At 74.6% G+C, this 56133-nt stretch carries 46 protein-coding genes (1 of these 46 only partly in view); 19 read left to right on the top strand and 27 right to left on the bottom strand.

The features are described from left to right. Nucleotides 1-560: 560 nt before the first annotated feature. Both ACZ597_RS20700 and ptsP read left to right on the top strand, forming a co-directional pair. Nucleotides 561-1010, top strand: a complete 450-nt coding sequence (locus ACZ597_RS20700; protein ID WP_471332060.1) for a PTS sugar transporter subunit IIA — start codon at nt 561-563, stop codon at nt 1008-1010. 96 nt (nt 1011-1106) lie between these two features. Further along, on the top strand, nt 1107-2777 hold the full coding sequence (gene ptsP / locus ACZ597_RS20705; protein WP_471332063.1) for a phosphoenolpyruvate--protein phosphotransferase: 1671 nt from the start codon (nt 1107-1109) through the stop codon (nt 2775-2777). 87 nt (nt 2778-2864) lie between these two features. Here ptsP and ACZ597_RS20710 read toward each other — a convergent pair whose 3' ends face one another. After that, the gene (locus tag ACZ597_RS20710) at nt 2865-3770 is read right to left on the bottom strand and encodes a hypothetical protein (RefSeq protein WP_471332066.1); all 906 of its coding nucleotides are present in this window, start codon (nt 3768-3770) and stop codon (nt 2865-2867) included. Between the two features lie 57 nt (nt 3771-3827). Further along, the gene (locus ACZ597_RS20715; RefSeq protein ID WP_471332069.1) at nt 3828-5804 is read right to left on the bottom strand and encodes an acetoacetate--CoA ligase; all 1977 of its coding nucleotides are present in this window, start codon (nt 5802-5804) and stop codon (nt 3828-3830) included. Nucleotides 5805-6013: 209 nt separating this feature from the next. Between ACZ597_RS20715 and ACZ597_RS20720 the strand changes: the two genes are divergently transcribed. Beyond that, nucleotides 6014-8413, top strand: a complete 2400-nt coding sequence (locus tag ACZ597_RS20720; protein ID WP_471332072.1) for a glycoside hydrolase family 31 protein — start codon at nt 6014-6016, stop codon at nt 8411-8413. Nucleotides 8414-8474: 61 nt separating this feature from the next. Here ACZ597_RS20720 and ACZ597_RS20725 read toward each other — a convergent pair whose 3' ends face one another. Continuing rightward, the gene (locus ACZ597_RS20725; RefSeq protein WP_471332075.1) at nt 8475-8996 is read right to left on the bottom strand and encodes an NUDIX domain-containing protein; all 522 of its coding nucleotides are present in this window, start codon (nt 8994-8996) and stop codon (nt 8475-8477) included. An 86-nt stretch (nt 8997-9082) separates the two neighbouring features. Here ACZ597_RS20725 and ACZ597_RS20730 point away from each other — a divergent pair, with 86 nt between their 5' ends. Together ACZ597_RS20730 and ACZ597_RS20735 are read left to right on the top strand one after the other, a co-directional pair. Next, complete coding sequence (locus ACZ597_RS20730; RefSeq protein WP_471332077.1) at nt 9083-9538, top strand: Zn-ribbon domain-containing OB-fold protein; 456 nt, start codon at nt 9083-9085, stop codon at nt 9536-9538. Beyond that, nucleotides 9535-10725, top strand: a complete 1191-nt coding sequence (locus ACZ597_RS20735; protein WP_471332080.1) for a lipid-transfer protein — start codon at nt 9535-9537, stop codon at nt 10723-10725. Before ACZ597_RS20730 ends, ACZ597_RS20735 begins: the two co-directional genes overlap by 4 nt. A gap of 187 nt (nt 10726-10912) precedes the next feature. On the opposite strand, the gene ACZ597_RS20740 is transcribed toward ACZ597_RS20735, so the two are convergent. From ACZ597_RS20740 to ACZ597_RS20755, 4 genes are read right to left on the bottom strand one after another with little or no spacing between them, the layout of a single operon-like run. After that, complete coding sequence (locus tag ACZ597_RS20740) at nt 10913-11539, bottom strand: GTP-binding protein (protein ID WP_385770163.1); 627 nt, start codon at nt 11537-11539, stop codon at nt 10913-10915. Continuing rightward, nucleotides 11520-11951: a DUF742 domain-containing protein gene (locus ACZ597_RS20745; RefSeq protein ID WP_471332083.1), complete on the bottom strand. Its 432-nt coding sequence runs from the start codon at nt 11949-11951 to the stop codon at nt 11520-11522. The genes ACZ597_RS20740 and ACZ597_RS20745 overlap by 20 nt, the downstream gene beginning before the upstream one ends. A gap of 10 nt (nt 11952-11961) precedes the next feature. After that, nucleotides 11962-12399: a roadblock/LC7 domain-containing protein gene (locus ACZ597_RS20750; RefSeq protein WP_471332086.1), complete on the bottom strand. Its 438-nt coding sequence runs from the start codon at nt 12397-12399 to the stop codon at nt 11962-11964. Then, nucleotides 12396-15197, bottom strand: coding sequence for a sensor histidine kinase (locus ACZ597_RS20755; protein WP_471332089.1), 2802 nt, complete (start codon nt 15195-15197; stop codon nt 12396-12398). Before ACZ597_RS20755 ends, ACZ597_RS20750 begins: the two co-directional genes overlap by 4 nt. Nucleotides 15198-15553: 356 nt before the next feature. Here ACZ597_RS20755 and ACZ597_RS20760 point away from each other — a divergent pair, with 356 nt between their 5' ends. Continuing rightward, a complete protein-coding gene (locus ACZ597_RS20760; protein WP_471332092.1) occupies nt 15554-15976 on the top strand; it encodes a hypothetical protein in 423 nt (140 codons plus the stop codon). 67 nt (nt 15977-16043) lie between these two features. On the opposite strand, the gene ACZ597_RS20765 is transcribed toward ACZ597_RS20760, so the two are convergent. From ACZ597_RS20765 to ACZ597_RS20775, 3 genes are all read right to left on the bottom strand, one after another. Next, complete coding sequence (locus tag ACZ597_RS20765; RefSeq protein ID WP_471332095.1) at nt 16044-20795, bottom strand: hypothetical protein; 4752 nt, start codon at nt 20793-20795, stop codon at nt 16044-16046. Between the two features lie 57 nt (nt 20796-20852). Continuing rightward, nucleotides 20853-21761, bottom strand: a complete 909-nt coding sequence (locus ACZ597_RS20770; protein WP_471332098.1) for a hypothetical protein — start codon at nt 21759-21761, stop codon at nt 20853-20855. A gap of 154 nt (nt 21762-21915) precedes the next feature. After that, entirely contained in the window at nt 21916-23421 is a 1506-nt protein-coding gene (locus tag ACZ597_RS20775) for a hypothetical protein (protein ID WP_471332101.1), read from the bottom strand. A gap of 154 nt (nt 23422-23575) precedes the next feature. Here ACZ597_RS20775 and ACZ597_RS20780 point away from each other — a divergent pair, with 154 nt between their 5' ends. From ACZ597_RS20780 to ACZ597_RS20790, 3 genes are read left to right on the top strand one after another with little or no spacing between them, the layout of a single operon-like run. Further along, nucleotides 23576-24355, top strand: coding sequence for a LamB/YcsF family protein (locus tag ACZ597_RS20780; protein WP_471332104.1), 780 nt, complete (start codon nt 23576-23578; stop codon nt 24353-24355). Beyond that, a complete protein-coding gene (locus tag ACZ597_RS20785) occupies nt 24352-24972 on the top strand; it encodes a 5-oxoprolinase subunit B family protein (RefSeq protein ID WP_471332106.1) in 621 nt (206 codons plus the stop codon). Before ACZ597_RS20780 ends, ACZ597_RS20785 begins: the two co-directional genes overlap by 4 nt. A 5-nt stretch (nt 24973-24977) precedes the next feature. Beyond that, entirely contained in the window at nt 24978-25835 is an 858-nt protein-coding gene (locus tag ACZ597_RS20790; protein ID WP_471332721.1) for a 5-oxoprolinase subunit C family protein, read from the top strand. 771 nt (nt 25836-26606) lie between these two features. Here the strand turns inward: ACZ597_RS20790 and ACZ597_RS20795 are convergent. Both ACZ597_RS20795 and ACZ597_RS20800 read right to left on the bottom strand, forming a co-directional pair. Next, on the bottom strand, nt 26607-28004 hold the full coding sequence (locus ACZ597_RS20795; RefSeq protein ID WP_471332109.1) for a HEAT repeat domain-containing protein: 1398 nt from the start codon (nt 28002-28004) through the stop codon (nt 26607-26609). A gap of 341 nt (nt 28005-28345) precedes the next feature. After that, complete coding sequence (locus tag ACZ597_RS20800; protein WP_471332112.1) at nt 28346-28747, bottom strand: ankyrin repeat domain-containing protein; 402 nt, start codon at nt 28745-28747, stop codon at nt 28346-28348. A 350-nt stretch (nt 28748-29097) separates the two neighbouring features. Between ACZ597_RS20800 and ACZ597_RS20805 the strand changes: the two genes are divergently transcribed. Next, complete coding sequence (locus ACZ597_RS20805; RefSeq protein WP_007262923.1) at nt 29098-29292, top strand: hypothetical protein; 195 nt, start codon at nt 29098-29100, stop codon at nt 29290-29292. A gap of 169 nt (nt 29293-29461) precedes the next feature. Further along, the gene (locus ACZ597_RS20810) at nt 29462-31084 is read left to right on the top strand and encodes a hypothetical protein (RefSeq protein ID WP_471332115.1); all 1623 of its coding nucleotides are present in this window, start codon (nt 29462-29464) and stop codon (nt 31082-31084) included. A gap of 4 nt (nt 31085-31088) precedes the next feature. Here ACZ597_RS20810 and ACZ597_RS20815 read toward each other — a convergent pair whose 3' ends face one another. After that, nucleotides 31089-32591 carry an SCO1417 family PLP biosynthesis transcription factor gene (locus ACZ597_RS20815; protein WP_471332118.1) on the bottom strand — a complete coding sequence of 501 codons (1503 nt, stop codon included), beginning with the start codon at nt 32589-32591 and terminating at the stop codon, nt 31089-31091. A 216-nt stretch (nt 32592-32807) separates the two neighbouring features. Between ACZ597_RS20815 and ACZ597_RS20820 the strand changes: the two genes are divergently transcribed. From ACZ597_RS20820 to ACZ597_RS20830, 3 genes are all read left to right on the top strand, one after another. Next, complete coding sequence (locus tag ACZ597_RS20820) at nt 32808-33578, top strand: glycerophosphodiester phosphodiesterase (RefSeq protein WP_471332121.1); 771 nt, start codon at nt 32808-32810, stop codon at nt 33576-33578. A 66-nt stretch (nt 33579-33644) separates the two neighbouring features. Next, on the top strand, nt 33645-35027 hold the full coding sequence (locus ACZ597_RS20825; protein ID WP_471332123.1) for an MFS transporter: 1383 nt from the start codon (nt 33645-33647) through the stop codon (nt 35025-35027). Between the two features lie 345 nt (nt 35028-35372). After that, nucleotides 35373-35747, top strand: a complete 375-nt coding sequence (locus tag ACZ597_RS20830) for an RNA polymerase-binding protein RbpA (protein WP_007262928.1) — start codon at nt 35373-35375, stop codon at nt 35745-35747. Nucleotides 35748-35844: 97 nt separating this feature from the next. On the opposite strand, the gene fxsA is transcribed toward ACZ597_RS20830, so the two are convergent. The 4 genes from fxsA to ACZ597_RS20850 form a co-directional block, all read right to left on the bottom strand. Further along, nucleotides 35845-36456, bottom strand: a complete 612-nt coding sequence (fxsA, locus tag ACZ597_RS20835) for an FxsA family membrane protein (RefSeq protein ID WP_471332126.1) — start codon at nt 36454-36456, stop codon at nt 35845-35847. A gap of 89 nt (nt 36457-36545) precedes the next feature. Further along, complete coding sequence (locus ACZ597_RS20840) at nt 36546-37310, bottom strand: polyprenol monophosphomannose synthase (protein ID WP_471332128.1); 765 nt, start codon at nt 37308-37310, stop codon at nt 36546-36548. A 327-nt stretch (nt 37311-37637) separates the two neighbouring features. Then, a complete protein-coding gene (locus tag ACZ597_RS20845) occupies nt 37638-39269 on the bottom strand; it encodes an amidohydrolase (RefSeq protein WP_471332131.1) in 1632 nt (543 codons plus the stop codon). Nucleotides 39270-39471: 202 nt separating this feature from the next. Then, entirely contained in the window at nt 39472-39912 is a 441-nt protein-coding gene (locus tag ACZ597_RS20850; protein WP_164721043.1) for an Lrp/AsnC family transcriptional regulator, read from the bottom strand. A gap of 217 nt (nt 39913-40129) precedes the next feature. Here ACZ597_RS20850 and ACZ597_RS20855 point away from each other — a divergent pair, with 217 nt between their 5' ends. Continuing rightward, entirely contained in the window at nt 40130-40579 is a 450-nt protein-coding gene (locus ACZ597_RS20855; protein WP_471332134.1) for a hypothetical protein, read from the top strand. A 10-nt stretch (nt 40580-40589) separates the two neighbouring features. Here the strand turns inward: ACZ597_RS20855 and ACZ597_RS20860 are convergent, their stop codons facing one another. Both ACZ597_RS20860 and ACZ597_RS20865 read right to left on the bottom strand, forming a co-directional pair. After that, nucleotides 40590-41681, bottom strand: a complete 1092-nt coding sequence (locus ACZ597_RS20860) for a phosphotransferase family protein (RefSeq protein WP_471332137.1) — start codon at nt 41679-41681, stop codon at nt 40590-40592. 29 nt (nt 41682-41710) lie between these two features. After that, nucleotides 41711-42784 (bottom strand): Rv3169 family protein, encoded by a 1074-nt coding sequence (locus ACZ597_RS20865; protein ID WP_471332722.1) that lies wholly within the window; start codon nt 42782-42784, stop codon nt 41711-41713. A gap of 296 nt (nt 42785-43080) precedes the next feature. On the opposite strand from ACZ597_RS20865, the gene ACZ597_RS20870 reads away from it, so the two are divergent. Beyond that, nucleotides 43081-43347, top strand: a complete 267-nt coding sequence (locus tag ACZ597_RS20870) for a hypothetical protein (RefSeq protein WP_471332139.1) — start codon at nt 43081-43083, stop codon at nt 43345-43347. Between the two features lie 24 nt (nt 43348-43371). Here the strand turns inward: ACZ597_RS20870 and ACZ597_RS20875 are convergent, their stop codons facing one another. The 4 genes from ACZ597_RS20875 to ACZ597_RS20890 form a co-directional block, all read right to left on the bottom strand. Next, on the bottom strand, nt 43372-44544 hold the full coding sequence (locus ACZ597_RS20875; RefSeq protein WP_471332142.1) for an acyl-CoA dehydrogenase: 1173 nt from the start codon (nt 44542-44544) through the stop codon (nt 43372-43374). Between the two features lie 699 nt (nt 44545-45243). Further along, nucleotides 45244-45396, bottom strand: coding sequence for an SCO1431 family membrane protein (locus ACZ597_RS20880; protein ID WP_471332145.1), 153 nt, complete (start codon nt 45394-45396; stop codon nt 45244-45246). Between the two features lie 138 nt (nt 45397-45534). Next, a complete protein-coding gene (locus ACZ597_RS20885) occupies nt 45535-45963 on the bottom strand; it encodes an SPW repeat protein (protein WP_471332148.1) in 429 nt (142 codons plus the stop codon). A 95-nt stretch (nt 45964-46058) separates the two neighbouring features. Next, nucleotides 46059-47486: a peptidase C39 family protein gene (locus ACZ597_RS20890; RefSeq protein ID WP_471332725.1), complete on the bottom strand. Its 1428-nt coding sequence runs from the start codon at nt 47484-47486 to the stop codon at nt 46059-46061. Between the two features lie 112 nt (nt 47487-47598). On the opposite strand from ACZ597_RS20890, the gene ACZ597_RS20895 reads away from it, so the two are divergent. The 3 genes from ACZ597_RS20895 (at nt 47599) to ACZ597_RS20905 (ending at nt 52139) form a co-directional block, all read left to right on the top strand. After that, the gene (locus tag ACZ597_RS20895) at nt 47599-48234 is read left to right on the top strand and encodes a uridine kinase family protein (RefSeq protein WP_471332150.1); all 636 of its coding nucleotides are present in this window, start codon (nt 47599-47601) and stop codon (nt 48232-48234) included. A 366-nt stretch (nt 48235-48600) separates the two neighbouring features. Beyond that, nucleotides 48601-50517, top strand: coding sequence for an AAA family ATPase (locus tag ACZ597_RS20900; protein WP_471332153.1), 1917 nt, complete (start codon nt 48601-48603; stop codon nt 50515-50517). A gap of 248 nt (nt 50518-50765) precedes the next feature. After that, complete coding sequence (locus ACZ597_RS20905; protein ID WP_471332156.1) at nt 50766-52139, top strand: FAD-dependent oxidoreductase; 1374 nt, start codon at nt 50766-50768, stop codon at nt 52137-52139. Between the two features lie 6 nt (nt 52140-52145). Here ACZ597_RS20905 and ACZ597_RS20910 read toward each other — a convergent pair whose 3' ends face one another. From ACZ597_RS20910 to hisG, 4 genes are all read right to left on the bottom strand, one after another. After that, nucleotides 52146-53186 carry a hemolysin family protein gene (locus ACZ597_RS20910; protein ID WP_471332159.1) on the bottom strand — a complete coding sequence of 347 codons (1041 nt, stop codon included), beginning with the start codon at nt 53184-53186 and terminating at the stop codon, nt 52146-52148. After that, nucleotides 53183-54550 (bottom strand): hemolysin family protein, encoded by a 1368-nt coding sequence (locus ACZ597_RS20915; RefSeq protein WP_471332161.1) that lies wholly within the window; start codon nt 54548-54550, stop codon nt 53183-53185. The genes ACZ597_RS20910 and ACZ597_RS20915 overlap by 4 nt, the downstream gene beginning before the upstream one ends. Before the next feature lie 199 nt (nt 54551-54749). Further along, entirely contained in the window at nt 54750-55214 is a 465-nt protein-coding gene (locus ACZ597_RS20920; RefSeq protein WP_471282485.1) for a PH domain-containing protein, read from the bottom strand. A 116-nt stretch (nt 55215-55330) separates the two neighbouring features. Beyond that, a protein-coding gene (gene hisG / locus ACZ597_RS20925) for an ATP phosphoribosyltransferase (RefSeq protein WP_471332163.1) crosses the window boundary here: on the bottom strand, nt 55331-56133 show its 3' portion. Its footprint extends 46 nt past the window's final position; 803 of the gene's 849 nt are visible here — the last part of the coding sequence; its start codon lies beyond the right edge, outside the window — the gene reads right to left on this strand; its stop codon occupies nt 55331-55333.

The raw sequence follows: 56133 nt of genomic DNA on the forward strand, positions 1-56133 counted from the left end.
GGCGTTGATTTTTGGCACGCTGTTGAGTTCTCAAGGAACGGACGCTTCCTTTGTACTCACCCTCTCGGGCTTTCCTCCGGGCTTTCGTTCTTGCGTTTCCGACTCTATCAGACTCTTTCGTGTCCGATTTCCTCGGCGCTTTCGAGGTCCTGCGCTTTCGCGCTTTCCCTTTCCGGCGGTTCCGACTCTATCAGTGCTTTTCCTTCTCTCCGACCACTCGCCGTTTTGCCGTGAAGGCATGCGGAAAGAGATCAAGCGGAGATCGGGACGATCACTGATTGAGGAGGAGTCCCGGCCACCGACTGTTCGCGAGATGTTCACGCGGCACGTCCTGGCGGGAGTCACGACAGTACAGCTCCCGTGGGACACAGGCAAATCGATTCACGCGTATGGTCTAGTCCACCGGTCTAGTCCACTAGTCTCCGTGTCCAAGGGCCAGCCCGGATCGGAACCAACATCGGGCGAACCCGTACAACCCGTGCAATATCCTTCAGACGAGTACGCCGTCCGCGACAGGCAGTGACGGCGGCACGACGAAGCCCCACCCCTGGGAGGCCCCCATGACCAACGTGACGTCCCCGCTTGCCGGACGTGCCATCGGGCTCGCGGCAGTGCCCGACCCGGTGTTCTCCGGCGCGATGGTGGGACCGGGCACCGCCATCGACCCCGTGCGCGAGCCCTCGGAGGCGGTGTCCCCGGTCGACGGTGTGGTCGTCTCCCTGCACCCGCACGCGTACGTGGTCGTCGACGCCGAAGGCCACGGCGTTCTGACCCACCTCGGTATCGACACCGTCCAGCTCAACGGCGAGGGCTTCGAGCTGCTCGTCAACAAGGGCGACACCGTCACCCGCGGCCAGGCCGTCATCCGCTGGAACCCGCAGGCCGTGGAAGAGGCCGGCAAGTCGCCGATCTGCCCGGTCGTCGCCCTCGAAGCCACCGCCGATTCCCTCGGGGACCTCAACGAGGACGGGGACGTCAAGGCCGGGGACGTGCTCTTCAGCTGGCGTTGAGCCGGCCGCCCGCACATGCGGAGGACGCGGACGCGGGGCCGGAGTCGGATATCCATCGCGGCGGCAGGAGCCGCCGCTCAATCGGAGACGGGTGAAATGGAGACAACGCTGCGAGGCGTCGGCGTGAGCCACGGTGTGGCGATCGGCGAGGTTCGGCACATGGGTACGGCCGTGCTCGAACCGCCCGCGAAGCAGATCGCCGCGGACGAGGCGGAGCGCGAACAGGGGCGCGCCCGTCAGGCCGTGGAGGCCGTGTCGGCCGACCTGATCGCACGCGGCCAGCTGGCCGGCGGCGAGGCCCAGCACGTGCTCGAGGCCCAGGCGATGATCGCCACGGACCCCGAGCTGATGTCGGACGTCGACCGGCGGATCGTCGTCGGCAGCACCGCCGAGCGCGCCGTCTACGACGCGTTCGCCTCTTACCGCGACCTGCTCGCGGGGGCGGGCGAGTACATGGCCGGGCGGGTGGCCGACCTGGACGACGTACGGAACCGGATCGTGGCCCGTCTGCTGGGCGTGCCGATGCCGGGCGTGCCGGACAGTGACGAGCCGTACGTGCTCATCGCGCGGGACCTGGCTCCCGCCGACACCGCGCTACTGGACCCGGCGCTGGTGCTCGGTTTCGTGACCGAGGAGGGCGGGCCGACCAGCCACAGCGCGATCCTCGCGCGGGCGCTGGGCGTGCCGGCGATCGTGGCGCTGCCGGGTGCGGGTGAGATCGCCGAGGGCACGGTCATCGCCGTCGACGGCAGCACCGGTGACGTGTTCGTGGAGCCCACGGCGGAGAAGCGGGCCGAGCTGGAGGCCGCGGCCGCCGAGCGGAAGGCGGCGCTGGCCGCCTCCTCCGGTCCCGGTGCGACCTCCGACGGGCACAAGGTGCCGCTGCTGGCCAACGTCGGCGGGCCGGCGGACGTGCCGGCCGCGGTCGAGGCCGGGGCCGAGGGCGTGGGTCTGTTCCGGACGGAGTTCCTGTTCCTGGACGACAGCAGGAAGGCTCCGTCCGAGGAGAAGCAGATCGAGTCGTACCGCAAGGTTCTGGAGGCGTTCCCCGAGGGGCGCGTCGTCGTGCGGGTGCTGGACGCCGGCGCCGACAAGCCGCTGGACTTCCTGACCCCTGCGGACGAGCCGAACCCGGCGCTGGGCGTGCGCGGTCTGCGCACGCTGCTGGACCACCCGGAGGTGCTGCGCACGCAGCTGACCGCGCTGGCCAAGGCGGCCGAGGGGCTGCCGGTCTACCTGGAGGTCATGGCCCCGATGGTGGCCGACCGCCAGGACGCGAAGGCGTTCGCGGACGCGTGCCGCGAGGCCGGTCTGGTGGCGAAGTTCGGCGCGATGGTGGAGATCCCGTCCGCCGCGCTGCGGGCGCGCTCGATCCTCCAGGAGGTGGAGTTCCTGTCGCTGGGGACGAACGACCTCGCGCAGTACGCCTTCGCCGCCGACCGGCAGGTGGGTGCGGTGTCGCGGCTCCAGGACCCGTGGCAGCCGGCGCTGCTCGACCTGATCGCCATGTCGGCCGAGGCCGCCAGGGCGGAGGGCAAGAGCTGTGGTGTCTGTGGTGAGGCCGCTTCGGATCCGCTGCTGGCCTGTGTGCTGACGGGTCTGGGTGTCACCTCCCTGTCGATGGGTGCCGCTTCGATCCCGTACGTGCGGGCGACGCTCGCCAAGTACACCCTCGCGCAGTGCGAGCGTGCGGCCGCCGCCGCGCGCGCCGCGGACAGTGCCGAGGAGGCGCGGGTGGCCGCGCAGGCGGTGCTGTCCGGCGAGTAGCGGGCGGTACGCGTTGTCGGTTCCGAGGGGCCTTCGCCGTTGGCGGGGGCCCCTCGGGCGTGTCCGGGTGCTGGTCCGGCCGGCGGGCTACTCGCGGTGCGGGCCGGGGACGTCCACCTCGTAGCCGGGGCAGTACTCGACGCCGGGCTCGGGGGCCACGGGGTCGCCGGTGTCGGCGTCCGTGCAGTAGGCGTCGAACACGGCCGCGGCGGTGAGGGCGACGAGGCGGCCGCGGTCCAGGCGCCAGCCGTGGACCCGGTCGCGGAAGCCCTCGGTGGTGCTGCGCAGTACCAGTCCCCCGGTGCCGCCGAGGGCGAGGCCGGCGGCCAGGACGGTCACGAAGTCGAGGCCCTCGCGGCCCTGGACGCGGGGCCGGGTGCCCGGCCCGTCGGCCGCTTCGGCGTGCAGGACCGCGATGAGCTGCTCTTCCTCGGCGGGGACGCTGCACACCAGGTGGTGGTGGCCGGGTCCGGCTCCGGCGACGAGGCGTTCGAGCATGTCGGCGGCGCGCTCGAAGGAGGCCTTGCCGATGTCCTCGCCGCAGTCCGCGCAGGCGCCGGCGCCGGCGAGGAGTTCGGTGGCGTACTCCCAGGTGGACTGCCGTGCGGCTTCGTCGACGAGGAGCGGTACGAGTTCCTCGACGGGCTGGCCCGCGTAGGGCAGGGTCGGGCCGCCGGCGAGTTCGGCGGTGAAGCGGGTGCGGGTGCGGACGCTGTCCGGGTCGAGGCCGTGTTCCTCGCAGTAGCCGGCGTACTCCTCCGGGTCGAAGAGGGCGACGGTGGTGTGGATGCCCTGGGCGGCGAGCGAGCGCAGCAGGGCGTCGATCCGGCGGAGGTAGTCGGGGTATTCGTCCCGGTGGTCGAAGGCGAAGGTGCGGTAGTCCCGCATGGCCGCGAAGTCCCCCGGGTCGGTGATGAGGCCGACGGTGCTGGGGACCTCGCGGCGCAGCGAGGCGGTCGCGGTGGTGGTTGGTGTGTCGGGTGTGGCGTTCATGGTTCCCCCTGAGCGTGCGATCATTTGCTCACTCACGGTAACCACTGCCACTGACAGTCACCCCCGGGTGCGGCCGAGCTCCTCGTAGAAGGCGAGCAGCTCCGGGTTGTCCACGGAGCCGGGGTTGACCGCCTTGGCCATGGGGGTGCCCTGGAGGAGCCGCTTGACCGGGACCTCGATGCGCTTGCCGGTCAGGGTGTGCGGGACGGCCGGGATCTCGATGACCTCGTCGGGGACGTGGCGCGGGGAGAGCTGCTCGCGGATGGTGGCGGCGATCTTCTTGCGCAGGGCCTCGTCGAGGACGGCGCCGGGGGCGAGGTGGACGAAGAGCGGCATCCAGTAGCCGCCGTTGGGCTCTTCCAGGCCGATGACCAGGGATTCCTTGATCTCGGGGAGGCGTTCGACGACTTCGTAGATGTCGGCGGAGCCCATCCGGACGCCCTGCCGGTTGAGGGTGGAGTCGGAGCGGCCGTGGATGACGACGGAGCCGTGGTCGGTGATCGTGATCCAGTCCCCGTGGCGCCAGACGCCGGGGAACATCTCGAAGTAGCTGTCACGGTAGCGGCTGCCGTCGGGGTCGTTCCAGAAGTGGATCGGCATGGAGGGCATGGGGGCGGTGACGACGAGTTCGCCGACCTCTCCGGTGAGGGGCTTGCCGGCCGGGTCCCAGGACTGGAGGTCCGTGCCGAGGCAGGCGGCCTGGAGTTCGCCGATGTGGACGGGGAGGGTCGGGACGGCTCCGGCGAAGCAGCTGCACACGTCGGTGCCGCCGCTGACGGAGGCGATCCACAGGTCTTCGGCGACCTCCTCGTGGAGCCAGCGGAAGCCGTCGGGAGGCAGCGGGGAGCCGGTGGTGGCCACGCACTTGACGGCGGAGAGGTCGAAGTCGCGGGACGGGTGGACCTCGGCCTTCTTGCAGGCCATCACGTAGGCGGCGGAGGTGCCGTAGAGGGTGGCCCCGGTGCGCTCGGCGATCCGCCACTGGGCGCCGGTGTCGGGGTACCCGGGGCTGCCGTCGTAGAGGACGACGGTGGTGCCGGTGAGCAGGCCGGAGACGAGGAAGTTCCACATCATCCAGCCGGTGGAGGTGTACCAGAAGAACCGGTCCTCGGGTCCGAGGTCGCAGTGCAGGCCGAGCTGCTTGAGGTGTTCGAGGAGGATCCCGCCCTGGGACTGGACGATGGCCTTGGGCGCGCCGGTGGTGCCGGAGGAGTAGAGGATCCACAGCGGGTGGTCGAAGGGGACCGGCTCGAAGACCGGCTCCTGCGTGCCGGAGGTCAGGTCCGCCCAGGCGCGGGTGCCTTCGGGGGCTTCGGTGCCCAGGAGCGGGATGTGGACGACGGCCCGCAGGGAGGGGAGTCCTTCGCGGAGTTCGGCGACGGTCTCGCGGCGGTCGTGCTCCTTGCCGCCGTAGCGGTAGCCGTCGATGGTGAACAGGACGACGGGTTCGACCTGTTCGAAGCGGTCTAGGACGCTGCGGGCGCCGAAGTCGGGGGCGCAGGAGGTCCAGACCCCGCCGACGGCGGCGGTGGCGAGGAAGGCCACGACCGCTTCGGGGATGTTGGGGAGGTAGCCGCTGACCCGGTCGCCGGGGCGGACGCCGAGGGCGCGCAGTTCGGCGGCGAGCGAGCCCACCTGGCGGCGGAGCTCGGCCCAGGTGAGGGGGGTGGGCTCGTGGGTCTCGTCGACGTGGAGCAGTGCGGGGTCCCCGGCGCGGGCGGGGTCCTCGGCGGCGCGCAGGGCGTGCTCCGCGTAGTTGAGGGCGGAGCCGGTGAACCAGCGTGCGCCGGGCATGGCGCGGTCGGCGAGGACTTCCTGGTAGGGGGTGGTGAAGCGGACCTCGAACCACTCGGCGACGGCCTGCCAGAAGGTGTCGAGCTCGTCGACGGACCAGCGCTGGAGGGCCGGGTAGCCGCCGTCGGCGGGGGCGCCGAAGCGTTCGGCCGCCCAGGCCTGGAAGCGGGTGACCTGGGCCCCGGCGATCCTGTCGGGGCTCGGGGACCAGAGGGGTTCCGGCTGGGTGGCAGAGGTCATGGGTCGGCTCCCGGTCAAGTCTGGCTCTCGCGCTTCGTGTGCGTACGGCGCCGTCGCGGCGTCGGTGTGCGCGGCGGCTCACAGGGACCATGCCACGTGATCGACATCCGCACCAGAGCTGTCCTGGGCCGCGCGGGTTGATCGTTTTCCGGGTGAACGGCAGCTGAACGCCGCCCGCGCGGTGGGGGGCCGGTGGCATGGTGACCGGCATGGACGGTCGTGATCTGGTGCGTGCGGTGAAAGAGATCGGTACGGCGCGCGGGCGGCGGGCCTGGCGCTCGGCGTGGCGCCACCGGCGTGCGGACGCCGAGGGGCTCCCGCGCCGGGGCGCGGAGCGGGCGCGGGTGCCGGGGCTGCTGGCGGGTACGGAGGCCCGGCCGGGCGGTGGTGTGCTGCGGTTCGCGCGCAGTGAGCTGCTGGTGCGGGTGACCGTGGGGGGTGCGGTGTTCTGGGGCTGGGACGGGGCGGAGCCGGCGCCCTCGTACGCGGTGGTGGGCGGTGGCCCCGAGCCGGATCCGCGGGCGGTGCTGGAGCCGGACACCGGGGGTGGCTGGCGGGTGGTGTCCGAGCGGGTGATGGTGGCGGTGTCCCGGCACGGGGCGGTGGAGGTGCGGACGCCGGGCGGGGCGGTGCTGCGGCGGGAGCTGCCGCCGCGCTGGTGGGATCCGGTCGGGGGGACGGACGGCGGGGGCGACGGCGAGGATGACGGCGACGGCCCGGTGGCGGCCGGGGACGGCTCGCGGTGGCTGCAGCGGTCGGAGGTGCCGGCGGATGCGCGGTTCTTCGGGCTGGGCGGGCGGGCGCGGGGGCCGCGGCTGCGGGACGGGGAGTACCGGCTGTGGAACACCGATCCCAAGGGCGGGTTCGGGCCGGACACGGACCCGCTGTACATCACCATGCCGGTGCAGGTGGTGGTGGCGGACGCGGGGACGCACCTGGCCTTCTACGACAACCCCTGGGAGGGGCGGGTCGTGCTGCGCGAGGGCGAGGAGGGGGCCGGTTCGGGCGCGGACCGGCCGGGGACGAGCGAGCTGCGGATGGAGGGCGGGCCGCCGAGGTGCTGGGTGCTGGTGGGGACGCCGGCGCGGGTGATGCAGGGCTGGTCGGGGCTGACGGGGGCGGCAGCGGTGCCGCCGGAGTGGGCGCTGGGGTACCAGCACGCGCGGTGGGGTTTCGGCAGCGAGGCCGAGGTGCGGCGGGTGGTGGCCGGGTACGTGGAGCGGGGGCTGGCGCTGTCGGCCGTGCACCTGGACATCGACCACTACGACGGGCACCGGGTGTTCACGGTGGACCGGGAGGCGTTCCCCGATCTGCCGGGGCTGGCCCGGGAGGTGGGGGCGCGCGGGGTGCGGCTGGTGTCGATCGTCGACCCGGCGGTGAAGGCGGGGGACGCGGTGCACGCCTCGGGCCGGGCGGTGGGGGCGCGCGGGGCGTTCGTAAGGGACGCGCGGGGCCGGGAGGTGCGCGGGGAGGTCTGGCCGGGTGAGTGCGCGTACCCGGACTTCACGGATCCGGCGGCGCGGGAGTGGTGGGGCGGGCTGTACGAGGAGCGGCTGGCGCAGGGCTTCGCGGGGTTCTGGCACGACATGAACGAGCCGGTGTCCTTCGCGCCGTGGGGTGACGCGACGCTGCCCCGGTCGGCGCGGCACGCCCTGGAGGGCGCGGGCGGGGACCACCGGGCCGGGCACAACGTGTACGGGCTGATGATGGCGCGGGCCGGGTGGGAGGGGCTGGTGCGGCTGCGGCCGGCCGAGCGGCCGTTCCTGTTCTCCCGGTCGGGGTGGGCGGGGATGCAGCGGTACGGGGGCACGTGGTCGGGGGACGTGGAGAGCAGCTGGGAGGGGCTGCGGGCGTCGCTGGCCCTGGTGCTGGGGCTCGGGCTGTGCGGGGTGCCGTACTCGGGTCCGGACGTCGGGGGGTTCGGGGGGTCGCCGTCGCCGGAGCTGTACCTGCGGTGGTTCCAGCTGGGGGCGTACCTGCCGTTGTTCCGGACGCATTCGGCGATCTGGGCGGGGCGGCGGGAGCCGTGGGAGTTCGGGCCGGAGGTGGCGGAGCTGGCGGGGGCGGTGCTGGCGGAGCGGGAGCGGCTGCGGCCGTACTTCGTGACGCTGGGGCATCTGGCGCGGCGGACGGGGGCGCCGTACGTGCGGCCGGTGTGGTGGGGTGCGCCGGAGGACCGGCGGCTGCGGGACTGCGAGGACGCGTTCCTGCTGGGGGACGCGCTGCTGGTGGCGCCGGTGCTGGAGTGCGGGGCGGACCGGCGGGCGGTGCGGCTGCCGCGGGGGCGCTGGTACGACACGGCCACGGAGGCGGCGTACGAGGGGCCCGGGCAGGTGCTGTTCGAGGCGCCGCCGGGGCGGATGCCGGTGCTGGCGCGGGCGGGGGCGGTGCTGCCGGTGCGGCGGGGCGACGGGTCGGTGGGCCTGGAGGCGTGGGCCCCGGCACGGGGGCGGACCGGGGGCGGGGTGGTGGTCCGGGATCCGGGGCCGGGGTTCGAGGCGGGCGAGGTGGAGCGGTACACGGTGCGGTGGGCCGGCGGGGCGGTGGTGGTCGAGGACGAGGCGGGGGGTGTGGTGAGCGGGGTGGAGGTGCGGGGGCTGGGGGTGTAGGTCCGCCGGCCCCGCCGGTGGTGGAGCTGCCGGTGCAGGGGGTGCCGCCGTCAGCGGACCGTCACTGCCCCGCCGGCGCGTAGCGGCCCGCGAACCAGGAGGCGGCGGCCTGCGTGTGGAGCGGGAAGGCGAGTTCCGCCGGGGTGTGGAGGAGGTGCCAGCCCGTCGTCTCGTCCGTGGCGGCCGAGGGCGGGAGGGCCGAGACCGGGCGGGGCGGGAGGAGGCCGAAGACGAGGATGTGGCCTCCCGGGGAGCTGAGGACGTCGGCGAGGGCCACGTCGGAGGCGGGGGCTTCGATGCCGGTCTCCTCGCGGAGTTCGCGGACCACGGCCGTGCGCCAGTCCTCGCCGAAGTCCATGAACCCGCCGGGCAGCGCGATGCCTCCGAGGGCCGGTTCGATGGTGCGGGTGATGACCACGAGGCCGGTGCCGGCCGCGTCCTCCACCGGGAGGAGGGCCACGGCCACCGGGAGCGGGTTGCGGTAGGCGACGGCGCCGCACGCGGCGCACTTGCGGGGCCACTCGGCCGTGCCGAACGTGGCTCCGCAGGTGGAGCAGTGCGAGTCCCTCAGCTGTGCCGGCATGCGGCGATGGTACCGGCCCCTGTCGTGGTGGGGCGGCCCGTGGCAGAATCCTGACGCTTCGTCAGGTCACGCTTCCGGGAGGGGTCTTGGAACGCACACGCACACCCGTGGTCGGCGGGTGGTTCACCGGTACGGACGGCGGGGGCGGCTTCCGCCTGCTCGGCACCCGGTGCTCCGCCTGCGCCTCGGTGTTCTTCCCGCGCGAGGACGCCCACTGCCGCAATCCGCACTGCCCCGGCGGCGGCGGGCTCGCCGAGGTACCGCTGTCCCCGCGCGGCCGGGTCTGGTCATACACCGACGGGCGCTACCGGCCGCCGGCCCCGTACGCGTCCGATCCGGACGCGCCCTGGGAGCCGTACACCCTGGTCGCGGTGGAGCTGGAGGCCGAGCGGATGGTCGTGCTCGGGCAGGCCGCGCCCGGGGTGACGGTGGCGGACCTGGCGGTCGGCATGGAGGTGGAGGTGGTCGGCGGGGTGCTGGAGGAGGACGCCGGGACCGTGTGGACCACCTGGCGGTTCAAGCCGGTGGAGGGGGCGCGGTGAGCGGGGACGTGGCCGTGCTGGGGGCGGGCATGCACCCCTGGGGCAAGTGGGGCCGCAGCTTCGTCGAGTACGGGCGGGCCGCCGCCGTCGCCGCGCTCGCCGACGCCGGGCTGGAGTGGACGGACGTGCAGTCAGTGGTCGGCGCCGACACCGTGCGCGGGGGCTACCCGGGCTACGTCGCCGGGGCCACCTTCGCGCGGGCGCTCGGCTGGCAGGGGGCCCGGGTCACGAGCGTGTACGCGGCCTGCGCCTCGGGGGCCCAGGCCATCGGGGCGGCACGGGCGCAGATCCTCGCCGGGCTGGCGGACGTGGTGCTGGTCGTCGGCGCCGACGCCGCGCCGAAGGGGTTCTTCGCCCCGGCGGGCGGTGACCGGCCGGACGATCCCGACTGGCTGCGGTTCCGGATCCTGGGTGCGACCAATCCCGCCTACTTCGCGCTGTACGCCCGCCGCAGGATGGCCCTGCACGGGGACACCGCCGAGGACTTCGCGCTGGTCAAGGTGAAGAACTCGGCGGCCGGGGCGCACAACCCGAACGCCCGCTACCGCAAGGCGGTCTCCGCCGAGGAGGTGGCGGCCTCGGCGGTGGTGGCCGATCCGCTGCGGCTGCTGGACATCTGCGCGACCTCCGACGGGGGCGCGGCGCTGGTGCTGAGCAGCATGGACTTCGCGCGGGCGCGCGGGGTGGCCGACCCGGTGCGGATCCGGGCGGTGTCGACGGTGACGCCCGTGTATCCGCGTACGGTGCTGGACCTGCCGGACATAGCGACCGACTCGGCGGCCGGCGTGGAGCCCGCGGCCGGCTCCTTCCGGGCCTCGATCGCCCGGGCGGCGTACGAGGAGGCGGGGCTGGGGCCGGAGGACCTCTCGCTGGCCGAGGTGTACGACCTGTCCACCGCGCTGGAGCTGGAGTGGTACGAGGACATCGGGCTGTGCGGTGAGGGCGAGGGGGCCAAGCTCGTACGGGAGGGCGCGACGGCGCTCGGCGGGCGGGTGCCGGTGAACGCGAGCGGCGGGCTGGCCTCCTTCGGGGAGGCGGTGCCGGCGCAGGCCATCGCCCAGGTGTGCGAGCTGACCTGGCAGCTGCGGGGTACGGCCGGCGCCCGTCAGGTGCCGGGGGCGCGGGCCGGGATCACCGCCAACCAGGGGCTCTTCGGGCACGGGTCGGCGGTGGTCGCGGTGCGGTGAGCGCCGCGGACAAGTGCTGCCGTCAGGGTGCTTGACGGCCCGGGGCGGCGGGTTCACACTCGCTCCACGGTCCCGCGGCGACGGGGACCCCGCGACCCCCCATGAGAGCTGCGGCCCGTACCCCAGTCGGCGGGGGTACGGGCCGCCTCCACGCGGGGGGCATTCCCGGGAGGCGCTCTGAAAGCGCTCAGGAGGAGGCGCTCAGGCTCGCGCGGCGTGCCCGCGCGAGCGACATCGCGTGCTCCACGACCCCCACCAGCACGTCCTTGACGGACTCCCGGTCCCGGGCGTCGCAGAGCAGCACCGGTACCTCGGGGTCGAGGTCGAGCGCGTCGCGCACGGTCACCACCGGGTGGCGGTCGGCCCCGTCGAAGCAGTTGACCGCGACGAGGAAGGGGATGCCGCGCCGTTCGAAGTAGTCGATGGCTGCGAAGCAGTCGGCGAGCCGGCGGGTGTCGGCCAGCACCACGGCGCCCAGGGCGCCCTGTGCCAGTTCGTCCCACAGGAACCAGAAGCGGTCCTGTCCGGGCGTGCCGAAGAGGTACAGCACCAGGTCCTCGCGGAGGGTGATGCGGCCGAAGTCCATGGCCACGGTCGTGGTGCTCTTGCCCTCCACTCCCCCGGTGTCGTCGATGCCGACGCCCGGTTCGGACAGCCGTTCCTCGGTCCGCAGCGGACGGATCTCACTGACCGCGCTGACCAGGGTGGTCTTGCCCACCCCGAAGCCGCCGGCGACCAGGATCTTCAGGGTCAGCGGCTCGACCGGCGAGACAGCGTGCATCGCGCCGGTGCGGCTAGAGCGCCCGAAGGCCATCGATCACCTCACGGAGAATGGATTCATCGGGCAGTTCGGCCGGCGGGACCGGCCTGGTCACGTGGACCAGCTCCTCGTCGACGAGGTCGCCGATCAGGACCCGGACGACGCCGATGGCGAGGTCGAGTTCCGCGGCGAGTTCCGCCACCGACTGGGGGCGTTCCCGGCACAGCCCGAGGATGTGGGCGTGTTCCGGGGAGAGTGTCATGTCCCAGACCGGATCGTCGGCCGCCGCCTCGGCGACGACGAGCGCGATCAGGTCGAGGCGGTGCTGGGCGGCGTGGCTGGTCCGGCCGCGGGTCATGGCGTACGGGCGTACGACGGGACCCGCGTCGTCGTCGAACCAGTGCGAGTGGCCGGTCTCGGGCGTCGGACGGTCGGTCGGGGGGTGGTCCTGGCCTGGATCGCTCATGCCGTCCGTCTCACCCTCCGGCTGGCTGCCCGGAGCGCGGGGCGGTCGCCAGGTGGTCGCCTACGCGCTTGACCATGAGCGTCATCTCGTACGCGACCTGGCCGACGTCGGAGTCGGAGTCGGAGAGCACGGCCAGGCAGCTGCCGTCGCCCGCGGCCATGACGAAGAGGAAGGCCTCGTCGAGCTCGACGACGGTCTGCCGGACCCGCCCGGAGTCGAAGTGCCGGCCGACGCCCTTGGCCAGGCTGTGGAAGCCGGAGGCCACGGCGGCCAGGTGCTCGCTGTCCTCGCGGGTCAGGTCATTGGAGCTGCCCGTGGGCAGGCCGTCGCCGGAGAGGACGACCGCCTTGCGGATGCTGCCGACCTTGTCGACGAGTTCGTCGAGGAGCCAGTTGAGCGGGCCGGAGCCGCGGCCCCTGGTGTCGTTTCCGGTCTGCGGTGCGGTCATCGACCGTCCCCTTCGTTCTCGTGCGCGGGACCGGCGCCGGAGCGGCCGGCCTCGGTCTCGGACTGCTGCTGTGCGTACTGGTCGCGGCCCGCCGTCCAGCCTCGCTGGAGGGCGGACATGCGCGTGCGTACGTCCTCCGCGTCCCGGTCGGTCACCGGGTCCTCGGGGGACTGCGCCGCGGCGGGAGCCGGGGCGTTCTTGAGCTGGGGTGCGAGGTTGGCCTGGCGGACGCGGCGGGGCAGGCCGCCGGGTCCGGGCGCGGGGGCGGGGTCGTCGGAGCCCGTACGGGGCTGCGCGGGGGCCGCCTTCACCGCGGCCGGGCGGGGCTCCACCCGGCGGCCGTGCTCGGCGACCAGGGTGGGCGTGGGGCGCCGCCGGGGCAGCGGGACGGCTCCGCCGGCGCGGGGGCCGTCGGGGTGCGCGGGCTCCGGGCGGGGGCGCTCCGAGCGGACCGGGCCGGTGGGGGCCAGGGGCTCCCGCCCGCGGTCTCGGTCGCGCTTCCAGGGGCCGCGCTCCGCGTGGCCCGTGCCGTGCGGGTGGCCGCCGTTGAGGGGCCGGTCGGCGGAGCCGGTGCCGAGGAGGGCGCTGCGCGGGATGCCGCCGGGCGGGGTCTCGTCGTCGAGGGTGGCCATGGGCGGGCGGCCGCCCACGCCGGTGAGGCCGGCGATGCCGGTGGCGATCTCGTCGAGCCCGGCGGGGTCGTCGAGGCCGTCCAGCCCGAGGAGGCCGATGGGGCCCTCCAGCTCGACCGGGCCGTTGAGCACGCCGGTGGGCAGCGGGCGGGCCGACGGGGCCCGGTCGATGGCGGTCGGGCCGGGCCGCGCGGAACTCTTGGCGCCCGGGCCGGTCCTGACCCCCCTGACGCCCTTCACGGCGTCGAGGCGGATACCGGTGCCGTTGGTGTCGGGGGCCTCGGTGAGGAGGTCGGCGGGGAGGAAGACCACCGCGGTGGTGCCGCCGTAGGGGCTGGGCTGGAGGACGACCTTGACGTTGTGGCGGCGCGCGAGGCGGCTGACCACGAAGAGGCCCAGGCGGTCGGTGTCGGAGAGCTCGAACTCGGGGGTCTCGGCGAGCCGGAGGTTGGCGTCGAGCAGCGCCTCCGGGTTCATGCCGAGGCCGCGGTCGTGGATCTCCAGGGTGAAGCCGTTGGCGACGCGTTCGCCGTGGACCTGGACGGCGGTGTGCGGGGGTGAGAACACCGTGGCGTTCTCCAGGAGTTCGGCGACGAGGTGGGTGACGTCGGCGACGGCCGGGCCCTCGATGCCGATGCGGGGCAGGCGCCGCACCTCGATGCGCTCGTAGTCCTCGACCTCGGCCACGGCGGCCCGTACGACGTCCATCAGCTGGACGGGCTTGCGCCACTGGCGGGAGGGCGCGGCGCCGGAGAGGATCACCAGGCCTTCGGCGTGGCGGCGCATGCGGGTGGTCATGTGGTCGAGGCGGAACAGGTCGGCGAGTTCCTCGGTGTCCTCGGTGCGCCGTTCCATGGTGTCGAGCAGGGTGAGCTGGCGGTGCAGCAGCACCTGGTTGCGGCGGGCCAGGTTCACGAACACCTCGGAAACGCCGCGGCGCAGCTCCGCCTGCTTGACGGCGGCCTCCACGGCGGCACGCTGGAGGCTGTTGAGGGCGAGGCCGACCTGGCCGACCTCGTCCTTCTCGAACTCCAGGCGGGGCGCCTCGGTCTCGACGTCGACGGTCTCGCCGGCGGCGAGGCGGCGCATCACGCTGGGCAGCCGGACGCCGGAGGCCTCGTGGGCCTCCTTGCGGAGCCGGGACAGGTCGCGGATGAGGTCGCGTCCGATGCGGACGGACATCACCAGGGAGACGACGAGGGCGATGAAGCCGAGGACTCCGGCCACGGCGGCCTGGACGAGGACGCCGATGGCGACCGGCTCCACGCGCTTCTGGTAGCGGTCGCCGGCGGCGGTGCCCATGGTGGCGAGGTCGCCGAGGACCTTGTTCGCGGCCTCGTCCCACTGGGCGGCGGTGACGCGCGGGTTCTTGCCGGCGCCGCCGGTGATGAACCGTTCCTCCGCGTCGCGCAGCGGCTTGGTCTGCGCGCCGTTCCAGTACTGCTCGAAGAGCTTGCGGTCGTCGGGCGGCATGATCGCGAGGTTGAACTCGTACAGCAGGCCGCGGTTGGCGGCGAAGTCGGAGACGCGGCGCAGGTCGCCGGCGGGGACGTTGCCGGCGGCGAGGGCGGAGGCGATGACCGCGTCCTCGCGGGAGAGGGTCTCGCGGGCGCGGGTGATGCCGACGAGGGCGCGGCCCTGCTTGTCCATCTCGACGTTCTCCAGGGCGTGGAGGTTCATCAGGAACTCGTAGCAGGGGTCGACCAGCCGGCTGTAGAGGTCCAGGGCCTGGCCGGGGCTGACCCCGCCCTGGTCGACGGAGCGGCGCAGTGCGGTGATGCCCTGGAGGGCCTGGACGATCGACCCGAGGCGCTGGCGGGCCTGCGGGCTGAGCTCCTCGGAGACCTCGGGGTCGCGGGCGTTCGCGGTGATGGACCGGACCATCGAGTCCGTGGCGGTGCGGCTCTTGGTGAGTTCGGCGGTGGCGGCCACCTCGCGGGGGTCGCCGAGGACGACGAGGGTCTGCCGCCGTTCCTTCTGGACGACGCGGACGACGTCCTCCATCGGGTAGCCGACCTTCTTGATGACGTACGCGACGTCGAGCAGCTGCACTGCCTCACGGCCGGTGATGACCGTGGAGAAGCCCCAGAGGGCGGTCAGGGAGACGAGCGGCACCAGGAGCAACGCCACGATCTTCCGGCGGATGGACTTCCCGCGAAAGCGCATGGCCTCCCCAGCCTCCCCCAGCTCAACCCCGTTGTCAGAGGTCGGTGTTCCGTCATTTAAACGGCGTGAGCCTACTACTGCCACGGAGCGGCTTCGCAGAGGTGTCCGGACGTTTTCGGCCTGACCCCCGTACGAAGATCACCAGTTGTCCGATGTTTCCGGTCAAGTCCGGCCCGATATGTGGCAGATGACACTTGGTGGGGCCTCGGTTCCATTGTCCGGATGGATGGCTGGAATTCTGCGTTCCGGGTCCGGTATGCGGAACTCCGCGGGCGGTTCCGATCGTCTGACAGACAGGGCGGGGAGTGGGGCGGGGAAGAAGAGGCGGGGAAGGGGAGGCGGGGAGTGAGCGGACGATGAGGATGTTCGAAGAGGACGGTACGGCGGCGGAGGCTCCGGGGCGGGGCCTGTGGGTGGAGGAGCCGGCCCGGCGGCGCCGGATGCCGGACCCGGTTCGGTCGTCGGCGGTGCGGGCGGTGGTGATCGTGGCCGTGACGCTGACGCAGGCCACGATCACCTTCTTCCTCGCGCTGACCGGATCGTGGCTGGCCTTCCCGATGGTGCTGATCGGGATAGCGGGGACGATCGTGGCCACCTGGGCGGTGCTGGACGTGTGGATCACCCGGCAGATGTGGAACCAGCGGTACGGCGTCCTGTCGGAGCCGAGCAGCGCGGCCCGCGAGCCCTGGCGGGGCCGCATACCGGCCCGGGAGGGCCGCCTGGCGGCCTCTCCCCTGGCCGGGGGCGTGCCGGTCCACCAGCGCTCCGGGCGCCGCTGACCTGCCCGGAAACGACCGCGGGCCGGCCACCGCCCGGGAGCGGTGGCCGGCCCGCGTCCGGGGCGTGTCAGGACTGCGCGGCGGCCGCGCGGCGGAACATGCGGGTCGCGGTGATCTCGCCGTGGACCGTCTCGCCCTCCGGGGACTGCTGGGGCAGGCCCGGCCGCAGGTGCTCCTCGACGCTGATGTACTTCAGGCCCGCGCGCAGGTCGGCGTCGTTGCGCAGCCGGATGACCAGCGGGAACTCGGCGAGGGCCGTGGTGTCGAAGAGGCCCGTGGTGTAGAGCAGCTGGACGCCGAGGGCGTCCGAGACGGCCCGCTGGAGCTCCAGCAGGTACGTGGCGTTCGCACGCCCGATCGGGTTGTCGAGGAAGAGCGTGCCCGCGTGGCGGTGCTTGTCGCGGCCGCGGTCGTTGCTGCGCAGCGCGGCCATCGTGCAGTAGAGGGCGATGGCGGCGGTGAGCAGCTGGCCGCCGGAGAAGACGTCGCCCATCTGGCCGACGGGGACCCGCTCGGCGCGCAGCACGGCGTCGGGCTTGAGGATCTCCACGGCGATGCCCTTGGGCTCCAGCGCCGCCTGGACGCCGCGCAGGAGCAGGGACATGCCGTCGCGGCGGCCCTCGCCGAAGGCGGCGTTCTTCTTCACGGCCGTGCGGGTGGCCTCGTCGATGACCTCGCCGAGCCGCTCGGTGAGGGTGGCCTGGTCGGGCTCCTCGAAACGGATCCGCAGGAACTCCTGGCCCGACCACTCGCCGAGGCCCTCGGGGAGCTGGGAGAGGCGCTGGGCGGAGCGGAGGGTGGCCAGGGCGGACTCCACCAGGCCGCGCAGCCGGTCGACGATGCTGTCGCGGTTGCGCTCCAGCTGCGCGAGTTCGTCGGTGAGCACGCGCAGGCGCGGGGCGAACGCGGCGGCCCAGGCGGCGGCGTGCTCGGGCAGGGCGGAGGCGGGCAGTTCCCGGATCTGCTGGCGCGCGGGGGTGCGTACCTGCTCGTAGCGGTTGGCGTTGGCGTGCCGGACCAGGACGTCGCTCGCCTCGCGCACCGCGGACTCGGCGGCGGAGAGGTCGGCGGCGCAGCCGCGCAGGGAGCGGCGGGCCTCGGCGGCGGACTGCCGGGCCTCCTCCAGCGTGCCGGGGTGGGCAGCCGGCTCCTGCTCGTCCTCCGGGTGGGTGTGGTCGCGCAGGAGGTCCCGCAGGAGGGCGGCGGTCTCGTCGAAGCCGCCGGCGCCGTCCTCGGCGGCGCGGTGGGCGCGCAGCAGGTCGGCGTGGGCCGCGCGGGCGGCCTCCACGGCTGCGGAGTGCGCGGCGAGCTGGGCGGTGGCGGTGCGCAGCAGGCCCTGGGCCTGTTCGACGTCGGCCGGGACCAGCTCCTCGGGCAGCTCGGTGTGCGCCTCGCCCTCGGCGGGGGCGTGCCGTTCGGCTTCGCCGCGCAGTCGGCCGAGCTGCTCGCTCGCGGTGGAGGCGCGCGACTCCAGCATCTGCACGAGGGCTTCCGCGCGGGCGGCGGCGGCCTGCCGGGAGGGGCCGTCGGCGCCGTCGGTGCCTTCGAGGAGCTGGGCGGCGCGGGTGCGGACCTTGTTGGTGAGCCGGTCGAGTTCGGCGAGGGCGGCGCTCTCGTCTCCCTCGGCGCGGGCCTGTTCGGCGCGCAGGTCGGCACCGACGCCGACCTTCTCGTAGACCTGGGAGGCGGTGCGGTAGGCCTCGCGCAGGTCGGGCAGCGGGGGCCGGTGCTTGTCGGAGCCGCCGTCGTCCTCGGGCAGGGGCTCGGGGGCTCCGGCGATCTCGGCGCGTTCGGCGCGCAGGGCGCGGGCGGTGCGGCGGGCGTCGTCGGCGGCGCGCTGGGCGGCGCGGCGGTCCTCGTCGGCGGCGCGGGCGCGGTCCAGGCAGACCTCGGCGCGGGCTTCGGACTCGGCGGCCTCGTCGGCGAGTTCGCGGACCTTGGCCTGCCAGCCGGAGCGCTCGCGCAGGCGGTGGGCGAGGCCGGCGAGGGCGTCGGCGGCACGGCGGGCGCGCTGGGCCGCGTCCTGGCGCTCGTCGCGGACGCGGGCGGCGTCGGCGGCGGCCTCGTCGGCCTCGGCGCGTACGGTACGGGCCTCCGCGAGTTCGGCGTCGGCCTCCTCGGCGAAGGACCGGGCGGCGGCGGCCTGCTGCGCGAGTTCGGCGAGGCGGCCGGGAGGGCAGCCGGTGCGCCAGGAGGAGAGCCGGGCGGCGAGTTCGCGGTCGCCGGAGAGGCGGGCGGCCAGCTCGCGGATCTCGGTGTCGCGGGCGGTGGCGCGGGCGCGCAGCGCGTGGCGTTCCTCGTCGGCGGCGTGCTCGTCGTGCATGGCCGGGTTCGGCGGTACGAGGAACACGGCGTCGGTTCCGTCGGCCGGCGGCACCGGAGCCAGCAGGGCGGCGGCCGTGCCGACGGCGACCGTGGAGCGGGGCAGCAGGGCGGCTGCGGAGAGCACCTCGCGGGCCCGGCCGTGCGTGTCGGGGTCGGTGATGACGACGCCGTCGACGAGTTCGGGGCGGGCCGCGAGGACGGCGGCGTGGTCGGCGGGGTCCACGGACTGGGCGAGGTAGCGCCAGCCGGGCAGGGCCGGGATGCCGTGCTCGCCGAGGTACTCGACGGTGGCGAGGACGTCGGGGCCGGGCGGTAGCAGTCCGCCGTCGCCGAGCGCGCCGAGGATGCGGGCGTCGTCGGCGGCGGCGGTGCGCAGCTCGAACAGGTGGCGTTCGGCCGAGCCGACGGTGTCGGCCAGGATCCGGACCAGTTCGTCGGAGCCCCGGTCGAGGTCGTCGACGCTCAGGCCGCCGGGGGCGGCGGCGGTCACGGCGCCCGCGGCTGCGGCGGAGCCCCGGACGCCGGAAGGGCCGGTGCCCGCCGGGACGGCGGCGGTGCCACCGGCTTCGGCGGCGCGGGAGGCGCCCGGACCGGCGTGCGCACCGGGGTGTGCGCCGCCGCGGGGACGCGGGAGGAAGGTGTCGGGGGCCGAGGGGAGGCCCAGGAGCTCCGCGAGGCGGGGGGACGCGGCCAGGGCTTCGGCCGCGCGGTGCTCCGCGGCGTGGGCGGCCTCGGCGGCGTCGGCGGCGTCGGCCGCGCGGGCGGCGGTGAGTTCGGCGCGGGATTCCGCGGAGGCGGCCTCGCGGGCGGCCTCGGCGGCACCGCGGGCGGCCTCGCGGGACTCGTCCCAGGCGGCCACGGCCGCCTTCTCGGCGTCGCTGGCCGCGAGGGCGGCGCGGGCCGGGTCGGCGTCGGGGGCGGTGTCGTCGAGCCAGCCGGCGCGAACGGCGTCGGCGGTCTCCTGCTCGACCTCGGCGAGGCGGGCGCGCAGGTGCTCGGCCTCGCTGCGGGCCCGCTGGGCGGCGGTGGCGGCGGAGGTGGCGTCGCGGTGGGCGGTCTCGCCGACGGACTGGAGTCCGGCGGAACGCTCCTCCTCCTCGTTGGCGGCGCGTTCGCCCTGCTCGGCGGCGGTGTGCAGGGCCCGTACCAGCTCGGCGGCGGCGGTGGCGCGGGCGGCCAGCGCGGGTGCGGCGTCCCGTTCGGCCTCCAGGATCGCGGCGGCGACGCGGGCGGAGCGGTCGGCGGCGGCCCGGTGGCGCAGCACGGTCTCGGCGGCCTGCCAGGCGGAGTGCAGGGTCCGGGCTTCGAGGAGCTCGCGGCGCTGGGCGGCGGCGGCCTTGTCGGCGACGGTCAGGGCCAGGGAGGCGTGCCGGTAGGCGAGTTCGGCGGAGACGGCGGCGCTGCGGGCACGCTGGGACTCGGCGGCGGTGACCTCGTGGGCAGCACCGGTGACGCGCTGGGCGAGGTCGGCGGCGCGGCCGCGTTCCTCGGAGGCCCGGGCGGACAGCCGCCGGGCGAGGGTGCGGGTGCGGCGCTCGGCGCCGGCGTGGACGTCGCGCAGCCGGGAACGGGTCTCGGCCGCCTCGACGATGCGGGTGAGGAGGTCCACCGAGCCCGCGGTGAAGTCGCGTTCGGCCATCAGCTCGGCGCGGCGGCCGAGCTTGTTGCCGAAGCCGTGGACGAGGTCGGCGAGGCCGTCGGTGTCGCGGGTGTCGGTGACGGCCCGCAGCAGGAGGTCGGTGAAGTCGGAGTCCTTCTTGACCGCGAAGAGGCCGGCGGCCTCGCCCTCGTCGGCGTTCATCTCGCGCTGGTAGCGGAAGAGTTCGGGGTCGAGTCCGAGTTCGGTGAGGTGCTCGTTCCAGCGGTCGTGGATCTCCTCCCAGTACACCTCCAGGTGCGGGTACGCCTTGCCGGCCTCGGTGATCGCGTCGCGGAAGCCCTTCATGGTGCGGCGACGGCCCTGCGCGCCGGAGGCGCCTTCGGCGGCCGGGCGTACGGAGGTGGCCTCGGCGACGGGGAGGTTGTCCAGGCTCAGGCCCGGGCCGGGGCGGAAGGAGTACCAGGCCTCGGCGAACTTGCGGGGGTCGTTGGAGACCTGGCGGCCGCGCCATTCGCTGACCTTGCCGACGACCACGCACTCGCCGGTCTGGGTGTGCTGCCATTCCAGGGCGACGTGGCCGCAGTCGTCGGCGAGCAGGAACTTGCGCAGCACGCCGGAGCTGGCGCCGCCCAGGGTGTTGCGGTGGCCGGGCAGCATCACCGAGAAGATCAGCTTGAGCAGCACGGACTTGCCGCCGCCGTTCTCCAGGAAGAGCACGCCGGCGGGTGCGGGCCGCCGGGGCGGTCCGGTGGGCTCGTCCTCGAAGAACTCCGCCTGGGTGGGCGCCGGGTGGGGCACCGGCTCGCCGACTCCGCGCAGGTCGAGCACGGTGTCGGCGTAGCGTGCGCCGGCGGGCCCGATGGAGTAGAGGCGGATCCGGGACAGCTCGTACATGGCGGCGGGCTCTCGTTGTTTCTCGGTGGGTCTCGGTACGTACGGGGCGCGTGGGGCTCAGGCGTGGAACGGCAGGCCGGCGTCGGCCGCGAGTTCCAGGTCGTCGCCCTCGGGCGGCGGCAGGAGGGTGGCGGAGCCGTCGCTGACGGGGACCACGCCGAGTTCCAGGAGTTCGGCCATGGCCGCCGTGCCCGCCATGTCGCGGACCTGGAGCTGGTAGCGGGGTGTGGTGCGGTAGGTGCCGCCGGCCTCGTCCCCGGTGCGCTGGAGGAACCCGGACTCGGTGAGGAAGGCGGCGGCCTTGCCGACGATGCCGGTGGTGGAGCCGGCCAGGCGGCGGGCGTCCTTGGTGGCGCCGGTCGCGCTGCGGCGGGCGTAGACCCGCCAGGCGGCTTCCAGGCCGGGGGCGTCGGAGGCCGGGTCGGTGTTCTCGCCGAGCTCCTCGGCGCGTTCCTCCAGGCGGCGGCAGGTCTGGCGGACGAAGGCGTCGACGCCGTTGACGGTGATGCGGCCGATGTAGCCGTCGTCGGCGAGGTCCTCGGGCCGGGGGAAGGCGAGGGCGGCGACGGCGAGGTGGGCGAGGCCGTGCAGGAAGCGGTCGCCGCCGTCGGCGGAGGTGCGGCGGGCGTAGTCGCCCATGCGGACGGCGAAGACGGAGTCCTCGCCGGCGGCGACGGCCATCCCGGCGCGGGGGGAAACCTCCAGGACGACGAGCCCGAGGCCGGTGGCGACGGCGTCGGCGAGCCGCCCGAAGGCGGCGTCCTCGCGGTAGCGGCGCAGCAGCTCGGCGTACTCGGCGTCACGGGCGGGGAGCAGCTTGGGCTGGAGCCCGAACCCGACGAGCCGGGCCGCGTCGGCGGCGTCGGCCGGGGTGACGGACCCTCCGGGGGCGGCGGCGGGCGCGACGGGAGCCGACGGGGTGTCGGGCTCGCTCCACGCGGGGTGTTCGGCGTGGTGGTCGCTCACGGGTGGGTCTCCTCGGTGGTGCGGGTAGTCCGGGTGCGGGTGTTCCGGGTGCGGGTGTTCCGGGTGCGGGTGCGGTCTGTGTGCGGCGGGGTGGCCCCGGGGAGGCCTGCCCCGGTTCCCGCGTGGCCGCGGGCGGTCGCCCGGGCCGGCGGGGTCATGTCGACTCCGTGCGGTCGGCCGCCATGCCCGCCGCGTCCAGGAGGGCCGTGCCGACGATCAGGTCCGCGCCGCCGAACTCCGGGTCGTCGAGCCGCGTGCCGTCGTCCACCGCGAACAGCAGCCGCTCCTCGCCCTGGCGGTAGGCCGTGCCCACCGCCGGGCTCGCCGCGTGGACGGCGAGCAGGGCCACCAGGTACGGCAGGTCGGGGTCGTCGCGGCGGGCCTCGGCGAGGAGGCCGGAGAGGCGGCGCGGGGCGTCGTGCGGCAGGTCCAGGAGCTGGGTCGCGGCGGCGAGCTGCTCCTCGCTGAAGCGGCTGTCGTCGGGGGTGGCGATGAGGTCCGGTTCGGGCATCTCCGCGCCGAGGTGCTCCCGTTCCACGGGCGGGGTGAGGAGTATGTCCACCAGGTCCGCGACCCGCACGGAGACGGGGGTGCGCAGGCCGGTGCCGGCGGCGAAGAAGGCGTCGGTGATCCGGGTGGCCCGCTCCAGCGGGAGCGGCAGCAGGGGCGCGACGAGCTGGCCGTAGAGGTCGATCCCGGAGCGCGGGGCGGGCGCGGCGAAGGCCTGGCGGTCCTGCTCGGCGCGGAAGAGCGGGCCGGCGTCCAGCAGCCGCGACTGGAGCTGGGTGTGGCGGCGGATGCAGTCCTTGACGATGTCGACGAGTTCGGCGGCGCGCCGCTTGTTCTCGGGGTCCTCGGCCTCGTCGCGCGCCTTGCGGATGTTGGTGAGGATGGCGTTCTCGTGCCGGTAGCGGTCGGCGACGTGGTCCAGGGCCTCCGCGATCATGTCCGGGACGGCCTGGAGCCAGTCGACCGCGCGGACGTTGCGCCGGGTCGCGTCGAGGGTGCGGCGCAGGGTCTCGGCGTACTGGACGGTCCGGTAGCGGGCCTGTTCGGCGGCGAGCTGGGCGTCGGCCAGCCGGCCCCGGCTGATCAGCACCTCCAGCTTGACCTCGGCGGCGATCTGGGCGCTGGTGACGTCCGTGTCGAGGGCGCCGACCAGGACGTTGACCGCCTCGTCGGTGGTCCGCAGGTAGACCGCGCCGCCGTGGCCGGGGACCTCCTCGATCAGCTTGAAGTCGTAGTCCCGGCGGACGTAGACCCCGTCGGGTCCGAAGGTGCCGTAGATCGCGCGGAAGCCGCGGTCCACGCTGCCGACGTTGATCAGGTTCTCCAGGACCCAGCGGGCGACACGCTCGTGCTCGGCGGCCGGCCTCCGGGGGGCCTGGGCGGCGACGCGCGGCAGCATCCGGGCCACTATCTGCTCGTGGTCGGCGCCGGTGTCGAAGTCCATGTTGAGCGTGACGAGGTCGATCGCGGACAGCGCGACCTCCGCCATCGCGTAGACCCCGTACTCTCCGGCCAGATTGGCCTTGCGTACGTCGAGGTCGTGCAGCGGGGCGGTGCAGGCCAGGGCACGGAGCCGCCGGGCGAGGCCCTCGTCGGCGGCCGGGCCCGGCGCCGGGGACGGAAGGGGTTTCGCCGGGGCTGGGAGAGTCACGACGGAAAGAGTAGGCGGTGTCGCGGACAACAACCCAAACGGCACGGTTTCCGCCGGATCGGCCCCCGGCGGCGGGCGGGTGTCCGTGCGGAGGGGAGCGGCGCGGAGCGGAGGGGAGCCGCCGCGCGATCGGGGGCTGTTCTACGCTCACCGCATGGCTTCCATGATCACACCTCTGATCGACCTGAACGCCGACCTGGGCGAGGGCTTCGGACGCTGGACGCTCACGGACGACGCGGCCCTGCTGTCGGTGGTCACGAGCGCCAACGTGGCCTGCGGCTTCCACGCGGGCGATCCGTCGATCATGCGCCGGGTCTGCGAGCTGGCCGCCGAGCGGGGCGTACGGATCGGCGCACAGGTCTCGTACCGGGACCTGGCGGGCTTCGGGCGGCGGTCGATGGACGTGCCGGCCGGGGAGCTGGCGGCGGAGGTGGCCTACCAGATCGGGGCGCTGGAGGTGTTCGCGCGGGCGGCCGGGTCCCGGGTGTCGTACGTGAAGCCGCACGGTGCGCTCTACAACCGCACGGTGCACGACGCCGAGCAGGCCGCCGCCGTGGTCGCCGGGGTCCGGCTGGCCTCCGGGGAGGCCGGGCTGCCGGTGCTGGGCCTGCCCGGTTCGCTGCTGCTGGCGGCTGCCGGGGAGGCGGGGCTGGAGGCCGTGCCGGAGGCCTTCGCCGACCGGGCGTACACCCCGCTCGGGACGCTGGTCCCGCGCGGCGAGCCGGGGGCGGTGCTGCACGATCCGGACGCGGTGGTCGGGCGGGCCGTGCGGATGGCCGCCGAGCGGACCGTGACGGCCTCGGACGGGTCCCCGGTGGCGGTGCCGGCGCGTTCGCTGTGCCTGCACGGGGACACCCCGGGGGCGGCGGGGCTGGCCCGGCGGGTGCGGGAGGCGCTGGAGGGGGCCGGGGTGCGGGTGGAGGCCTTCGCGTGAGGGCGCTGGTCGTGGGGCGGGAGGCCCTGCTGGTCGAGGTGGACTCCGCCGGGGAGGTGGCCGCGCTCCACGCCGAGCTGCTGCGCCGGCGGGACGCGGGCGAGCTGGGCGGCGTACGGGAGGTCGTGCCGGCCGCGCGGACCGTGCTGCTGGACGGGGTGCAGGAGCCCGCGGCGCTGGCCGCGCGGATCGGGCGCTGGGAGGTGCCGCCGCTGACGGAGGCGGACGGGCCGCTGGTGACCGTGCCGGTGCGGTACGACGGGCCGGACCTGGCGGAGGTGGCCGGCGCGTGGGGCGTCGCCGAGCGGGAGGTCGCTGGGATCGTCGGGGGGATCGTCTTCCGGGTGGCCTTCTGCGGGTTCGCGCCCGGCTTCGGCTACCTCACCGGGCTCCCGGAACACCTGTGGCTGCCCCGGCGGGCGACGCCCCGTACGGCGGTCCCGGCGGGCTCGCTGGCGCTGGCCGGGGAGTACGCGGGGGTGTACCCGCGCCCCTCCCCCGGCGGCTGGCAGCTGGTCGGCTCCACCGACGCGGTGCTGTGGGACCCCGCGCGGGAGCCGGCGGCGCTGTTCGCTCCCGGGGTGCGGGTGCGGTTCGAGGAGGCGGGGGCGGCGTGAGCGGGCTGCTGGTACTGCGGGCGGGCGCGCTGACCACCGTCCAGGACCTGGGGCGCCCCGGGTACGCGCACCTCGGCGTGCCCCGCTCGGGGGCGCTGGACACGGGGGCGTACGCCCTGGCCAACCGCCTCGTCGGCAACCCGGCGGGGGCCGCCGCCCTGGAGACCACCCTGGACGGGGTGCGGCTGCGCGCACTGGCCCCGGTGACGGTGGCCGTGACGGGCGCTCCCTGTGCGGTACGCGTCTGCGGGCGCCCGGCGGCCTGGGGTGCGCCGGTGTGGCTGCGCGCGGGGGCGGAGCTGGACGTGGGCCGGGCGGAGTCCGGGCTGCGCGGCTACGTCGCGGTGCGGGGAGGCCTGGCTGCGCCGGCGGTGCTGGGCAGCCGCGCGACGGACCTGCTGTCGGGGCTCGGCCCGCCGGTGCTGTCGGCGGGGTCGGTGCTGCCGGTGGGCCCGCCGGGGCCGGATCCGGTGCCGGCCGCCGATGCGGTGGCCCCTGCGGGGATGCCGTCGGCCGAGCTGGTGCTGCCCCTGCGGCTCGGGCCGCGGGCCGACTGGTTCACGGAGGCTTCGCTGGCCGCGCTGGCGTCCTCGGCGTACCGGGTGTCCCCGGCGTCGAACCGGATCGGCCTGCGCACGGAAGGGGGTCCGGCGCTGGCCCGCGCGCGGGGCGGGGAGCTGCCGAGCGAGGGGATGGTGCTGGGGGCGGTGCAGGTCCCGCCGGACGGGCTGCCGGTGGTCTTCCTGGCCGACCATCCGGTGACGGGTGGCTACCCGGTGGTCGGCGTGGTCCCGGCGGGGCCCGCCCTCGACGCCGCCGCGCAGGCCCGCCCGGGCCTCCGGCTCCGCTTCGTCCCCTCCTGACGCGCCGCTCGCGCGGCCCGGCCGCGGGCGGCCACGCCTTCTTCACGCCCCACTCGCGCGGCCCGGCCGCGGGCGGCCACGCCTTCTTCACGCCCCACTCGCGCGGCCCGGCCGCGGGCGGCCACGCCCTCTTCACGCCCCACTCGCGCGGCCCGGCCGCGGGCGGCCTCCCCGGCTTCGCGCCGCTGGCGCCGGCCTCCGGCCGTCGGCCTGCCGGGCGGGGCCACGGGCGTGGCAGGGGGCGGTCGGTCGTCTGCGGGTGGGTGGGCCGCTGCGCGGGGCGAGGTCCCCTACCCGCCCTTCCACCGTTCCCCGGGGCTCCGCCCCTGACCCGCGCCTCAAACGCCGGCGGGGCTGGAGTGCCCCGCCGGCGTTTTGAGGCGCAGGGGGCACCTCCCGGCGGTAGCCGGGGGAGGGTCTGGGGGCGGAGCCCCCAGGGGTCCGGGGCGCAGCCCTGGGGAACGGTGGAAGGGCGGGGAGGGGCAGGCCCGCGCAGCGGCAGACCACCCGCACCCGGCACCCGGCACCCGGCACCCGGCACCCGGCACCCGGCGGGACAGCACACCGCCCGGGCGGCGGCTGCCGACAGGACGGCCGGGGCGCCCGCGCCCACCGGGGCCGGGGGCGGAGGACGCCGCCATCGGGGCCGGCCGGGTGGCGGAGGGCCCCGCCACCGGGGCCGGGGGCGGAGGACGCCGCCATCGGGGCCGGCCGGGTGGCGGAGGGCCCCCGCCCCCTCGCCCTCGGGGCCCGGGGCAGCGCCTCCCGGGGCTACACCGCGGATTCCGGGGTGATGCGGCTGCGGACGGCCGACTGGACGTCCTCCTCCTCCGCCGGGTCGGCCGCCAGGCGGCGCAGGCGGGGGGCGACCCGGGCGTCGGCGGTCTCCGCGTGGCGGGCCGCGACCTCGCGCGTGGTCTCCTCGCAGTCCCAGAGGCATTCGACGGCGAAGCCCGCCGCGAAGGTGGGGTCGGTGGCGGCCAGCGCGCGGGCCGCGCGGCCGCGCAGGTGGGAGGAGGCCGTCTCGCGGTAGACGTGGCGCAGCACCGGGGCCGCGCAGCTGATGGAGAGCCGGCCCGCTCCGTCGACCAGGGCGAAGAGGCGGGTGGTGTCGGGGCCCGAGCCCCGGACGGTGTTGCGGAGGGCGCCGAGGACCAGCGCGGCGTCATCGACGCCGCCGCCGGCCGCCAGGAGGGCCGCGGCGGCCGCTCCGAGCGCGTCGGGGCGGTGGACCCAGAGCCGGGCCCGGTCGAGGGCGGCGGGGCCGCACATGCGCTCGTAGGCGGCCACGGCGGGCTCGTCCCCGGCGGCTTCGATGAGGTCCAGTACGGCCGGGTTCTCCGGCTCGGCGAGGACCAGGTGGTGCAGGGCGGTGGCCCGGGCGGCCTCGCCGGAGGCTCCGGCGGCGGCCGCGAGGACGGCGGGCCGGTCCTCGGGCGAGGCCACGGCGGCGAGGCAGCGCGCGGCGGGCACGTGCAGGGGGGTGCCCCGGCGCAGCCCGTCGGCGGCCCAGTCGAAGACGGCCTGGACGCCCCAGCCGGGGCGGGGGCCGCCGGGGGTCATCTGGCGCTGCCAGCGGTCGAAGGAGCCCTGCTGGCGGGCGGCGCGCAGGCGTTCCGCGTAGGCGGGCAGCTCCTCCCACAGGGACCACGGGCGGGGCTCGTAGGCGTCGCGGACGGCGGCGGCCAGCCGCGCCTCGCCCTCGGCGGTTGCGGGGAACCGGGCGAGGACGGGTGCGGCGAGGGAGCGCAGGCCGGCGTCGTCGTCGCGCAGGGCGAGCTCGTCGAGGGCCCAGGCCCAGTTGGCGCCGGAGGCGGCGTAGCGGCGCAGCAGCATGAGGGCGTCGTCGCGGCCGTACGAGGCCAGGTGCCCGAGGACGGACAGGGCGAGGCCGGTCCGGTGGTCCTCTTCGTCGAAGAGGTCGTCGGCGCCGAAGAGGTGGGCCTCGATCTCGCCGAGGGGGCCGTCGAGGTCCAGGTACAGGCGCGCGTAGTACAGGGAGCGGTTCTCGACCTGCCAGTCCTGGCGCGGGTCGCGCAGCACGCACTGGTTGAGTGCCGCGAGGGCCTCGGACCTGGGTGCGGCGAGGGCGTGCAGCGTGCCGTCGCCACGGCCCCGCTGGAGGAGCCCGAGCAGGGTACCGCTCGGCGCTATGACTGGTTCGAACATGGGAATGGCCTCAAATCAAGCTGGGGACGCGACCGGGAATCGGGATTCACAGGGCCGCGTAACAGCATGTGAGGACGTCCGCCGTCTGGTTCCGCTCGATGTAGACCATTGCCTTCTCACTCTCGTCGGTGCTTCGCGACCACGGCGGCCGGTGCGGCAGGGGTGGGTGTGGACACCCGTCGTGTCCAGCCCGCTCCTGCCCGTCCGTCATGTCCGCGAATCGAATCCGACGCCATGATGACCCAGGCGGTTTGTGCGCCGCGACCACATTTAAGGGCGCCGTGACCAAGCCGTGAGGTGGCGGGGCCGTCCGGGCCGGGCCACGCCCGGAAAAAAGCGGACTACTTGGCTCCGAAGAGTTCCAGCAGGTCGGCCTTGTTGAACATGCGGGCCGTGTCCACGGCGGAGGGGGTGCCCGCGTCGGGGTCGGCCCCGCTGGCGAGCAGCGCGCGGATGACGGCCTCCTCGCCCTTGAAGACGGCTCCGGCGAGGGGGGTCTGGCCGCGGTCGTTGGCGCGGTCCGCCTCGGCTCCGCGCTCCAGCAGGACCGTGACGGTGTCGGCGTGGCCGTGGTAGGCGGCGAGCATGACGAGGGTGTCGCCGCGGTCGTTGGTGAGGTTGGCCGGAACCCCGGCGTCCAGGTAGGCGGCCAGCGTCGCGGCCTCACCCTGACGGGCGAGGTCGAAGATCTTGCCGGCCAGTTCGACGACGTCCTCGTCGGGGGCGTCCTGGTGCTCGCTCATCGGTCGTACCGCCTTTCGGTCTCTGGCATGTCGGCTTGCCGCTCTCCGGAAGGAGTTTCCCCAGGCCGGGAGGGCAGGACGGCGCACGGCACTGCGTCCGTACGGGTGAATCGCCAGGGTAGCGCCCGTCCGGGGACATGACGGGGCCGGTCCGAGGCAAGGATGCCTGGCGGCGGTGCCCCCACACCGCGGGTGCCGGCCGCGCCAGTCAGGCGCGTCCGGTCAAGTGAAAAAACCCAGGATTCACCCGTATGCACCTTTTATCGCATTGATACTTCCTGTGAGCCTGGAACAACTGATGGTGACCGTACCCACCCACCAGGAGCCTCGACTCATCAGGAGAACGTCACATGGTCCTGTCCATCTCAGGTGTCGTCCTGCTCGGCATCATCTGCTTCCTGTTCTTCAAGAAGGACGGGATGAAGCTGACGCACGCCTTCGTCTGCGCGCTGTTCGGATTCTTCCTCGCCGGCTCCGCCATCGCCCCGAGCATCACGGCCAGCACGGCCAGCCTCGCGAGCCTCCTCGGCGGGATCAAGCTCTAGCCCGCCAGGGCTCCAGGCCCGCACGGGTGCCGGCCCCGCCGGGGCTCCGGCCCCGCACGGGCCGTACACGATCAGGCCCGCGGCCTCGGCCGCCTGGGTACCGCCCAGCCCCACAGCGCCCGGGCCCTGACGCCACAGTCCCGCACCACCACGACTCCAGGAGACGACCGTGGCCCGGCGCCCACTCCCCCGCATCCTCAGCAGCGGCAGCGCGTCGCTCACCCGGGGGCGCGACATCGCCCGCACGGCTGCCGACAGCGCCACCGACGTGCTCCACCCGCTCATCGTCATCGGACGCGGCCTGCGCGTCCTGGCCTCCGCCGGGCGGCGCAGATGGGCGGCGACCCCGAAGGACAAGCGCGGTCCGGCGCTGTTCCTCGGGGCCGCCTGCGTCCTCGTGGTCGCGATCGTCCCCTACGGCCCCCTCGGCGCCTTGATCAGCCTCATGGCGGCCGCGGCCTGGCACGGGCGCGACCGCTCCCCGGCCGACTCCGGGCCCGGCGACGCCGGGGCCGAGCGGCTGCGCTCGCTGTACGAGGCGCTGGTGCCGTACTTCTCCGCCCCGGAGGACCCCAGCCCGCTCTTCGCCCACGGCGGGGCCTGGGAGGAGGCCTTCAGCGGGTACGAGTTCGACGCCGCGGGCCGGGTGAGCCGGCTCCAGATCCGCTACCCGGCCTACTTCACCGACGGCGAGACCGCCTCACGGGCCCGGATCGAGGCCCTGCTGCACGCCAAGGCCGGGCGCGGCCGGGAGTACCTCTTCGACTGGGACGAGGAAGCCAACCGGCTCGACCTGCGGGTGCTGGCGGCGCTGCCCACGGACATCGCCGCCCAGCCCTTCGTGACCTCGCCGGGCGAGACCGTCCTCGGCTTCACCGACCCCGGGGGCGTGCGGCGCACCGTGCCCGTACTGGAGGGGGAGGAGCCGGCCGACGTGCCGCCGGTGATCTGGCGGACCGGCCCCCGCTCCGCCGAACCGCACCTGCTCGCCGTCGGCCAGCCCGGCAGCGGCACCTCCACCCTGCTGCGCTCGATCGCCCTCCAGGCCCTGGGGCAGGGCGGCGACGTGATGATCGTCGAGGGCGGCGGCAGCGGCGAGTACGCCTGCCTGGCCGGCCGGGCCGGCGTCCTCGCCGTCGAATGCGGCCCCACCGGGGCGCTGGCCTCCGTCGAGTGGGCGGCGCACGAGACCGAGCGGCGGCTGATCGCGACGCACCTGGCGCGCGAGGCCGGCCGTGCCGCGCCCGAGGACTCCCGGCGCCCGCTGTGGATCCTGCTGGACCGGCCCAGCGTGCTCGCGCACCTGGCCGCCGCCGAGGGCCGCCCCGATCCGCTCGCCCAGCTCCAGGTGCCGCTGCGGCACGGGCGCGCCGCGCACGTCACGGTGGTCGTCGCGGAGCACTTCGACCACCTGGAGCTGCTGAACGACGCCGTCTGGCAGCACACCCGCGCCCGGGTGGTGCTCGGGCCGGCCCCGGTCCAGCAGGTCGCGGACGTGCTGGGGCTGCCGCCGCACACCACTCCGCCCCCGCAGCTGCCGCCGGGCCGCGGGTACGCGCGGCTCGGCACCGGGCCCGTGCACCGCCTCCAGGTGCCGGCCACGCCGGACCCGTACGACGACGCTGCGCACCCCGCCCACCGGCAGGCGGTGCTGGAGCTGCTGCCGGAGCGGCAGGCGCCGGGCCGGGGCGGCGAGGGTCCGCCGGCCCCGTGCAGGCCGCTCCAGGTCCAGCCGCAGCCCTCCCCGATCGACGCCGCGGAGATCCCGGAGGTCCCGGCGGAGGCGCAGTAGGGAGCTACGCGACGAAGGTGCGCGGGGGCTCCGACCCGCTGCCGCCCGCTCCCGTGCCGACCAGGCGGGCCGCCGCGGCCAGGCGGGCCGCGGCCTCCTCCGCCACCGGCCCGCCCACCGTGAACGGCAGCCGGACGTAGCCCTCGAAGGCCCCGTCGACGCCGAACCGGGGGCCCGAGGGGACGCGGACGCCGACCCGCTCCCCCACCTCGGCCAGCCGCGACCCGGACAGGCCGCCCGCGCGGGCCCAGAGCGTGAGCCCGCCGCTCGGCACCTCGTACTCCCAGTCCGGCAGCTCCCGGCGCACCGCCGCGACGAGCGCGTCCCGGTTCTCCCGGGCCTGGGCGCGGCGCATCCCGACGGCCTCGGCCCAGCCGCCGGTGCGCATCAGCCAGTTCACCGCGAGCTGTTCCAGCACCGGGGTGCCGAGGTCCGCGTACGCGCGTGCGGCGACCAGGCTGCGGATGACGTCGGGGGCCGCCCGGACCCAGCCGATGCGCATGCCCGCCCAGAAGGCCTTGCTGGCGGAACCGACGGTGACCACCGTGGAGCCGGCCGGGTCGAAGGAGCAGACCGGGCGGGGCATGGCGAGGTCCGGGTCCAGCCGGAGTTCGGCCATGGTCTCGTCGGCGATCAGCACCGTCCCGGCGGAGCGGGCCGCCTCGACCATCGCCCGGCGCTTGTCCTCCGAGGCCAGGGCCCCGGTCGGGTTGTGGAAGTCAGCGACGACGTAGGCCAGGCGCGGCGCCGAGTCGCGCAGCACCTGCCGCCAGACGTCCATGTCCCAGCCGCTCAGCCCCGTCCCCATCGCCACGGGCACCAGGCGGGCCTCGGCGGCGCGCATCAGCTGGAGGATGTTGGCGTAGGAGGGGGACTCCACGGCGATCCGCTCGCCCCGGCCGGCGAAGAGGCTGCAGATGGCGTCTATGGCGCCCATCGCCCCGGTGGTGACCATGATCTGCTCGGGCATGGTCGGGATGCCCCGCTCGGTGTAGCGGTCGGCGAGCATCCGGCGCAGCGCGGGCAGGCCCGCCGGGTAGTCCCCGTGGGTGTGCGCGTAGGGCGGGAGCTCCTCCAGGGCGCCCTGGACGGCCTTGGTCAGCCAGGGCTCGGGGGCCGGGAGGGCGGCGCAGCCGAGGTCGATCATCGAGCCGAGGGATTCGGGGGGCAGCGGTTCCAGGCCGCGGGCCGGCAGCGGGTTCCCGGCCGGTACGGAGGTCCAGCTGCCCGCGCCCCGGCGGGATTCGAGGAAGCCCTCGCCGCGCAGGGCCTCGTACGCGGCGGCGACGGTGGTGCGGCTCAGCGACAGGGCGACGGCGAGCTCCCGCTCGGCGGGCAGCCTGGCGGCGACGGGGACCCGGCCCTCCAGGACGAGCAGCCGGATGCCGTCGGCCAGGGTGCGGTACGCGGGCGGCTTGCGGGCGCCGGGCGGCGCGGGCCGGTCCTGCTGGGAGCCGATGAGCCGGGCGAGCTGCGCGGCACCGACCGCTGAGGTCCACTGGGCCATGGTGTCCGGTCCACCTTCGTCGGATTGGCCTCGGGGCACGGGCCCCGGGGCCGGTATTGGATTGGCCGTGCGGCCCCACACTGTCATGGGCCGGTCCACTGCGGCCAGGGGGGGTGCCGCGCGGACGGCCGGCGGGTCCGGGCGGTTCACCGCGCGGCCGCGCCCCCGCTCCCGTGGCGCTCCCGCCCGGCGGGAGGCATTGGGCATACTGCGGCCGTGACTCACGTACGCCTCCGGCACCCCTACCTGGACCACCCGGCCCCGATCCCCTTCGCCCACCGGGGCGGGGCCGCGGACGGGCTGGAGAACACCGCCGCCGCCTTCCGCAGGGCCGCCGACGCGGGCTACCGGTACTTCGAGACCGATGTGCACGCGACGGCGGACGGGAAGCTGGTGGCCTTCCACGACGCCACGCTGGACCGGGTCACCGACATGAGCGGCAGGATCCGGGAGCTGCCCTGGAGCCGGGTGCGCGGGGCGCGGGTGGCGGGGAGCGAGCCGCTGGCCCTCTTCGAGGACCTGCTGGAGGAGTTCCCCCACGCCCGCTGGAACGTGGACCTCAAGGACGAGTCGGCCCTGCACCCGCTGGTCAACCTGATCGCGCGGGCCGGGGTCTGGGACCGGGTGTGCGTGGGCTCCTTCTCGGAGAGCCGGGTGGCCCGGGCGCAGAAGATCGCGGGGCCGCGGCTGGCGACCTCGTACGGGGTGCGCGGGGTGGTCGGCCTGCGGCTTCGCTCGTTCGCGATCCCGGCGGCCCTGCGCGTCGGCGCGGTGGCGGCCCAGGTCCCGGAGACCCAGGCGGGCATCCGCGTGGTCGACCGGCGGTTCGTACGGACCGCGCACGAGCGGGGACTCCAGGTGCACGTGTGGACCGTGAACGAACCGGAACGCATGGAGGCTCTCCTCGACCTGGGGGTCGATGGCATCATGACCGACCGGATCGACATCTTGCGCACGGTGCTGGACCGGCGCGGCGCCTGGGCCTGACACCGCCCGGCGGCCGCGCGGGCGCCCGCGGCCGTGCGGTACGGGGACCAGCGAGGGGGCTCTCGAATGAGCGCGCAGACAACGGACGGGGCGGAGCCCGGGGCCGAGGACGGCAGACCGTCCGCGGAGGCGGCGGCCGCACGCAGGCGCGAACAGCGCGGCTGGTACTTCTACGACTTCGCCGTGTCCGTGTACTCGGCGAGCGTGCTCACGGTGTTCCTGGGCCCCTACCTGACCTCGGTGGCGAAGGCCGCCGCGGACGCCGAGGGCTACGTGCACCCGCTGGGCGTCCCGGTGCGGGCCGGGTCCTTCTTCGCGTACTCGGTCTCGGCGTCGGTGATCCTCGCCGTGCTGCTCATGCCGCTGGCGGGGGCGGTCGCCGACCGGACCGGCCGCAAGAAGCCGCTGCTGGCCGTGGCGGCGTACACCGGCGCCACGGCGACGGCGGCCATGTTCTTCCTCGGCGGCGAGCGCTACCTGCTGGGCGGGTTCCTGCTGATCGTCGCGAACGCGGCCCTGTCCGTGTCGATGGTGCTCTACAACGCCTACCTGCCGCAGATCTCCACGCCGGACGAGCGGGACGCCGTCTCCTCCCGGGGCTGGGCCTTCGGCTACACGGCGGGCTCGCTGATGCTCGTGGTGAACCTCGCGCTCTACCTGGGCCACGACTCCTTCGGCCTGTCCGAGGGCGAGGCCGTACGCGTCTGCCTGGCCTCGGCGGGCCTGTGGTGGGGGGCGTTCGCGCTGATCCCGCTGCGCCGGCTGCGGGACCGGGCGGTGGTCCGGGAGGCGGGCGGCGCGCCGGCCGTCAGCGGCTGGAAGCAGCTGGTGGCCACCTTCAAGGACATGCGGCGCTACCCGCTGACCCTGTCCTTCCTGCTCGCGTACCTGATCTACAACGACGGCGTGCAGACGGTGATCTCCCAGGCCTCGGTCTACGGCTCCGAGGAACTGGAGCTGGAGCAGTCCACCCTGATCGGCGCGGTGCTGCTGGTCCAGGTGCTGGCGGTGGCGGGCGCGCTGGGGATGGGGCGGCTGGCCCGCACGTACGGGGCGAAGCGGACGATCCTGGGCTCGCTGGCCGCGTGGGCGCTGACGCTCGCGGCCGGGTACTTCCTGCCGGCCCGGACCCCGGTGTGGTTCTTCGCGCTCGCCGCGATGATCGGCCTGGTGCTGGGCGGCAGCCAGGCGCTGTCGCGCTCGCTGTTCTCGCACCTGGTGCCCGCGGGCAAGGAGGCCGAGTACTTCTCGGCGTACGAGATGAGCGACCGGGGGCTGAGCTGGGTGGGGCCGCTGGTCTTCGGCCTGACCTACCAGGTCACGGGCAGCTACCGGGACGCGATCATCTCGTTGGTGGTGTTCTTCGCACTGGGTTTCGTGCTGCTCGCGCGGGTGCCGGTGCGGCGCGCGGTGGAGGCGGCGGGCAATCCTGTTCCGGTACGCCTCTGAAGCGCGGATCCGGGCCCGGGCGGGCCCGGATCCGACCCCTCCGCCACCCGCCGGGATCCGGACTCACGAACGAATCCCGAACGAATTTCGACGTTGCGGCAAAGGGCCGGTAGTGTACGCCTTTGGCCTGCCAGGCGGACCGTTACTGCGCGCATAAGAAGTATAGACGTTGGGTGACATCTGCTGCCAGATGTGACAAAACGGGCACTGGTGGGTACAACAAGGGGCGGCACGACGGGCGACGCATGACCCGGAGCGGGAATCTATACCGCCGACCGGACGTTGACCGGATGACGACGACAGCGACACCTGTCCTGTGGGCGACAAGCCCGGGAGGCACGATTCATGAGTGAGCGAGCTCTCCGCGGTACGCGGCTCGTGGTTACCAGCTACGAGACGGACCGCGGCATCGATCTGGCCCCGCGCCAGGCGGTGGAGTACGCATGCCAGAACGGACATCGATTTGAGATGCCGTTCTCGGTTGAGGCAGAGATTCCGCCGGAGTGGGAGTGCAAGGCGTGCGGCGCCATGGCACTCCTGGTTGACGGGGACGGGCCCGAAGAGAAGAAGGGCAAGCCTGCGCGAACGCACTGGGACATGCTCATGGAGCGGCGCACCCGCGAGGAGCTGGAGGAGGTGCTGGCCGAAAGGCTGGCCGTCCTGCGCTCCGGCGCCATGAACATTGCCGTGCATCCGCGCGACAGCCGCAAGTCCGCCTGACCCGCGGGCACGCAGTAGCCGAGGGGCCCCGCCACTGATGTGGCGGGGCCCCTCGGCGTTGTCCGTCTTCCGTCGTCCGTGAGTGCCCGGCAGGGCCCTACGGGGTCAGCGGGGGCCGGTAGCCGGTGTCCGGGCCCTGCCGCTGCTCGGGACGGTCCTCGCGGATCACCTCGCCCTGGACGACCTTGCCGTCGGGGTAGTGGATGCGGGCCTGCGTGAAGGCGTCGCCGAAGCCGCCCGGGGTGCCCGAGGCCATCTTCCGCTCCAGGGTCCGTTCGGCCCGGCGGCCCGCGAAGGCCCGCACGGGCGGCAGCAGCAGGAGCAGTCCGGCCAGGTCGGAGAGCAGCCCCGGCATGATCAGCAGCAGTCCGGCCAGCATCGTCATGGCGTTGCCGGAGCCCTTCTGGGGCTGCGGGGCGGCCGGTATGCCGCCCGCCATCGCCTGCTCCTGGGCCTGCTGGAAGCTGCGGGTGAGGTTCTTGAACGCCCGGCGCCCGGCCCTCTTGATGACCACCACGCCGAGCACCAGCCCGCCGGCGAGCAGCGCCGCGACGGTGAACCCGCCGGCCGCCCCCGCGACCAGGCTGAGCAGCCAGATCTCCAGGATCAGCCAGGCGGCGACCGCCAGGGGGATGAAGGTACGGGCGGGCGAGCGCCGCCGGGGGGCCGTCGGGGTGCCCGTACTCGAAGGGCCAGTGCCGGTCGTCATACCCCCCAGTGTGCCTGGACTCGGATGAAAGCGGGCTCGGCCGGAGGTACCGGGCATCCCCTAGGGGGTCGCCGGGGTTCGGGGCCGGGTCAGCGGCGCTTGCCGGCCAGCTTGGCGGCTCGCTCCTTCAGGCCCCACTGGGTGACCCGCAGCAGGGCCTCGACCACGATGTCCTTGCTCATCTTGCTGTCGCCGAGCTCACGCTCGACGAAGGTGATGGGCACCTCCACGACCCGGAAGCCCTTGCGGACGGCCCGGCGGGCCAGGTCCACCTGGAAGCAGTAGCCGGCCGAGGCGACCTCGTCGAGGCCGAGCCCCTCCAGCGTCTCGCGGCGGAAGGCGCGGTAGCCGCCGGTCACGTCGCGGATCGGGACGTCCAGCATCAGGCGGGAGTACGTGGACCCGCCGCGGGAGAGGAACTCGCGGCTCTTGGGCCAGTTGACGACCCGGCCGCCCGGCACCCAGCGGGAGCCGAGCACCAGGTCCGCGCCGCCCAGCGCGGTGAGCAGCCGGGGCAGCTCCTCCGGCTGGTGGGAGCCGTCGGCGTCCATCTCGACGATGACGCCGTAGCCGTTCTCCAGACCCCAGGCGAAGCCCGCGAGGTAGGCGGCGCCGAGGCCCTCCTTGCCCTTGCGGTGCATGACGTGGACGTGGTCGTCCGAGGCGGCCAGCTCGTCGGCGAGCTTGCCGGTCCCGTCGGGGCTGTTGTCGTCCGCGACCAGGATGTGCGCCTCGGGGACGGCGGCACGGACCCGGCCGGTGATCAGGCCGATGTTCTCGGCCTCGTTGTACGTCGGAATGATCACCAGGGTGGTACCGAGCGGTCCGTAGGTCCGCTGTCCGCCATCGCTCACTGGTTCCCCTTGAGTGTTCTTCGTCCGTCCCGTCACAACAGGATGATTTTAGAACAGTCGGAGACCGGGACCGGCGGTCCTTCGGGCCGGACCGGCTCCCGCTGGCTGCGGGCCGCCGTGACCGTTGTCTACTGGGCCGCCGGGCCCGATCCGGGGCCACCCTCCCCCCGGCGGGCGCCGGGAGCCGTCCCCACCGGCGAAGCCTTCCCTCGCCCCCGAGGCGCGGGCGCGCTGAGCGGACGGAGCCGTCCGGTGGGGACGTCCTGTGGTGGACCCGGCCGAACCTATCCGGGTCGGGCCGCCGGTGCCCCACCGAGGCCCGGTGGATCACCCCTGTGGCCGTACGAATACCTCCCGGCCGCCGACCACCGTCGCCAGGCACACCGGCAGGGCACCGCCGGGGCTCAGGTCGGGGAGGCCCGGCGTGCCGGAACGGGGGTCGGTCGACCAGCGGGCCACCCGGTCGTCGGGGGCCTGGACCACCAGTTCGCCGGTCTGCCAGACCGCGTAGTCGGCCGGGGCGCCGGGCACGAGGGTGCCCGCGTCGTCACGGCCCAGCGCCCGCCAGCCGCCCCTGGTGTGGGCGGCGAAGGCGGCGCGTACGGAGATCCGGTGCTCGGGGGTGCGGTGGAAGGCGGCGGCGCGGACCGTGCCCCAGGGGTCGAGCGGGGTGACGGGCGCGTCCGAGCCGAAGGCCAGCGGGACGCCCGCCTTGAGCATGGCGGCGAAGGGGTTGAGGGTGCGGGCGCGCCCGGCGCCGAGCCGGTCGGCGTACATGCCGTCCTCACCGCCCCAGGCCGCGTCGAAGGCGGGCTGCACGGAGGCGGTGAGGCCGAGCTCCGCGAACGCCGCGATGGTGGCCGGGGTCATCATCTCGGCGTGCTCGACGCGGTGCCGGGCGGCCCGGATCCGGTCCAGGCCGACCTTCGCGGCGGCAGCGCGGACGCCCTCGACCACGGCGGCGACGGCGGCGTCCCCGATGGCGTGGAACCCGGCCTGGAGTCCCGCCTCGGTGCAGGCGGCCACGTGCTCGGCGACCTCGGCCGCGTCCAGGTAGCCCGTACCGGTGTGCGGGGCGTCGGCGTACGGGGCGTGCAGGCAGGCGGTGTGCGATCCGAGGGCGCCGTCCACGAACAGGTCGCCGGCGGCGCCGACCGCGCCGAGCTCCTTGGCCAGGGCGAGGTCCCGGTCCGCCCAGTAGCCGTGGACGCGCGGTCCGGGGTGCTCGGCGGCCAGGGCCAGCAGGCCCGTGAAGTCCTCCGCGGAGGAGATGTCGGGCCCGCCGCACTCGTGGACCGAACCGATGCCGAGGGAGGCCGCCCGGTCCAGGGCCGCCCGCTGCGCCTCGGCGCGCTGGGCGGGGGTGAGTGCGGCGAGGGCCGCGCGGCGGACGGCGTGGTGGTCGTCCTTGGTGAGCGGCACGTCGTCGCCGTGCGGGTGGACGTGGGGGACGAGGTCCAGGAGGGCCGTGGTGACCACCGCGGAGTGGACGTCGATGCGGCTCAGGTAGAGCGGGCGGCCTCCGGTGGCCTCGTCGAGCTCGGAGCGGCGCGGGGCCCGGCGCTCGGGCCAGCGGGCGGCGTCCCAGCCGTGGCCGAGGAGCACCCGGTCGGCGGGCCGCCGGTCGGCGTACGCGCGTACGAGGCCGAGGGCTTCGGTGAGGGAGCGGGCACCGGTCAGGTCGAGGCCGGTGAGGGCGAGGCCGGTGGAGGTGGTGTGGACGTGGGCGTCGGTGAAGGCGGGGGTGACGAGCGCCCCGCCGAGGTCGACGACCTCGTCCACGCCCTGCGCGAAGGCGTCGGCGGCGCCCTCGGAGCCGACCCAGGCCACGTGGCCGCGCTCGACGACCATCGCGGTGGCGAAGGGGTCTGCGGGGCTGTGCACCTCGCCTCCGCGGAGGAGGACGGTACGGGTGGTTCCGGCGGCGGGGGCGGGCGCGGCGGCGGTGCGGTCGGTCATGGGGACCAGTCTCGCCCCTCCGCCGGCCGCGGTTTTCCCCGGGTGGGGTGGGCCGGGGGCTGCGGGGCCGCTGCGCGGGGCTCGTCCCCTGCCCGCCCTTCGCCCGTTCCCCGGGGGCTCCGCCCCCGGACCCCCGCGCCTCAAACGCCGGCGGGGCTGGAAGGGGCCGCGGCGCTGGAAGGTGGCCAGGGCTCGAATTCGGCTATACGCGCGGTGGGCGGGCTTCGTAGGGGGTGCTGAGGACCACTGTGGTGCGGGTGGAGACGTGGGCCAGGGCGCGTAGACGGCCCAGGAGGTCTTCCAGCTCCAGGGGGGACGCCACGCGGACCTTGAGGATGTAGTTCTCGTCGCCCGCGACGCTGTGGCAGGCCTCGATCTCGGGCACGCCCGCCAGGCGGTCCGCGATGTCGTCCGGCGCGCTCGGGTCGAAAGGCTTGACCGAGATGAAGGCCGTCAGGGGGAGGCCGACGGCCTCGGGGTCCACGACGGCCGCGTACCCGCGGATGACCCCGCGCTGCTCCAGCCTGCGTACTCGCTGGTGGACCGCCGACGTGGACAGGCCCGTGGCCTTGCCCAGGTCCGTGTAGCTCATCCGCCCGTCCCGCACGAGCAGATCCACGATCTGGCGGTCCAGCTCCTCCATTGCGCTCATAGCCGCACAACCTATTGCCCCGAGCGGCTTCCGGCACAGCGCTGTCCACGCAGAAGTGGCACCTGCGGCGGGCATGTGACCAAAGCCACAGACGTGTACGGGCGTACATCCCGCTCTGGTGGTTACTCGTGCCGCGCGGCGGGAAGTGCTTGGTGTGGCCGTGGCCGAAGTACCTGCCCGCCCGGCCCACCCAAGGGGGAGTACATCCATGCTGAACACCAACCGCGCCGGTCGCACCGAACCGGAGCCCCTGGAATCCGTCGAGTCCGGCTACGCCGACGACGGGGAGTACCTCGAACCCGGCGACGCCGAGGACTTCGAGATCCGCCACGCGGTCTGCCCGGACTGCGGGCAGTCGATCGCCCTCGTCGCCGACGAGGAGCACCTGCCGCAGCACGCGCTGTGCCTGACCCCGTGGAACCCGTTCGGGCTCACGGTGTGCGCCGGCACCGGGCGGCCGGTCTCGGACGCCCTGCCGACGCTGGGCGCGCTCCTGCCGGAGCAGCGGGAGCTGGACGGCATCGTGCACCTCGCCCTGCCGCAGGGGCTGGACTGGCGCACGCAGCCGTTCTCGCACGTCGGCGGCCCGGGCTCGCGGCCCGTGCGGCCGGAGGCGGCCCCGCTGCCGAGCAAGAGCCAGCACGCGCAGGCCGCCTGATCCGGGGCGCCTACCAGTACGTTCCCTGCACCATGCCGGCCAGGCTGGCATGGTGCAGGATCAGGCCGTCGGGGTCGGCGGGGACCTCCACCTCGCCGAAGTACGCCTGCCGGTAGGCGATGCGCAGCATGACGATCCCGTGCCGCAGGGCCGCGTACAGGGTGTGGAACTCCATGTCCCTCGGGGTGTGCCCGGTGAGCTCGGCGTAGCGGCGTTCCAGGTCCTCGCGGCGCAGGAAGTCCGGCAGGCCCGGCTGGCCGAAGCCCACCGTCAGGTCCTGGAAGAAGCGGTGCAGGTAGACGGTCCAGCCGAGGTCGACCTCGCGCGGGGCGTAGGCCGCCATCTCCCAGTCGAGGACGGCCGCCGGCCGGAAGCCGTCGTAGATCACGTTGCCGATGCGGGCGTCGCCCCAGTTGAGGACCGGGTCGCCCTCGTCGGCCGGCCAGAGGTCCTCCAGCCGGTCGAAGGCCCGCTCCAGCAGGGGCGAGCGCGCCAGGCCGGACACCACCCACTCGTAGTAGGCGCGCTGCGCGTCGACGTGGCGGCGCAGCGGGCTGCCGTCGCCCGCCGGGAGCAGGAACTCGGCCTCCTTCGCGGGGAACCGGTCGTGCAGCCGGGCCAGGAGGGAGATGCTCGCCTCCTGGAGTTCGGCGCGCTCGGCGTCGGTGGCGGAGTGCAGCCAGTTCCCCTCGTAGGTGTAGGGCATGACGTCGGGCGGTACGCGGCCCTCGGCGCGGGCCATCACGAAGAACGGCGCTCCCAGCGGGGCCGGGTCCTCCTCCAGCCAGAGCACGCGCGGGACGGGCAGGTCGGTGTGCTCGGCGACCAGGCTCATCACGCGGTGCTGGCGCGGCATGTCGTAGGTGGGGAAGACGGTGTAGGCGGCCGGGTCGGCGGCCAGGCGCAGGGCGCAGGCGCGGACGGGGGCGTCGGGGTGGTCGATGTCGAAGAGCAGGGTCTCGCTGGACATGCCGTTGGAGCCGGGGACGGAGGTGTTGACGACCTTGGCGCCGGGGAGGCGGCCGTCGAGCCAGGCCGCGAGGCGGCGGCCGAGTTCCTCGGGCTCTCGGGTGGAGGTGCGGGGGCGGGGTGCCGTGGCCATGGCCGGCCCTTCCTGTCTCGGGTGGTGGGTCAGGGGGCGACGGAGGAGTAGTCGGCGAAGCCGCTGGGGTCGTGGCGGCCGAAGCTTCCGTGCTCGAAGATCCCGAAGCCGGTGCGCCCGTCGAGGGTGAACCGGGCCGAGTGGTCGGTGACGCCGAAGGCGGCCATGGGGTGGGCGGCCGGGTCGGAGAGGTCGTAGGCGCGGCGGTCGGTCCAGCCGCGGCCCTGCCAGGTGCCGTGCTGCCAGTCGGCGGCGGGCGGGTAGCCGGCGCCGACGGCGAGCGGGGAGGAGTTCAGGATCTCGACGCCGAGTTCGAGGGGTTTGCGGGAGGGGTCGGCGAGGTGGACGACGGCGCGCTCGGGGTGGCGGCTGCCGGAGCGGTAGCGGATCTCGGTCTGGGGCCAGCCGAGCTGGACGTCGTGGCGGCCGCTGTCCTCGGGGAAGACCTGGACGGCCTCGTTGAGGGTGCGGTGGCCGTCGGCGTCCTCCTGGGCGATGACCATCAGGAAGCGGTCCTCGAAGCGGACGGGGATCCAGAGCCAGTGGAAGCCCTCGGGGCGCATCTCCTCGGCGGCCCGGCCGCCGTCCTCGCCGGGTATGGGGCGCACTCCCCAGCTGCGGTCGCGGGTGCCGGTCCACTCCCCCGGCGTGAGGGTGAACTCCTCGCCGCGGGCACGGATGGTGCCGGTGACGTTGCCGGCCTGGACGAAGCGGCGGCCTTCGAGCATGAGGCGGTCGCCGCGGCGCTGGATGTGGTGGGGTTCCCAGACGGCGGGGAACTCGGCGGTCCAGGTGATGGCGTACGAGAGTCCGTGGGGGTCCGCCGGGTCGGGGTCGCAGCGCAGGGTGAGCCGCTTGAGCGGTACGTCGACGGTGATCGACAGGGGGCCGACGGAGAGGTTCATCCGGTCGTCGGTGAGGGCGTCGGAGGCGCGGACGGCGAGGAGCTCGTCCCCCAGGCGCAGGGTGGCGTAGGCGTCCATGACCCCGGCGTTGGGGTAGACGCCGAGGCCGAGGATGAGGACGGCGCGGCCGGCGTGGTCGAAGACGTGGAAGATGCAGCGGTCGTAGGCGTTCCGGTCGCCGCTGACGTGGTGCTTCATCGACAGCGGGGCCTGGTGGACGGGGTACTCGTCGAGGGCGACGGGGCGGTCCGCGGGCACGGCAAACCTCCTGGGGCACAGGGGTGGGCAGGGCTGCTGAGCGGATATGACGGTACGTCAGATATCCCGCTCGCGGCCAGTGCCGTGGCACACCCTGACATCGCGGCACTCCCGGCCACCGCCCGGCTGCGCCGGGGTCTCCCGGGGCGCGCGGGGCGGCGCGCGTGGGACGGCTCGAACGGATGGGCGCGGACGGGGAGGGGTTACCCCCGCCTCAGGTCCGGCGTTGGCGGTGCATGACCACCCTCGAAACGCCGTCGGCGAGAGCGGGGCGCAGGCGGCGCCCCACCCCGCCGGGTTACGAAGAATCGGTTCAGCACACGGTCCCGGAGCCGGGCGCCCAGCACGGGCGGCCGCGCCACCCCGACCCGCCGATCTACGGCGACCTGCTGGCCCGCTGGGCCGCCGACGGCCGGACCCTGCCGGGGCGGCGCGACCCGGAGTGGTCCCGGATCGCGTCCTCCCCGATCTGGCCGAACGGCCCGCTCTACAGCAGCCCGTGACCCGGCCGGGGGCCCGGGACGGCGTCAGCGGGTCTCGGGGCCGGCCAGGTGGCGGGCGATGACCATGCGCTGGATCTGGTTGGTGCCCTCCACGATCTGGAGCACCTTCGCCTCGCGCATCAGCCGCTCCACCGGGAAGTCCGCGGTGTAGCCGTACCCGCCGAGGATCTGCACCGCGTCCGTAGTGACGGCCATGGCCGCGTCCGTGCAGAAGAGCTTGGCCATCGCCGCCTGCCGGGAGAAGGGCTTGCCCGCGTCCCGCAGCCGCGCGGCCGCGAGGTAGAGCGCCCGGCCCGCCTCGATCTTGGTGGCCATGTCGGCCAGCATGAAGCGCAGCCCCTGGAAGTCCGCGATCGGGTGCCCGAACTGCTTGCGGCCGAGGGCGTACGAGACGGCCTCGTCGAGGGCCGCCTGGGCCACGCCTATGGCGCAGGCCGCGATCCCGAGCCGGCCGGCGTCCAGGGCCGCCAGGGCGATGGTGAAGCCCTGCCCCTCCTCGCCGATCCGCCGGGAGTCGGGCACGCGGACGCCGTCGAAGTGCAGCTGGGCGGTGGGCGAGCCCTTCATGCCCATCTTCTTCTCGGGGACGGCCGCCGTCAGACCGGGGGCGTCGCCCGGCACGAGGAAGGCGGTGATGCCCTTGGCGCCAGGGGCTCCGCTGCGCGCGAGGACGGTGTAGAAGTCGGCGACACCGCCGTGGGTGATCCAGGCCTTGGTGCCGGTGATCACCCAGTCGTCGCCGTCACGGACCGCCTTGGTGGTCAGCGAGGCGGCGTCCGAGCCGGCGGCCGGCTCGGAGAGGCAGTACGCGCCGAGGAGTCCGCCGCCGAGCATGTCGGGCAGGTGGGCGCTCTTCTGCTCCTTGGTGCCGTAGCCGGCGAGGCCGTGGCAGGCCAGGGAGTGCACGCTGACGCCGAGGCCCACGGTCAGGCGGGCGGCCGCCAGCTCCTCCAGCACCTGGAGGTAGACCTCGTACGGCTGGTCGCCGCCGCCGAACTCGCCGCCGTACGGCAGGCCGAGCAGTCCGGCCTCGGACAGCAGGGTGAAGACCTCGCGGGGGAACCGGCCGGCCTCCTCCTCGTCGGCGGCGTGCGGGCGGATCTCCCGCTGGGCGATCTCGCGTACGAGCGCGAGGAGGTCCCGGGACTCCTCGGTGGGCAGCTGACGGTCCACCGGCTGCGGGGCGCGGTCTGTCATGGCGGCGCTCTCCTCCCTCGTCGGGCACGGCGGCGACGCGCGAGGTGTGGGACGCGCCGCCGGGTCTCGGTGCTCTCACAGCCGATGCTGCCGTCCCGGGTTGCGGAACGGCACGCTCAGCGGCTGCGGCGGGTTGAGTATGCCCGATCAGGCGCTTTACGTCACCGGTACATGATCGCCATGATCGTTCGATGTGCTCGCGATCCCCTCGGAAGCCACTGGAGGAGCCGGACAGTCGGGGACGAACTCCTCGACCAGGGTCGGCGTCGGGGCGGGACCTCGCGGCCGCAGGCGCCCTCGGCGACGGTGGCGACGAGCTCCTCGCGTACGGGGTCGCGGACGGCCGGCGGCGAGGGTGCGGCAGGCGGCCCGGTGGTTCTCGGCGAGCCCCTCGGCGGCGCCGGCCCGTCGCGCGATGCCGTCCATGGACAGGGCGTCGTACGGGGCGTCGTACGGGGCGTCGGCGGACGACTTCCGCCCGGTGGCCATGAGTTCGGCCCTCCGAACGCGGGGCCGCGCCGCGACGTTGACGGGCCGTCACGGCTGCCGGCCGTGGCGCCGCCCGTCGTACTGGTGGCCGCGTCGGCCTCGGGGCCCTCAGGCGCGGGCGGCGCCGCGGGTCGGCGCCGAACGGGCGCCGGTCACCTCGGACGCGGTCGTCACGGAGGGGCTGGGGCCGGGGGCCTCGTGACGGCTGGGTCAGATCAGGCCGAGCTGGGTGACGAACATGGCCACGACGACCACCAGGGTCCAGCCGAGCACGTGCTCCAGCCAGGCGGAGTCTTCCTTGGGGCCGCCGGTCCCGACGAGGCGGCGGGCGCGGGCGGTGCGGGCGGCGGTGTGTGCGGTCATGCCGTCCAATGTGCCAGCGTTCGCGGCTTTCGCGGTATATGACGTGGGTCACTGGTGGCACCGGTCACGCCGCCGGGCCCCGGCGGCCTCCCGTGGACGGAGGTGCCGCCGGGGCCCGGCGGCGGGATGCGCTCCCGGTCAGGTGGTCGTGCGCCGACGGCCGCCCATGGAAACCATGGCCAGGCCCAGGCACAGCATGACCGCGCCGGTGATGACGTTGCTGACGACACTGCGGGTGGTGTCCATCTCACCGGCCATGACCCAGGGGGCCACGATGGTCCAGGCGCCGATCGCGACGGCCGTCCAGGCCATCGCGTGCGTGCGCTCGTACGCCGTCCCCAGTCCGCCCATGCACAGGCAGAAGGCCAGACCGGCGATCAGGTTGTTGACGGCCAGCGGGCCCAGCACGCTGAACCCGGCTATCCAGGGCGAGGCCGCCAGGTACAGGCCCGAGATCAGGGCCAGCGCCTCCACGGCCTGCGCGGCGGGAGTACTCGTCACCCGCTCGAACCGAGTCCGCATCTCGGCAAGGTCCGGGTGTTGTTCGATGCTCGAATGGGTGGTCATGGTGGGCTGCCTCCTAGAGAAGCCTTATACGCCCTTTATGCCCATATTCCACCCGTTAAGCCACACGGACCAGCAGACCTTTTCCGGACCCCGGCTCACAGCACCCCGACCTCCCGCAGGGCCCTGACCTGGTCCGCGCCGGGCCGGGCCGGGGCGTAGAGGTAGCAGACGCCGCCGGTGCCCGAGACGGTCTTCCCCGCGGCGTTCCGGCGCTTGGTGCGCAGCCACGCGTTCTCCCACTCCCGGCGCCGGTAGACGCGGCGGACGGACTCGTTGTCCGCCGAGTTCGGGTCGTTGGCGATCACGTCCCCGGCGGCGGTGAAGCCGATCACCGCCATCAGGTGCCCGGCGGTGCCGTAGCCGGCCCCGGTGAGCTCCTGCGCGAGGAAGGACTGGGAGGTGATGACCGGGATCCCGGCCCGGACCAGGATCTCAAGGTCGGTGAGGGAGGTCAGGCGGGTGACCACGCCGGCCAGGTCGCGGTAGGTGGCCGCGTAGGCGGCGTTGAAGGGCCAGTTCCCGCAGCCCTTGTAGGCGGCGTCGTAGGTGGAGCGGGCCGCGTGGCAGACCTGGGGGTCGGTGTAGCCGGGGCGGACCCAGCTCAGGGAGGCGGCGCTGGGCTTGCGCCCCCAGTACTCGATGGTCATCTGCGAGGAGGTGGGGCTGCACCAGGCCTCGCCGCCGTTGTCGTACTCGGGGTACCGGCCGGCGTGGACCTCCTGCGAGTAGCGCGGGACCTTCAGCTCGTGCGCCCGGCCCGAGGGGGCGGCGGCCGGGACGGTGAAGCGGTCGGGGACGGCGGAGGCCATCGCCCCGGCCAGCCAGACCCTGGGGCTCCGGGCGGCGCCGGGCTTGCGGTGCAGGGTGAGGCGCAGCTGCCAGCCGGTGATGCGCAGGCCGGCGGCCGCGGCGGGGGCGTCCACGGCCAGGGTGTCGGTCCAGACGGTGGTCCGGCCGTCGGTCTGGCCGTCGACGGAGGTGCGGCGGATGTCGCCGTCCCCGGCGGCCCAGCGGCCCATCACGTACCAGCGGCCGGGCGTGCCGTCGCCGTAGGAGGGGCGCAGCTCGGTCTGGATCCAGGTGCCGGCCGGGGTGCGGGCGTTCCAGGAGGCGATGGCCTCGGTGGCGGGGACGGTGGTGCGGTGCACGGGGGAAGTCCAGGTGGCGTACTCCCAGGTGGACTTCCGGGCCGTGTGCGGGTCGGTGTACTCGGTGCGGCCCGCCGGGGTCGCGATCTCCAGGCCCGGGCGGGCCCCGGCGACGGCGGTGGTGCCGCGGTGGGTGCCGGCCTGCCAGTGGGCGTACGCGTACCAGAACCGGTTGTCGACCGTCCGGGCCGTGGCCGCCCCGCCGGCCGCGGCTTCCCCTGCGGTCTCGTCGGGGGCCTGGTCGGGGGCGGAGTCCCGGTCGGGGACGGCGGCGGGGTCGGAGGCCGCCGAGGCCCGCCCGCCGGGGACGGTGGCCGCGGTGGCGGCGGCGAGGGCGACGGCCAGCAGGGCCCTGCGTGGCGTGGGTGCGGTCATCGGCTTGTCCCCCAGGGGGTCGGTCTGGTGGTGCGGCTGCTCCACCCTTCCAGTTCCCGGCCGCGCGGCGGCGAAGCCCGGGGCCCGTGTCGGGGGCCCGTACCCTGGCCGGGTGGAGCCACAGCAGTCACTTGAGTCACTCGCGCGGGAGCTCGCCGCCCTGCCGCCCTCGCTCGGACCCGTCCGGCTGATCGGCGTCGACGGGCACGCAGGATCGGGCAAGAGCACCTTCGCGGAGCGGCTCGCCGGGGCCCTGGGCGGGGCGCCGGTACTGCACCTGGACGACGTGGCCACGCACGAGGAGCCGTTCGGCTGGGAGGGGCGGCTGCGGGCGCAGGTGCTGGAGCCGCTCGCCGCCGGCCGGGCCGCGCACTGGACCCCGTACGACTGGGTGGAGCGCCGCTTCGGTGCCGGGCGGGTCCTGGAGCCGGCGCCCGTGCTGCTCGTCGAGGGCGTGGGAGCGGGACGGCGGGCGCTGCGGCCGCACCTGGCGCGGCTGCTGTGGATGGAGACCCCCCGGGAGAGGTCCTGGGGTCGCGGGCGAAACCGGGACGGGCAGGAACTTTCCGAATTCTGGGACGGATGGGAGCGCGCGGAGCTCGCGCACTTCTCGGACGACCCTTCGCGCCCCTTCGCGGACACCTTGGTACACCAGAGCGGTACGGGATACGAGTGGACTTCCGGGGCTTCTGCGACCCCGAGAACAGCCGCTTCCGTCACCGAACGTCACGGACTCCCCCAGGCCTGAGCGGCCGCGCGCCGACGGCCGCACGGGGCTTCCCCGACCCGCTTGACCCGGGCCCGGGAACCGCCGTACGTTCTGAATGCGCGGTCTGCGAAGGCCGCCGCGGACGCGAAGCCCCCGATTGTTCCCCCGTGATCGGGGGCTTCGTTCTGCCCCGGGCCGGTGCGGCGCGCGTCGCACCGCCCGCTCTTCTTCACCCTGAGTTACCCTGCGCTTCCGGGGCACGCCCACGACCCGTGCCCACCGCACCCTGGGTAAGGTGCGTCACCGCAGGTACGATGCAGCCCTGATTTCATCGGCGGGGTCGACAACTCTGGTGCGCGACGCGGAGTTTGCCGCGCACCACGGGGCATGCTTGTGGGGGATGTGATGGACTTCGGCATGCCGGGCAGCGCACACGCCCCGGCCGAACTCGCCTGGCTGCGCGGGGTCGACGCCTGCACGATGGGCGCGTACCCGCAGGCCGAGGAGGAGTTCCGGACGGCCGTCGGGCTGGATCCCACCATGGCGGACGCCTGGCTGGGACTGCACGCGCTGCGCGTGGACACCACCAACGCCTTATTGCGGATGTACGCGCACCGGGACCGCTTCGGCGAGCAGCGCACCCGGCACCGGCGGACCCTCAACTCCTGGTACTGGCTGGGCTGGTGGGTGCAGCCGGTGCTGGAGAGCCGGCGGGACCTGCTGCTGGCCCACGCCTCCCACTGGCTGGACGGCCGCCACGTGCCCGAGCTGGACCAGGCCCTCGCAGCACTGCCGCCCGTGGACACCGATCCCCAGGTCCGCTTCCTGCACGCCTGCCGGGCCTACCTGGTCAAGGACTGGGAGCAGCTGGTACGGCACACCGAGCCGCTGGTGCTGGACCCGCTGCTCGGCATCGAGGCGGGGCTCTTCGGCGGGATGGCCCGGGTCCGGCTGGAGATGTACGGGCAGGCGGAGCCGATGCTGTCGGCCGCGCTGATGCGGTGCCGCAGCGAGCAGCCCCAGCGCAAGGAGCTGCGGTACTGGCTCGCGCGGGCCCGCGAGGGCACCGGCCGCAGCGCGGCGGCACTGCCCCTGTACCGGGCCGTGCACCGGGTGGACCCGGCGTTCATGGACACCGCGGCCCGGCTGACGGCGATCGAGGACAGCACCGACCCCGACGACATGGCCGGCCTGGCCGACGCCTTCGGGTACGGCGGGTACGGCGGCCACCTCAGCGAGGGCCTCGCCGGGCACTACGCGGCGGTCGCGCTGGGCGGCGGGGGCGGTGGCGGCGGGGGCGGCCCGGTCCAGGACATCGCGCCGGACGGGCAGGTGGACGCCGACCCGCCCACGCCCGGGGAGCCGCCGGGAACGGGCCGGCTGGAGGGCGTACGGCACCGGCTGCCGGTGCCCCCGCAGGGCGCCCCGCCCGGGCTTCCGGCCGGGCCGGCCGATCCGGCGCTGCTCGCCGAGGCGCTGGCGGAGCTGGAGCGGATGGTGGGCCTGGAGCCGGTGAAACGGCAGGTGAAGGCGCTGTCGGCGCAACTGCACATGGCCCGGCTGCGGGCCGCCCAGGGGCTGCCGGTGCAGCCGCCGAAGCGGCACTTCGTCTTCTCGGGGCCCTCCGGCACGGGCAAGACCACGGTGGCCCGGATCCTGGGCCGGGTCTTCTACGCGCTGGGGCTGCTGGGCGGCGACCACCTGGTGGAGGCCCAACGGGCCGACCTGGTCGGGGAGTTCCTCGGGCAGACCGCGGTCAAGGCGAACGAGCTGATCGACTCCGCGATCGGCGGGGTGCTTTTCGTGGACGAGGCGTACAGCCTGTCCAACTCGGGCTACAGCAAGGGCGATGCGTACGGCGACGAGGCCCTTCAGGTGCTGCTCAAGCGGGCCGAGGACAACCGCGACCACCTCGTGGTCATCCTGGCGGGCTACCCGGCGGGGATGGACCGGCTGCTGGCCGCCAATCCGGGGCTCTCCTCGCGGTTCACGACCCGGGTCGACTTCCCGAGCTACCGGCCGGCGGAACTGACCGCGATCGGCGGGGTCCTGGCGGAGGCGAACGGGGACTGCTGGGACGAGGAGGCGCGGGAGGAACTGCGCAGCATCAGCGGTCACGTGGTGGAGCAGGGCTGGATCGACGAACTGGGCAACGGCCGGTTCCTGCGGACCCTGTACGAGAAGAGCTGCGCGTACCGGGACCTGAGGCTGGCGGGGTTCGCGGGCGAGCCGTCGCGGGAGGACCTGGCCACGCTCCGTCTGCCGGACCTGATGCAGGCCTACGGCGAGGTCCTCTCGGGCCGCGGCCCGAGCCCGGCCTGACGGCTGCCGCCGTCCCTCCCAGGGGGCGGGGGTCCCGGGGAGGGGGACGTCCGTCGGGGTGCGGGCCGTGGCGCCGCTGCGCGGAGCGGGGGCCCCTGCCCGTCCTTCCACCGTTCCTCCCCCGGCTACCGCCGGGAGGTGCCCCCGGGGGCTCCGCCCCGGACCCCGCTCAGGGGTGACCCGGTGCGCCGACGGAGATCATCGGCGGGGTAGGGTCGATCCGCAACACGACGCGAAGGGGAGCCTCAGTGGCGCGGGTTGCAGTGATCGGTGGGGGTATCAGCGGGCTGGGAACGGCCCTCATGCTCGGGCGGCGGGGCCATGCGGTCACCCTGTACGAGCAGGACGTACGGGGAGCCGGAGGAGACCTCGACCGGGACTTCTTCGACTGGGACCGGCCCCGGGTCCCGCAGGCCGTCCAGCCGCATTCCTTCCTCGCCCCCGTGCGCGCCGTCCTGCGCGCCGAGACCCCCGACGTCTACGCGGACCTGCTGGCGCGCGGCGCCCGGGAGTACCACGACTTCGACTGGTTCGGCGAGCATCCGCCGGTCCGGGACGGGGACGACGAGCTGGTGACCCTGCGGACCCGCCGGATCGTGCTGGAGGCGGCGCTGGCCTCGGCCGTGCGGCGGGAGGCCGCCGTCGACGTGCGGCAGGGCAGCCGGGTGAGCGGCCTCGCCTTCGCGGAGGGCAGCCCGCCCCGGGTCACCGGCGTGCGGGTAGGGGCCGAGGAGCACCGCGCGGACCTGGTCGTCGACGCGTCCGGGCGCCGCTCGCCGGTTCCCGCCTGGCTCACCGGGGCCGGCTGCCGGCCGCCCGTGGTCGACAGCCACCGCACCGGGCTCGCGTACTTCTGCCGCTGGTACAAGCTGCGGGCCGACGGCCCCCGGGACCCCGGGAAGGTGAAGACCGGCTCGGCCTCGCCGTTCGCGCTCGCCGGGGTGTTCCCCTCCGACAACGACACCTTCGCGGTGCACCTGGTGCTCTCCACGGGCGACCCGACCCGGAGCGCGGTCACCGACCCGGCCGTGTTCGAGGCCGCCGCCCGCCGCTTCCCGGCCGCCGCCGCCTGGCTCGGCCTGGCGCCCGAACCGCAGTCGGCCGTCCTGCCCATGGCGGGCCTGCCCAACCGCTGGACCTCCCTCACCGACGACGACGGGCCCGTGGTCACCGGCCTGGTCAACGCGGGCGACAGCCTCGTCCACACCAACCCCACGCTGGGACACGGCGTCGCCCTCGGCCTGCGCGCCGCGCAGTACCTCGCCGCCCACGCCGACGCGACGGCCGCGGACCCGGCCGGCTACCACGACTGGACGGCCCGGAACCTGCGGCCGTGGTTCGACGCCCAGGTGGCCGCGGACCGCGTCAACGAGCAGCGCCTCGCCGAGAGCACGCCGCTCTCGGACCGGCGGGCCGCCGCCGTGGGCGCCTGCGCCTTCGAGGACCCGGTCGTCATGCGGGCCCGGGCCCAGGTCCGCCACCTCCTGCTGCCCGCCGCCGACGCCTACGGCACCGACGAGGTGGACCGGCACGTGACCGCCTGGCTGGAGGCCAACCCGGACTTCTCGCCGGGGCACGACGGCCCGACCCGGGACGAGTGGGAAGAACTCGTCCCGGGCTGAGCCGGATCAGACGCGGGCGAAGGGCCGGTGGGCGGGGTCGCGGACCTCGCCCACCAGCATTTCGAGGACGTCCTCCAGGGCCACCAGGCCCAGGATCCGGCCCGCGGGGTCGGCCACCTGGGCCAGGTGGGTGGCGTCGCGGCGCATGACGCTGAGGGCGTCGTCCAGCGGGAGGGTGGAGCACAGGGTGGTCATCCGGCGCCACACCCGCTGCGGCACCGCCCGCTCGCGCTCCTCCAGGTCGAGGACGTCCTTGACGTGGAGGTACCCCATGAAGGCCCCGGTCTCGGAGCGGACGGGGAAGCGGGAGTAGCCCGTGCGGACCGTCAGCTGCTCGATCTGCCGGGGGGTGACGGCCGGGCCCACCGTGACCAGGCGGTCCCGCCTGAGCAGGACGTCGGTGACCGGGCGGCTGCCCAGTTCCAGGGCGTCCTCCAGGCGCTCCTGCTCGACCGGTTCGAGGAGCCCGGCCTGCCGGGAGTCCTCCACGAGCCGGCCCAGCTGGGCGCTGGTGTAGACGGCCTCGACCTCGTCCTTCGGCTCGACCTTGAACAGCCGCAGGACCAGCGCCGCGCACGCTCCGAGCGCCGTGGTGACGGGGCCGCAGAGGCGGGCGAAGGCGACCAGCCCGGGGCTGAACCACAGGGAGGTCTTCTCCGGGGCGGCCATCGCGAGGTTCTTCGGGACCATCTCGCCGATGACCAGGTGCAGGAAGACCACCGCCGACAGGGCGACCACGTAGCCGAGGGGGTGGATCAGGCCCTCGGGCACGTGGAGGGCGTGGAAGACGGGCTCCAGCAGCCGGGCCACCGTGGGCTCGGCGACGGCGCCGAGGGTGAGCGAGCACATGGTGATGCCGAACTGGGCGGCGGCCATCATGCGCGGCAGGTTCTCCAGGCCGTAGAGGACCTGGCGGGCCCGCTTGGACTCGCGGGCCAGCGGCTCGATCTGGCTGCGGCGTACGGAGACGAGCGCGAACTCGGCGCCGACGAAGAAGCCGTTGGCCAGGACGAGGAGCAGGGCGAAGACGAGCTGGAGCGCGTTCACCGGGCGGCGCCTTCCAGCTCGGCGGCCGGGCGGCCGCTCGCGGGGGCCGGCACGGCCGTGAGGCGTACCAGCCGCACCCGCTCCGCGCGGTTGCGCCGGACCTGGCGGACGGACAGCTTCCAGCCGGGCAGCTCGGCCCGGTCCCCGGGGGAGGGGATCCGGCCGAGGAGGTCGGCCACGAGCCCGGCGACGGTCTCGTAGGGCCCCTCGGGCACTTCGAGGCCTATCCGGCGCAGGGTGTGCACGCGGCAGCTGCCGTCGGCCTCCCAGGAGGGCCGGCCGTCCTCGCCGGGTACGGCGGCCAGTTCGGGGCTGTCGTCCTCGGCGAGGTCGTGCTCGTCGCGGACCTCTCCGACGAGTTCCTCCACGATGTCCTCCAGGGTGACCACGCCGGCGGTGCCGCCGTACTCGTCGACGACCACGGCCATCGGCTGTTCGCTGCGCAGCCGCTCCAGCAGCGGCTGGACCGGCAGGGAGCCGGGGACCAGCAGGGGGGCGACGCAGATCCGGCCGACGGAGGTGCGGGCGCGTTCGGCCTCGGGCACGGCGAGGGCGTCCTTGAGGTGGACGACGCCGGTCACCTCGTCGATGCGCTCGCGGTAGACCGGGAAGCGGGACAGGCCGGTGGCCCGGGTCAGGTTCAGTACGTCGGCCGCGGTGGCCGTGTCCTGGAGGGCGCTGACCTTCACCCGGGGGGTCATGACGTGCTGGGCGGTGAGTTCGCCGAGCGACAGGGTCCGTACGAAGAGGTCGGCGGTGTCCTGTTCGAGGGCACCGGCCTGGGCCGAATGGCGGACCAGGGAGACCAGTTCGCCGGGGGTGCGGGCGGAGGCCATCTCCTCGGCGGGTTCCACTCCGAGCGCCCGCACGAGGCGGTTGGCCACGGAGTTGAGGCCGGCGATGACGGGCCGGAAGGCCCGGGAGAAGGCCTGCTGCGGGCCGGCCACGAAGCGGGCCACCTGGAGCGGCCGGGAGACCGCCCAGTTCTTCGGGACGAGCTCGCCGACGACCATCTGCACGGCGGAGGCGAGCAGCATGCCGGTGAAGACGGCGACGCCGGAGACGGCTCCGGCGGGCAGGCCGGTGGCGGAGAGCGGCCCCGACAGCAGGGCGGCGAGGGCCGGTTCGGCGAGCATGCCGACGACGAGTGAGGTGATGGTGATGCCGAGCTGGGTGCCGGAGAGCTGGAAGGACAGCTCCCGCAGGGCTTCGACGACCGTGCGGGCACGGCGGTCGCCCTCGGCTGCGGCGCGCTCGGCCTCGGGCTTCTCTACGGTGACGAGGCCGAACTCGGCCGCCACGAAGAAACCGTTGGCGAGGATCAGTGCGAAGGCCGCCACGAGCAGCAGTAGCGGGATGGTCATGCCGCCGCCTCCGTGGGGAGGGCGGCGCGGGTACTACCGGACGATCCGTCCATTGCTGGAGGGAGTCACTCCTCTGGTCGCAGGTGCCCACGGGCCACGGGGTCCCGGGGCGGTGGGAGGGCGCACGGGCGCGCCCCGCCACCAGGGTAGTCATTGAGATCGCCGCCGCAATGGGACGCAGCGACGGGGCCCGGCCGGGTCAGTGGTCGTTTGTGCCGGTTCCGCGGGTTTCGGCGAGGGCGCGCAGAGCGCGGGCGTCTCCGATGGCGCGGGCCTTGGCCACGCCGGGCTGGATGCCGAGGACGGGCAGGCTGGTGCCGTCGTTGAGGTCGAGGAAGACCCACGGGTCGCCGGGGCGGAGGTTGACGCGGAGGATCTGCGCCCACTCCAGGCGGCGGGTGGTGGTGAGGTTCACCACGGTGACGCCGGTCTCGTCCGCGACCACCTTGGGGCGGCTGAGCAGGACGAGGACGGAGGCCATCAGGGCGGCGGTGAAGACGAAGCTGACCCGCTCGCCGGGGCTGAGGTTCTCCAGGAGCAGCGCGATCGCCGTGATGGTGGCGAACATGGCGAGCCCGACGCTGAGCAGCACCGCCCGGGTGCGGTTCGGCCGGAAGGTGACCGGCAGGGCGGGGGGTGCGGGGTGGGCGGCGGACTCGCTCATGGTGCGCTGGGCCTTCTGGGGTGGCGTACGGGAGGACGGCGCGGGGGTGCTGCGCCGTACGGGGGGCGGTGGGGCCGGAAGGGGTCCGGGTGCGGACCCCTTCCGGCGGGACCGTCCTAGAGGCGGCAGGCGTGGATCGAGGTGGTGAGGATCGCGCGCGCGCCGAGCTCGTACAGGTCGTCCATGATCCGCTGGGCCTCCTTGGCGGGGACCATGGCGCGGACCGCGACCCAGCCCTCGTTGTGGAGCGGGGAGATCGTCGGGGACTCCAGGCCCGGGGTGAGGGCGACGGCGCGCTCCAGGTGCTCTGCGCGGCAGTCGTAGTCCATCATCACGTAGCTGCGGGCCACCAGGACGCCCTGGAGGCGGCGCAGGAACTGGGCGACCTTGGGGTCGTCGTTGTCGGCGCCGGTGCGGCGGATGACGGTCGCCTCGGACTTGAGGATCGGCTCGCCGATGACCTCCAGGCCGGCGTTGCGCAGGCTGGTGCCGGTCTCGACGACGTCGGCGATGACCTGCGCGACGCCGAGCTCGATGGCGGTCTCGACTGCGCCGTCCAGGTGGACGACGGAGGCGTCGATGCCCTGGTCGGCGAGGTGCTTGGCGACGATCCCCTCGTAGGAGGTGGCGATCGTCATCCCGCCGAAGTCCTCGGGGCCCTTGGCGGTGCCGGGCTTGGTGGCGTAGCGGAAGGTGGAGCGGCCGAAGTTCAGCGGCAGGATCTCCTCGGCGTTGGCGCCGGAGTCGAGCAGCAGGTCCCGGCCGGTGATGCCGATGTCCAGCTTGCCCGAGGCGACGTAGATCGCGATGTCCTTCGGGCGGAGGTAGAAGAACTCGACCTCGTTGTCGGGGTCGACCGTGACGAGTTCCTTGGACTCCTTGCGCTGGCGGTAGCCGGCCTCATGGAGCATCGCCGACG

The organism is Streptomyces sp. NPDC040718 (assembly GCF_055593565.1).

What these genes read in the sequence shown, in the direction of transcription:
- ACZ597_RS20825 (WP_471332123.1), top strand. Translation starts at nt 33,645, where the DNA reads ATGAGCGCGCAGACAACGGACGGGGCGGAGCCCGGGGCCGAGGACGGC.
- ACZ597_RS20805 (WP_007262923.1), top strand. Translation starts at nt 29,098, where the DNA reads ATGGTCCTGTCCATCTCAGGTGTCGTCCTGCTCGGCATCATCTGCTTC.
- ACZ597_RS20830 (WP_007262928.1), top strand. Translation starts at nt 35,373, where the DNA reads ATGAGTGAGCGAGCTCTCCGCGGTACGCGGCTCGTGGTTACCAGCTAC.
- ACZ597_RS20745 (WP_471332083.1), bottom strand. Translation starts at nt 11,951, where the DNA reads ATGAGCGATCCAGGCCAGGACCACCCCCCGACCGACCGTCCGACGCCC.
- ACZ597_RS20720 (WP_471332072.1), top strand. Translation starts at nt 6,014, where the DNA reads ATGGACGGTCGTGATCTGGTGCGTGCGGTGAAAGAGATCGGTACGGCG.
- ACZ597_RS20760 (WP_471332092.1), top strand. Translation starts at nt 15,554, where the DNA reads ATGAGGATGTTCGAAGAGGACGGTACGGCGGCGGAGGCTCCGGGGCGG.
- ACZ597_RS20780 (WP_471332104.1), top strand. Translation starts at nt 23,576, where the DNA reads ATGGCTTCCATGATCACACCTCTGATCGACCTGAACGCCGACCTGGGC.
- ptsP (WP_471332063.1), top strand. Translation starts at nt 1,107, where the DNA reads ATGGAGACAACGCTGCGAGGCGTCGGCGTGAGCCACGGTGTGGCGATC.
- ACZ597_RS20875 (WP_471332142.1), bottom strand. Translation starts at nt 44,544, where the DNA reads ATGACAGACCGCGCCCCGCAGCCGGTGGACCGTCAGCTGCCCACCGAG.
- ACZ597_RS20890 (WP_471332725.1), bottom strand. Translation starts at nt 47,486, where the DNA reads ATGACCGCACCCACGCCACGCAGGGCCCTGCTGGCCGTCGCCCTCGCC.
- ACZ597_RS20755 (WP_471332089.1), bottom strand. Translation starts at nt 15,197, where the DNA reads ATGCGCTTTCGCGGGAAGTCCATCCGCCGGAAGATCGTGGCGTTGCTC.
- ACZ597_RS20710 (WP_471332066.1), bottom strand. Translation starts at nt 3,770, where the DNA reads ATGAACGCCACACCCGACACACCAACCACCACCGCGACCGCCTCGCTG.
- ACZ597_RS20740 (WP_385770163.1), bottom strand. Translation starts at nt 11,539, where the DNA reads ATGGCCTTCGGGCGCTCTAGCCGCACCGGCGCGATGCACGCTGTCTCG.
- ACZ597_RS20765 (WP_471332095.1), bottom strand. Translation starts at nt 20,795, where the DNA reads ATGTACGAGCTGTCCCGGATCCGCCTCTACTCCATCGGGCCCGCCGGC.
- ACZ597_RS20865 (WP_471332722.1), bottom strand. Translation starts at nt 42,784, where the DNA reads ATGAAGCACCACGTCAGCGGCGACCGGAACGCCTACGACCGCTGCATC.
- ACZ597_RS20870 (WP_471332139.1), top strand. Translation starts at nt 43,081, where the DNA reads ATGACCACCCTCGAAACGCCGTCGGCGAGAGCGGGGCGCAGGCGGCGC.
- ACZ597_RS20795 (WP_471332109.1), bottom strand. Translation starts at nt 28,004, where the DNA reads ATGTTCGAACCAGTCATAGCGCCGAGCGGTACCCTGCTCGGGCTCCTC.
- ACZ597_RS20750 (WP_471332086.1), bottom strand. Translation starts at nt 12,399, where the DNA reads ATGACCGCACCGCAGACCGGAAACGACACCAGGGGCCGCGGCTCCGGC.
- ACZ597_RS20725 (WP_471332075.1), bottom strand. Translation starts at nt 8,996, where the DNA reads ATGCCGGCACAGCTGAGGGACTCGCACTGCTCCACCTGCGGAGCCACG.
- fxsA (WP_471332126.1), bottom strand. Translation starts at nt 36,456, where the DNA reads ATGACGACCGGCACTGGCCCTTCGAGTACGGGCACCCCGACGGCCCCC.
- ACZ597_RS20700 (WP_471332060.1), top strand. Translation starts at nt 561, where the DNA reads ATGACCAACGTGACGTCCCCGCTTGCCGGACGTGCCATCGGGCTCGCG.
- ACZ597_RS20855 (WP_471332134.1), top strand. Translation starts at nt 40,130, where the DNA reads ATGCTGAACACCAACCGCGCCGGTCGCACCGAACCGGAGCCCCTGGAA.
- ACZ597_RS20880 (WP_471332145.1), bottom strand. Translation starts at nt 45,396, where the DNA reads ATGACCGCACACACCGCCGCCCGCACCGCCCGCGCCCGCCGCCTCGTC.
- ACZ597_RS20860 (WP_471332137.1), bottom strand. Translation starts at nt 41,681, where the DNA reads ATGGCCACGGCACCCCGCCCCCGCACCTCCACCCGAGAGCCCGAGGAA.
- ACZ597_RS20920 (WP_471282485.1), bottom strand. Translation starts at nt 55,214, where the DNA reads ATGAGCGAGTCCGCCGCCCACCCCGCACCCCCCGCCCTGCCGGTCACC.
- ACZ597_RS20715 (WP_471332069.1), bottom strand. Translation starts at nt 5,804, where the DNA reads ATGACCTCTGCCACCCAGCCGGAACCCCTCTGGTCCCCGAGCCCCGAC.
- ACZ597_RS20900 (WP_471332153.1), top strand. Translation starts at nt 48,601, where the DNA reads ATGGACTTCGGCATGCCGGGCAGCGCACACGCCCCGGCCGAACTCGCC.
- ACZ597_RS20815 (WP_471332118.1), bottom strand. Translation starts at nt 32,591, where the DNA reads ATGGCCCAGTGGACCTCAGCGGTCGGTGCCGCGCAGCTCGCCCGGCTC.
- ACZ597_RS20845 (WP_471332131.1), bottom strand. Translation starts at nt 39,269, where the DNA reads ATGACCGACCGCACCGCCGCCGCGCCCGCCCCCGCCGCCGGAACCACC.
- ACZ597_RS20915 (WP_471332161.1), bottom strand. Translation starts at nt 54,550, where the DNA reads ATGACCATCCCGCTACTGCTGCTCGTGGCGGCCTTCGCACTGATCCTC.
- ACZ597_RS20800 (WP_471332112.1), bottom strand. Translation starts at nt 28,747, where the DNA reads ATGAGCGAGCACCAGGACGCCCCCGACGAGGACGTCGTCGAACTGGCC.
- ACZ597_RS20885 (WP_471332148.1), bottom strand. Translation starts at nt 45,963, where the DNA reads ATGACCACCCATTCGAGCATCGAACAACACCCGGACCTTGCCGAGATG.
- ACZ597_RS20850 (WP_164721043.1), bottom strand. Translation starts at nt 39,912, where the DNA reads ATGGAGGAGCTGGACCGCCAGATCGTGGATCTGCTCGTGCGGGACGGG.